The 57,671-nt window shown below is 42.2% G+C and carries 50 protein-coding genes and 1 CRISPR repeat array (1 of these 51 running past the window's edge); of the genes, 36 read left to right on the top strand and 14 right to left on the bottom strand.

Annotation, left to right across the window (positions count from 1 at the left end):
- Positions 1-393: 393 nt before the first annotated feature.
- Positions 394-672: a hypothetical protein gene (locus DSL64_RS28840; RefSeq protein ID WP_147300390.1), complete on the bottom strand. Its 279-nt coding sequence runs from the start codon at positions 670-672 to the stop codon at positions 394-396.
- Positions 673-791: 119 nt separating this feature from the next.
- Between DSL64_RS28840 and cas6 the strand changes: the two genes are divergently transcribed.
- The 11 genes from cas6 to DSL64_RS20480 all read left to right on the top strand — a co-directional run bounded on the left by cas6 (position 792) and on the right by DSL64_RS20480 (position 16,404).
- On the top strand, positions 792-1,448 hold the full coding sequence (gene cas6, locus DSL64_RS20430) for a CRISPR-associated endoribonuclease Cas6 (protein WP_115832793.1): 657 nt from the start codon (positions 792-794) through the stop codon (positions 1,446-1,448).
- A 6-nt stretch (positions 1,449-1,454) separates the two neighbouring features.
- Positions 1,455-2,039, top strand: coding sequence for a hypothetical protein (locus DSL64_RS20435; protein WP_115832794.1), 585 nt, complete (start codon positions 1,455-1,457; stop codon positions 2,037-2,039).
- Positions 2,036-4,186 (top strand): CRISPR-associated helicase Cas3', encoded by a 2,151-nt coding sequence (gene cas3 / locus DSL64_RS20440; RefSeq protein ID WP_115832795.1) that lies wholly within the window; start codon positions 2,036-2,038, stop codon positions 4,184-4,186. Before DSL64_RS20435 ends, cas3 begins: the two co-directional genes overlap by 4 nt.
- The gene (locus DSL64_RS20445) at positions 4,183-5,508 is read left to right on the top strand and encodes a hypothetical protein (protein ID WP_115832796.1); all 1,326 of its coding nucleotides are present in this window, start codon (positions 4,183-4,185) and stop codon (positions 5,506-5,508) included. Before cas3 ends, DSL64_RS20445 begins: the two co-directional genes overlap by 4 nt.
- 22 nt (positions 5,509-5,530) lie before the next feature.
- Positions 5,531-6,592: a CRISPR-associated protein Cas7 gene (locus DSL64_RS20450; protein ID WP_115832797.1), complete on the top strand. Its 1,062-nt coding sequence runs from the start codon at positions 5,531-5,533 to the stop codon at positions 6,590-6,592.
- A 60-nt stretch (positions 6,593-6,652) separates the two neighbouring features.
- Positions 6,653-7,192, top strand: coding sequence for a CRISPR-associated protein Cas4 (gene cas4, locus DSL64_RS20455; RefSeq protein ID WP_115832798.1), 540 nt, complete (start codon positions 6,653-6,655; stop codon positions 7,190-7,192).
- 100 nt (positions 7,193-7,292) lie between these two features.
- The gene (locus DSL64_RS20460; protein WP_115832799.1) at positions 7,293-7,868 is read left to right on the top strand and encodes a plasmid pRiA4b ORF-3 family protein; all 576 of its coding nucleotides are present in this window, start codon (positions 7,293-7,295) and stop codon (positions 7,866-7,868) included.
- An 89-nt stretch (positions 7,869-7,957) separates the two neighbouring features.
- Positions 7,958-8,962: a type I-B CRISPR-associated endonuclease Cas1b gene (cas1b, locus tag DSL64_RS20465; protein WP_115832800.1), complete on the top strand. Its 1,005-nt coding sequence runs from the start codon at positions 7,958-7,960 to the stop codon at positions 8,960-8,962.
- 72 nt (positions 8,963-9,034) lie between these two features.
- Positions 9,035-9,298 carry a CRISPR-associated endonuclease Cas2 gene (gene cas2 / locus DSL64_RS20470; RefSeq protein WP_115832801.1) on the top strand — a complete coding sequence of 88 codons (264 nt, stop codon included), beginning with the start codon at positions 9,035-9,037 and terminating at the stop codon, positions 9,296-9,298.
- Between the two features lie 209 nt (positions 9,299-9,507).
- A CRISPR array of direct repeats spans positions 9,508-13,888; the repeat unit is 30 nt; unit sequence CTCTCAATCGTACCATGTTGGAATTGAAAT.
- Between the two features lie 281 nt (positions 13,889-14,169).
- Positions 14,170-15,537 carry a Gfo/Idh/MocA family protein gene (locus DSL64_RS20475; RefSeq protein ID WP_115832802.1) on the top strand — a complete coding sequence of 456 codons (1,368 nt, stop codon included), beginning with the start codon at positions 14,170-14,172 and terminating at the stop codon, positions 15,535-15,537.
- Between the two features lie 291 nt (positions 15,538-15,828).
- A complete protein-coding gene (locus DSL64_RS20480; RefSeq protein ID WP_115832803.1) occupies positions 15,829-16,404 on the top strand; it encodes a DUF4136 domain-containing protein in 576 nt (191 codons plus the stop codon).
- Positions 16,405-16,452: 48 nt separating this feature from the next.
- Here the strand turns inward: DSL64_RS20480 and DSL64_RS20485 are convergent, their stop codons facing one another.
- Entirely contained in the window at positions 16,453-17,250 is a 798-nt protein-coding gene (locus tag DSL64_RS20485) for a DUF2490 domain-containing protein (RefSeq protein ID WP_158547954.1), read from the bottom strand.
- A 98-nt stretch (positions 17,251-17,348) separates the two neighbouring features.
- Positions 17,349-18,806, bottom strand: a complete 1,458-nt coding sequence (locus DSL64_RS20490) for a TlpA family protein disulfide reductase (protein WP_115832805.1) — start codon at positions 18,804-18,806, stop codon at positions 17,349-17,351.
- 209 nt (positions 18,807-19,015) lie between these two features.
- On the opposite strand from DSL64_RS20490, the gene DSL64_RS20495 reads away from it, so the two are divergent.
- A complete protein-coding gene (locus tag DSL64_RS20495) occupies positions 19,016-21,961 on the top strand; it encodes an FAD-binding and (Fe-S)-binding domain-containing protein (protein ID WP_115832806.1) in 2,946 nt (981 codons plus the stop codon).
- A gap of 13 nt (positions 21,962-21,974) precedes the next feature.
- Here the strand turns inward: DSL64_RS20495 and DSL64_RS20500 are convergent, their stop codons facing one another.
- Entirely contained in the window at positions 21,975-22,226 is a 252-nt protein-coding gene (locus tag DSL64_RS20500; protein WP_115832807.1) for a hypothetical protein, read from the bottom strand.
- Between the two features lie 215 nt (positions 22,227-22,441).
- On the opposite strand from DSL64_RS20500, the gene DSL64_RS20505 reads away from it, so the two are divergent.
- The 8 genes from DSL64_RS20505 (at position 22,442) to DSL64_RS20540 (ending at position 29,870) form a co-directional block, all read left to right on the top strand.
- Positions 22,442-23,197, top strand: a complete 756-nt coding sequence (locus DSL64_RS20505; RefSeq protein WP_199539457.1) for a hypothetical protein — start codon at positions 22,442-22,444, stop codon at positions 23,195-23,197.
- 265 nt (positions 23,198-23,462) lie between these two features.
- On the top strand, positions 23,463-25,919 hold the full coding sequence (gene thrA, locus DSL64_RS20510) for a bifunctional aspartate kinase/homoserine dehydrogenase I (protein ID WP_115832808.1): 2,457 nt from the start codon (positions 23,463-23,465) through the stop codon (positions 25,917-25,919).
- A gap of 41 nt (positions 25,920-25,960) precedes the next feature.
- Complete coding sequence (locus DSL64_RS20515; RefSeq protein ID WP_115832809.1) at positions 25,961-26,299, top strand: nucleotidyltransferase domain-containing protein; 339 nt, start codon at positions 25,961-25,963, stop codon at positions 26,297-26,299.
- A complete protein-coding gene (locus DSL64_RS20520) occupies positions 26,296-26,688 on the top strand; it encodes a HEPN domain-containing protein (RefSeq protein WP_115832810.1) in 393 nt (130 codons plus the stop codon). Before DSL64_RS20515 ends, DSL64_RS20520 begins: the two co-directional genes overlap by 4 nt.
- Entirely contained in the window at positions 26,685-27,623 is a 939-nt protein-coding gene (locus DSL64_RS20525; protein ID WP_115832811.1) for a homoserine kinase, read from the top strand. The genes DSL64_RS20520 and DSL64_RS20525 overlap by 4 nt, the downstream gene beginning before the upstream one ends.
- Positions 27,624-27,707: 84 nt before the next feature.
- Positions 27,708-28,034 (top strand): HesB/IscA family protein, encoded by a 327-nt coding sequence (locus tag DSL64_RS20530; RefSeq protein WP_115832812.1) that lies wholly within the window; start codon positions 27,708-27,710, stop codon positions 28,032-28,034.
- Positions 28,035-28,193: 159 nt separating this feature from the next.
- Positions 28,194-29,093 carry a nucleotidyltransferase family protein gene (locus DSL64_RS20535; RefSeq protein ID WP_115832813.1) on the top strand — a complete coding sequence of 300 codons (900 nt, stop codon included), beginning with the start codon at positions 28,194-28,196 and terminating at the stop codon, positions 29,091-29,093.
- A 186-nt stretch (positions 29,094-29,279) separates the two neighbouring features.
- On the top strand, positions 29,280-29,870 hold the full coding sequence (locus tag DSL64_RS20540) for a transposase (RefSeq protein ID WP_147300391.1): 591 nt from the start codon (positions 29,280-29,282) through the stop codon (positions 29,868-29,870).
- 116 nt (positions 29,871-29,986) lie between these two features.
- Here DSL64_RS20540 and DSL64_RS20545 read toward each other — a convergent pair whose 3' ends face one another.
- The 4 genes from DSL64_RS20545 to modA all read right to left on the bottom strand — a co-directional run bounded on the left by DSL64_RS20545 (position 29,987) and on the right by modA (position 33,060).
- Positions 29,987-30,664: an SGNH/GDSL hydrolase family protein gene (locus DSL64_RS20545; RefSeq protein ID WP_115832815.1), complete on the bottom strand. Its 678-nt coding sequence runs from the start codon at positions 30,662-30,664 to the stop codon at positions 29,987-29,989.
- Between the two features lie 81 nt (positions 30,665-30,745).
- Positions 30,746-31,639: a sulfate/molybdate ABC transporter ATP-binding protein gene (locus DSL64_RS20550; protein WP_115832816.1), complete on the bottom strand. Its 894-nt coding sequence runs from the start codon at positions 31,637-31,639 to the stop codon at positions 30,746-30,748.
- On the bottom strand, positions 31,620-32,294 hold the full coding sequence (gene modB / locus DSL64_RS20555; protein WP_115832817.1) for a molybdate ABC transporter permease subunit: 675 nt from the start codon (positions 32,292-32,294) through the stop codon (positions 31,620-31,622). The genes DSL64_RS20550 and modB overlap by 20 nt, the downstream gene beginning before the upstream one ends.
- A gap of 13 nt (positions 32,295-32,307) precedes the next feature.
- Positions 32,308-33,060: a molybdate ABC transporter substrate-binding protein gene (modA, locus tag DSL64_RS20560; protein WP_115832818.1), complete on the bottom strand. Its 753-nt coding sequence runs from the start codon at positions 33,058-33,060 to the stop codon at positions 32,308-32,310.
- Between the two features lie 217 nt (positions 33,061-33,277).
- On the opposite strand from modA, the gene DSL64_RS20565 reads away from it, so the two are divergent.
- From DSL64_RS20565 to DSL64_RS20585, 5 genes are all read left to right on the top strand, one after another.
- Complete coding sequence (locus DSL64_RS20565; protein WP_115832885.1) at positions 33,278-34,435, top strand: pyridoxal phosphate-dependent aminotransferase; 1,158 nt, start codon at positions 33,278-33,280, stop codon at positions 34,433-34,435.
- Between the two features lie 75 nt (positions 34,436-34,510).
- Complete coding sequence (locus DSL64_RS20570; RefSeq protein WP_115832819.1) at positions 34,511-35,368, top strand: prephenate dehydrogenase; 858 nt, start codon at positions 34,511-34,513, stop codon at positions 35,366-35,368.
- 53 nt (positions 35,369-35,421) lie between these two features.
- Positions 35,422-35,991, top strand: a complete 570-nt coding sequence (locus DSL64_RS20575) for a Uma2 family endonuclease (RefSeq protein WP_115832820.1) — start codon at positions 35,422-35,424, stop codon at positions 35,989-35,991.
- Positions 35,992-36,176: 185 nt separating this feature from the next.
- Entirely contained in the window at positions 36,177-36,917 is a 741-nt protein-coding gene (locus DSL64_RS20580; RefSeq protein WP_115832821.1) for a hypothetical protein, read from the top strand.
- A gap of 35 nt (positions 36,918-36,952) precedes the next feature.
- On the top strand, positions 36,953-37,498 hold the full coding sequence (locus DSL64_RS20585; RefSeq protein WP_147300392.1) for a TlpA family protein disulfide reductase: 546 nt from the start codon (positions 36,953-36,955) through the stop codon (positions 37,496-37,498).
- Between the two features lie 90 nt (positions 37,499-37,588).
- Here the strand turns inward: DSL64_RS20585 and DSL64_RS20590 are convergent, their stop codons facing one another.
- The 4 genes from DSL64_RS20590 to DSL64_RS20605 all read right to left on the bottom strand — a co-directional run bounded on the left by DSL64_RS20590 (position 37,589) and on the right by DSL64_RS20605 (position 44,032).
- Positions 37,589-38,980, bottom strand: coding sequence for a Gfo/Idh/MocA family protein (locus tag DSL64_RS20590; protein WP_115832823.1), 1,392 nt, complete (start codon positions 38,978-38,980; stop codon positions 37,589-37,591).
- An 87-nt stretch (positions 38,981-39,067) separates the two neighbouring features.
- On the bottom strand, positions 39,068-40,207 hold the full coding sequence (locus tag DSL64_RS20595) for a mevalonate kinase family protein (RefSeq protein WP_115832824.1): 1,140 nt from the start codon (positions 40,205-40,207) through the stop codon (positions 39,068-39,070).
- Between the two features lie 195 nt (positions 40,208-40,402).
- Positions 40,403-41,383, bottom strand: a complete 981-nt coding sequence (locus DSL64_RS20600) for a LacI family DNA-binding transcriptional regulator (RefSeq protein WP_158547955.1) — start codon at positions 41,381-41,383, stop codon at positions 40,403-40,405.
- Positions 41,384-41,545: 162 nt separating this feature from the next.
- A complete protein-coding gene (locus DSL64_RS20605) occupies positions 41,546-44,032 on the bottom strand; it encodes a putative glycosyltransferase family protein (protein ID WP_115832826.1) in 2,487 nt (828 codons plus the stop codon).
- A 317-nt stretch (positions 44,033-44,349) separates the two neighbouring features.
- Here DSL64_RS20605 and pfkA point away from each other — a divergent pair, with 317 nt between their 5' ends.
- Complete coding sequence (gene pfkA / locus DSL64_RS20610; RefSeq protein ID WP_115832827.1) at positions 44,350-45,324, top strand: 6-phosphofructokinase; 975 nt, start codon at positions 44,350-44,352, stop codon at positions 45,322-45,324.
- A gap of 117 nt (positions 45,325-45,441) precedes the next feature.
- Here pfkA and DSL64_RS20615 read toward each other — a convergent pair whose 3' ends face one another.
- Entirely contained in the window at positions 45,442-46,215 is a 774-nt protein-coding gene (locus tag DSL64_RS20615; RefSeq protein WP_115832828.1) for a YdcF family protein, read from the bottom strand.
- Between the two features lie 268 nt (positions 46,216-46,483).
- Between DSL64_RS20615 and DSL64_RS20620 the strand changes: the two genes are divergently transcribed.
- Positions 46,484-47,890 (top strand): TlpA family protein disulfide reductase, encoded by a 1,407-nt coding sequence (locus DSL64_RS20620; protein WP_115832886.1) that lies wholly within the window; start codon positions 46,484-46,486, stop codon positions 47,888-47,890.
- A gap of 60 nt (positions 47,891-47,950) precedes the next feature.
- Here DSL64_RS20620 and DSL64_RS20625 read toward each other — a convergent pair whose 3' ends face one another.
- A complete protein-coding gene (locus DSL64_RS20625; protein ID WP_115832829.1) occupies positions 47,951-49,051 on the bottom strand; it encodes a lactonase family protein in 1,101 nt (366 codons plus the stop codon).
- 188 nt (positions 49,052-49,239) lie between these two features.
- Between DSL64_RS20625 and DSL64_RS20630 the strand changes: the two genes are divergently transcribed.
- From DSL64_RS20630 to DSL64_RS20670, 9 genes are all read left to right on the top strand, one after another.
- Positions 49,240-51,471, top strand: a complete 2,232-nt coding sequence (locus DSL64_RS20630; RefSeq protein WP_115832887.1) for a heavy metal translocating P-type ATPase — start codon at positions 49,240-49,242, stop codon at positions 51,469-51,471.
- A gap of 82 nt (positions 51,472-51,553) precedes the next feature.
- Positions 51,554-52,711, top strand: a complete 1,158-nt coding sequence (locus DSL64_RS20635) for an alginate lyase family protein (protein WP_115832830.1) — start codon at positions 51,554-51,556, stop codon at positions 52,709-52,711.
- 174 nt (positions 52,712-52,885) lie between these two features.
- The gene (locus tag DSL64_RS20640; protein WP_115832831.1) at positions 52,886-53,095 is read left to right on the top strand and encodes a heavy-metal-associated domain-containing protein; all 210 of its coding nucleotides are present in this window, start codon (positions 52,886-52,888) and stop codon (positions 53,093-53,095) included.
- 87 nt (positions 53,096-53,182) lie between these two features.
- Positions 53,183-53,644 carry an HYC_CC_PP family protein gene (locus DSL64_RS20645; RefSeq protein WP_115832832.1) on the top strand — a complete coding sequence of 154 codons (462 nt, stop codon included), beginning with the start codon at positions 53,183-53,185 and terminating at the stop codon, positions 53,642-53,644.
- Positions 53,645-53,730: 86 nt separating this feature from the next.
- Positions 53,731-55,962, top strand: coding sequence for a TonB-dependent receptor (locus DSL64_RS20650; RefSeq protein WP_115832833.1), 2,232 nt, complete (start codon positions 53,731-53,733; stop codon positions 55,960-55,962).
- Positions 55,963-56,079: 117 nt separating this feature from the next.
- Positions 56,080-56,661, top strand: a complete 582-nt coding sequence (locus DSL64_RS20655) for a helix-turn-helix transcriptional regulator (protein WP_115832834.1) — start codon at positions 56,080-56,082, stop codon at positions 56,659-56,661.
- Positions 56,662-56,688: 27 nt separating this feature from the next.
- Positions 56,689-56,925, top strand: coding sequence for a heavy metal-binding domain-containing protein (locus DSL64_RS20660; protein ID WP_115832835.1), 237 nt, complete (start codon positions 56,689-56,691; stop codon positions 56,923-56,925).
- A 27-nt stretch (positions 56,926-56,952) separates the two neighbouring features.
- Complete coding sequence (locus DSL64_RS20665; RefSeq protein ID WP_115832836.1) at positions 56,953-57,294, top strand: heavy-metal-associated domain-containing protein; 342 nt, start codon at positions 56,953-56,955, stop codon at positions 57,292-57,294.
- 18 nt (positions 57,295-57,312) lie between these two features.
- Positions 57,313-57,671, top strand: partial view of a hypothetical protein gene (locus DSL64_RS20670; protein WP_115832837.1) — the start only. Its footprint extends 1,027 nt past the window's final position; only the first 359 of its 1,386 coding nucleotides appear in the window; the start codon lies at positions 57,313-57,315; its stop codon lies off the right edge, out of view.

Consider the following 57,671-nt stretch of genomic DNA (forward strand, 5'->3'; position numbering starts at 1 on the left):
TACGAGGCCCGTACGCACGGTGGTGTGAGAGGACGGAAAATGAAAGGAGGAAAACTTTCATTTTCCTCCTACTCGATTGGTAAATGCCGTTTAATAAGTAAAGCTTTAATTTATTAAGAAATATCAGTTTAAAGTAATAAACTGCACATGTAACCACCCCTCACAATTAAATGCGCTTTAAACTAGTACTAAAAGCAATCAGGCATCGACAGCCATTTTTTGTATTTGAGCGAAGCGTGACTGTTCCAGAGGACATTCGATTTAGGTCCAAAAAAGAAGTATATTTACAGTCAATTGATTCGTTTGGTTGCGTACATAACTCATCTCCTAATGGGGGGTACCAGTACTGGCATGGGGGCAAAGAGATGTGTCAGTTTTTTTATGTCTTTGAGATCACTTCGGCTTTAATTTTTCAAGGTGTAACAAATGTAATGTACCATCATATTGACTGGGTGCTTCGCCATATAAATCAACCACTTCACCAGCCAGTAATTCAACAGTTTGCCAAAAGCGAAGCTCCCCTTTTTGTAAATAGCGTTGAAGAAGCCAAAGGGAATAATCAACTACACTCAGTTCTGGCATTTGTTTGCTTGGTTCGATGCTGCATTCATATTGTATTTGTTGACCGAATAACTTCTGTTTTTCTGCATCTGCTTCTATGGCTTGTTCCACAGTTTTTTATTTTGACTAGGCTGTTATTTGTTGATGACATTGGGTGAGGGTACCGTCGAATTTAAGAAAGATATGCAATGAAATACATTTTATGGAAAACTTAGCTTGACTACATATTTATGAGAATACACATAAAAACATCCTCCAACAGAGAACCTGTACCGTTTGACCATTTGCATCTTTTAGTGGGTGCATTTCATAAGTGGCTTGGAGAAAATGAAGTACACGGCGATTTGTCGCTTTACTCACTATCCTGGTTAAAAGGAGCAAAGGCTATTAATGGAGAGCTTTCATTCTCCCAAGGTGCAAGTTTTTTTATAAGTGCTCATGATGATTTAATCATTAAAAGAATTATCTCCGGAGTTAGAAGTTCACCTGAGACCTTCTGTGGCATGCTGGTAAAAGAGGTTTCCATACAGGCAACGCCTAGTTTTGAGAATTTGAAAAGTTTCGGTGTAAATAGCCCCGTCTTGGTAAAAACATTATTTGATGGAAAACAAAAACATCTGACATACGAAGACCCCGAATCAAGTGAAATACTGACCAGCGTGTTTAAACGCAAGCTCCTCAAAGCGGGATTAGATGATTCTGAGGTAAATGTCGCTTTTGATCGCACCTATTTTAACCCCAAGACTAAGCTAATTAACTATCGCGGCATTGGAAACAAAGCCAACATATGTCCCGTGATTGTGGAGGGGAGCCCGGAGCAACTGGCGTTCGCGTGGAATGTGGGGATTGGTCATTCTACTGGTATTGGTTTCGGCGCTTTAAATTGATTCTCTATGTTGTATGTTGTTAAGTATTCAGGCCCTTTTGGTTTTATAAAACCCTGGACTGCAGTGAGAGATAGCGAAACTTTCAGCCAGCAGTTTCTCACGCCATCTATTGTGGAGGGGATAGAGAAGAAATTGTTTCCTGAGTTGCTGGGAGAAACGGGGATAAGGAAGATAGTTGGACACCGACTTTCTTATTCTCAGATAAACTCTCAGCAGGAGGTTATTCAAACGAGAGGATGGAATTCTACCCGACAAGGCAAACAGATTCTTTTTGACCGACCGAAAGCAATTTTGCTAAGAGGTATTTTACATGAACCCCGATTAAGTGTTGCTTTTGAGAGCGAAATAGATGCTGAAGCAGCGTTCTCTCAACATATATGTTTATGTAGAAATGAGGATATCATGCTTCCAGAATCTATTGAGAAAACCACTTTCGAAGATTTTGTAGAAAATGAAGAGAGATATGCCGGATTTGAATTGGTGTTCGAGGAAACTGAAAAGTCATTTTTAGTAGGATATCATAGAGTTACACAAAATCCTATGTATGGCTGGCTAAGAATCGTTGGTACACCTGTGAATAATCTGGGATGAAAATATTGTTTGCCAAGTCCGACCCTGAATGGACCTCTCTTCAAAAACATCTTGAACATGTTGGTATGGCTGCAAAGGCTTTTGCAAGGTATCTGGAAATGGATACAGACCTTGCTTACATGGGAGCAATTCTTCATGATATTGGCAAGGCTCATCCAGAATTTCAAAAACGCCTCACAGGAAAGCCGACTAGTTCAAAGGTATTGCGGCATGAGATTAGCTCTCTTTTCTTTCTATCGGCTTTTCCTGAGGAGACTTATCCTCAGTTAATTGAGATGGTTGTAGGACATCACAAATCAGTAAAAGATGATGCAGGACGTAAGGGACTGCTTGATCTGGATGATGGGTACGATTATATAGACTACCACCTAGGTAAATGGGAAAGTTGGAGTTCCGACGGAATTGAGTTGTTGAATATTTTAGGGATTTCGACGCCTATTATATCAAGAGAGAAAGCTCTTGAAAATCTTGATACTGCTCTTACTTACACACAACAGCTTTCAAGCGAACGCGGTTACAGTGCTTGGAGAGGGGTTTTAATGGGAGCGGATCATTTTGCGTCGGCAGTAATACATGATACAGAAAAGCAGATTACGAGAGTTTTCAAGGCACCTGATTTGTCTTTTTTTAACAGGCAGAGCGAGTTGTATCCATTGTCCTTGAATCAGGATTATTTGTCTCCTAAAACTCATTCAATTGTAGTTGCCTGTACTGGAGCTGGTAAAACAGATTTCCTCTTTAAAAGATGTAACGGTCGCGTGTTCTACACACTCCCTTTTCAAGCTTCGATTAATGCGATGTTCAAGCGTTTGGATAAGGATTTACGTGAAACCAACCCTGATCTTGATATACGGGTTCTTCATGCTGCTTCCATGGTTGTAGAACGGTCGAATGGGGAGGAAGAAAGTGTATTACAATCGCTGTTTGGATCTTCCATTAAGGTATTGACTCCTCACCAACTGGCAGCTATTGCTTTTGGTATGAAAGGTTTTGAGGCATTGCTACTTGATCTGAAAGGCTGTGATATCATACTTGATGAAATTCACACCTATACTGGGATTTCACAAGCAATTGTTTTGAAACTGGTTCAGATACTTAAAGATATAGGCTGTAAAATTCATATTGGTACAGCAACGATGCCATCGGTTCTGTACAGAAAGATTATCGAAATTTTAGGAGAGGATGTATTGGAAGTTAGTTTGTCAAATTACGAGCTTGGTCAATTTGACAGGCACAGGGTATTTAAAATTGACTCAATTGAAAATGCAGATGAACTAATTCATCAAGCGATAATAGACAAGCAAAAAGTATTAGTGATTCTCAATAAGGTTGACAGAGCTCAGGATGTTTTTGATGTTTTGCGGGAAAGATATAGTGATGTACCTGCCTTGTTACTACATAGTCGCTTCCGTCGTTGTGACAGAAATCAATATGAGAAACAACTTATTGGCTTGGATGAGTATGGTGAACCTACTGGTGAATTCAACACATCTAATGAAGCATGTATTGTAGTTTCTACACAAATAGTTGAAGTAAGTCTGGATATCAGTTTTGATATAATGATTACAGAAACTGCTCCATTGGACGCTTTGATTCAAAGATTCGGGCGTATCAATCGAAAACGAAACTCCGGGACGATCGGCAAAATAAAAAATGTCTATGTTGCTGCACCTCCTGAAAATCAGAAGGATGCCCGTCCATATGACCTGGAAGTTTTAAAAAACACTTTTAAAGAACTGCCAGATGGTGATGTTTTACATGAAAAGGATATTCAGCGAAAAATTGACATAGTATTTCCGGCGATTAATTTTTTAAACATTGAGCAGCATTCAAAATTCAAATCGGATGGAAGAATTACAATTGATAAGCTTACCCACGTAAGCAAGTCGATTCTATTTGAGCTTTTAGAAATTGATTCTGTGTCCTGTATTCGGGAGTCTGATAAAGATGAATATGAAGAATCAAATTTTGAAAGGAGATTGGAGCTGGAAATTCCGGTAAGATACTTTTCAGTTTGTAAAATGATTCAATCAAAGAAAGGTAACAAGCCATTTATTATTCCAGACAGCGCCTACGACTTGGCGCGGGGTTTAACGGTCAAGGAAATATCTGACAAAAATTTAGATGTAAAATTTCAAATTTTATGATAACAACAGTTGTTGGGAGAACATTTTTAGCAGCATATAACGAAAAGAAGGCAGAGAACAAATCCCCTAAGGAATTCTTTGAGCAAGTTTATTTTGATCTGTTTTACAACCACTCAAAGTATTTGCAATGGATCACGAATTCGCCATTTGTTCAAATGAAAGCGGGACAAAAACCAGACAAACTTACTGTTGAAGAAAGGCAGGAGAAGTTGCAAAACCTTTTTTCCAAAGCTGAAAGCGGTGAGCCTGATGGAAGTTTTGCATTGGGTTATCCTGCTTCTGAGCTAAAAGAGTATGCAAGTACTTCCGGACTGGTTAGCGATATACAGATTCCTACAACCAGTGATGATATTTATTTATCATGGATTGGAAGTGGCCTGGGTATTGGCGTTGCTGGTGGCTACACAATACTGTTTGATGATCCTGCAATCACCTTGCAAACGTTCGAAGGTTGGAAAACATATCGACAATATCTCAACGATGAAACCTTGGATAAACTGAGGGGTAATCAAATTAACACCTGGAATGGACAGTGGTTGACGTATTCCTTGGATAGTCGTTCTGCTAAAGGCTTTAGAGCAGATTTTGATTTTACAGATCTTACGACTAGGAAAATTTTTGATGTTAGTTCCACTTTGATAGAAGTGAATACTGTGAATTGGTCGCAGTTATTTTTTAGCCTTTCCCAGCTATACCCAAATGGTGAGCTAACCGGTTACGTATATGGGTATGGGCAGACCAACAAAACAATTGGATTTATTCCATTCCAATTCAAGTCAGGAAATAAAATATTTGAAGTTTATAAAAAACTTTTCGGATCGAACGATACGGATGAAAAGCGATTCGAAGCTCTTTTTGGAATGCATATTAAAAGAGCTTGTGAGCTAGGAAGTATTGGTTTACAAGCTTTAAGACCGGAAGGTATTACAAAATATATGGGAGAGGGTAAAATGCTTGCTTTCAATAAACCCGACGACGTTATCAATTATTACGCATATAAAACCTGGTTAGTAGCTATGCTTTCAAAAAACAAAGAAGAAATCACAGAATATACTCTTGAACTGGCAGAGATCATTTTGAGGTATAGAAATGGGTCTAAAGGTATGGAAAGACCAACTTTGGTAAACAAAGGTCTATTTGGAGCCAAAACTAAGCGAGGATTTATTGAAGCTTTGACTGAAATGATATCTGGGCTTTCGGGAGAAGACCTCACTGAAATAAAGGACCTGAAAGATCACATTCACTTGATGACCAACGAAGAATTTGGCTACTTCTGCACTCTTCTAAAATTTGACTATTCATTTAAAGAAAAGCAATCTTAAAACTTTAACTCATAAACCCAATATGAACACGATTTACATAAGAACCCTCAAAAGAGCAGAGCATACCGTTTTTTGCGTTGCGGATGGGCAAAAATATTATTATGATCCTCAATTTAAGAGGAGAATTCCTTTTTCTAGCGGGCAACAGGTTAAACGTTCTTTGATTGATTCTCTTAGTGAAGCTATCGGTCAAACACCTTCGCCAACAACCTTCCTGTTTGATATTACAAAGCAAAAGGAATTAAAAGAGGGTGAAGTTTACGGTACTTGTGACCCAAGCTATGCCGATCAATTGTTTGGTGGGTGGATGAAAGCAGCAAAGGGAGGAAAAGATAGAACTTTAAAGAGGAGAAGTCCACTTTCTATTTCGGCAATGCGTGCGCTACATCCTTTGTTAGCTGGAACCTACTCGGAGGATGCCTCATTTGATAGAAGCGAGCGTCCTAATAATGAGGTCATAATTCGTGATGAGGCTGGTAATCAATTAAGTGAAGATGCGATTGTTCAATTTTTGCAGGGAAAAGACAGGAGTCTTAGTCGTAAGTGGATTCCCGATAACAAACGCGCAACTGGACTTTTTGTTTCTGATATTGCCATTGACTTGCGTAGATTGTTTACTGTTTCAATCAATTCGTTTGAACCTGAAATGGCCGAAACCACGATTGAAAAGTTGAAGGGTGAGGGTTGGATAGAGAGCCAAAATGTATTTGGACCGTGCCTGGTTGCTCCTGAGTCACTTCGAGAGAAATGGGCGAAAGGCTTGGCTAAAGCCATAATAAACTGGAAAATTACGTCAAACCAGGCACGTACTTTCAGTTTAATGGACACATTAGCAATATCAATCAGCGACAATGCGAATTTGATTGCCGGAAGTATTCGGGCCAAATTGTCGGAAGAGGATTCGGACAAGGCTGACCCTATTGTGGATGAATCATTAAAAGGTGTTGAAACATTTATCACCTTACAGGCCGGTGGTTTCATTCATACAAAAGGAGAAACGGTTGATGCATTGGAAAGAGCAGAAGCAAAGTTAACAGAGCTTTTGACAGCCTTTAAATATGAAGATCAACTTAAAGTCAGTTGATTTCTGTCAAGTTTCATAGCCTCTCACAGTCTTGGTGAGAGGTGTATATAATCCTTTCCCATGCACCTAACCGCCACCCTCCTTAATTACTACCTCATTTGCCATCGCAAAATGTGGCTTCACGCCCACGCCATTCGCATGGAACATACGTCGGACGTCGTGTATGAGGGAAAGTTAATAGGAGAAACAACGTATCCGCAGCGTGCTGAAAGGTATACCGAGGTGGAGATTTCGGTGGAGCCGGATGTGCCTGATGGGATCGGACTGATCGCCAAAATCGATTTTTATGATCCGTATAATGGTGTGGTGCACGAGGTGAAGAAATCGGCTGCTAAGGAACAGGCACATGTCGCTCAGGTTCAGTTTTATATGTATGTGTTGAGAAGAAATGATATTAAAGCTGAGTATGGAATCATAGAATATCCAAAGCTTCGGCAGACAGAACGTGTTGAGTTGGATGAGGAAGGTGAATCTGATTTGAAAAAATGGATTGCCGATGCCAGCCAAATCATCGGATCGGAACGGTGTCCGTCTTTACTGCCAAAATCAAAGTGTAAGTCGTGCAGTTATTTTGATTTTTGCTGGTCAGGAGAAGTCTGACGACGATTCTGTATAAGCGAAGTTTTTTGTTACAAGTAAAGAAAGTTTACAAGTCAACGTTAAGAGTTGTATAAATTGTGCGGGATTAACCGATGTAAAAATGACTTTTCAATTTAAAATTCAAATCAAAAACATTACGAAACCACCTGTTTGGAGGAGGCTATTGATTGCAGATTCGGCAACATTCGAGCGCTTTCATGAAGTTATTCAGGCAGCTTTTGGCTGGGAAGATTATCACATGTTTCAGTTTTCAAGAACGGGATATGGCTCCGACGAAATTATCGGTATTGTGGACGAAGAGGAGGACGATGATTTTTTTATGGCCTATACAAAGCTGGACGCTTCAAAGGTGAAACTGTCCGAAATATTTCAATTCGTAGGTCAGAAATACATTTACATATATGACTTTGGCGACGATTGGACACATCAGATTACACTTGAAGCTATCTTAGATGACACCATACTTAATCCCGAACTCCTGGCTGGGAAAGGTGCGTGTCCACCCGAAGATTGTGGAGGAGTGTGGGGTTACGCTAACCTTAAAGATATATTGAGTGATAACAAACATCCGGAGTATAAGGAGATGAAGAAGTGGCTGGGTTTGAAGCCAAAACAGGAGTGGGATCCCAATTTTTTCGATCTGGAAAAACAACAGATCGCTGTCAGGCAGTCCTGAATGCTTATTGACACATGTATTCAGTGCAGGCAATAAAAGAAATAACTTATAAGTTGGGTGCTTCCTTTTAATAATTAACTGGTGTTCAGGTGAAAAAATCGTTCTATTTATTCAATCCCGGCCGACTGTCCCGGAAAGACAATACACTATGTTTCCAGCCTGTGGATGAGGAGGGTAACGAGTTGCAGCCGAGGTATCTGCCCATCGAAACTGTTGATAATCTGTATTGTTTTGGCAGTCTGGACGCAAATAGTGCATTATACAATTTCTTGGGTAAGAATCAGGTAGCTGTTCATTTTTTCGATTTTTATGAACACTACACAGGATCGTTTATGCCGAAAGAATATTTGCTGGCAGGTAAAATGCAGGTTGAGCAGACAAAGTACTATCTGTCGGAGAAAAAGAGACAGGTTTTGGCATGTAAGTTTGTGGAAGGTGCCTATTTTAACATATCCAAAAATCTGGCTTATTACGCAAATCGGGGTAAAGATGTCAGTGAATCACTGCGAAGAATAGAGGATTATCATGGCCTGATCGGACAAACATCGAAGATCAATGAACTCATGGGAATTGAAGGTAATATCAGGCAGGCCTACTATGATGCTTTTGAGGTAATTGTAAATGACTTTGCCATGGAAGGACGCAGTAAAAGACCTCCCAAAAATGAGATCAATGCACTTATTTCATTTGGTAATATGCTTTGCTATTCTGTTTGTCTGGATCAGATTTATCACACGCAACTCAATCCGACGATCAGCTTTTTGCATGAGCCGGGAGCCAGGAGATTTTCTCTGGCGCTGGATCTTTCGGAAATATTCAAGCCGCTTCTTGTAGACCGGACCATATTTAGTATGCTCAATAAGAAGCAGATACAGGCATCGGATTTTCGGCAGGAGTTAAACAGATGTGTTCTGAAAGACGGAGCCAGAAAGTTATTTGTAAAAACGTTTGAGGAAAGATTAAAGGAGACGTTTAAGCACAGGAGTCTGGGACGGAATGTGAGTTACAAACATCTGGTAAAACTGGAATGTTATAAGTTGCAAAAACACTTATTAGGAATAGAGGAATACAAACCTTTCAGGATGATGTGGTGATGGAGGGCCGTCGCTAAGAGTCCAGCCTGCAAATTGCTTGTTTCAATTTTTATCTGTTAAATACCACGGAATATGTATGTTATTTTGGTTTATGATATTGGGGAAAAGCGTGTGGGGAAAATGTTGAAGCATTGCCGCAAGTATTTGAACTGGATCCAAAATTCGGTTTTTGAAGGCGAGATTACGGAGGTTAAATTAAAGGAAATGGTACACAGTGCCCGAAAGATAATGGATGAAGAATCAGATAGTCTGATCATTTTTAAAAGCCGGGAAGAGCGATGGCTGGACAAGCAGGTTGTAGGTTTAGAGCGGATGTCAACTGATAATTTCTTGTGAAAATTGAGAAGTAAAGTCGTCGAAGTAATTTTTCATGACGTTCCTTGACATACTGAAATAAATAAAGCTGTCATTTCTGTTATCTAACTCGCTGATAATTAGCAGTCGTCGATACCCCGGTAAAATCATAGAACCGAACATCGACGATTTTTTCATTTGTTTTTAACTTAAAAATACCCTTTTATTGCAAAACAAGGCCGTTTTTGCAACGGTCAATCGTACCATGTTGGAATTGAAATTGGTTATTCTTGGTTAAGCGATTTTACTTGTAGCCTCTCTCAATCGTACCATGTTGGAATTGAAATATGCTGCTGTTGCTTTTGCTGGAGCTGCAATTGCGCTCTCAATCGTACCATGTTGGAATTGAAATTACTGTAGCTCTTCAGGTGTGGGAGTCATGGCATTCTCTCAATCGTACCATGTTGGAATTGAAATTCAGGAGTGCCACAATACATTTTATCCAGGTCGTAGAAACTCTCAATCGTACCATGTTGGAATTGAAATTGTGCTTACCGAGTGATTCTGCACCCAAATCATCGACTCTCAATCGTACCATGTTGGAATTGAAATCGAAGGGGGAGAGGAAAAGCCCACAGAATTGAACATCCTCTCAATCGTACCATGTTGGAATTGAAATAAAAGCAGAAGAAGGCTTCGGCGCGACCCATGATTCTCTCAATCGTACCATGTTGGAATTGAAATTAAGCTGGCCGGTGATCAGTGTGAACAGTGAAAGTCTCTCAATCGTACCATGTTGGAATTGAAATTTCAAGGTCAAGAACAAGGCGACAAATTATTAGAGCTCTCAATCGTACCATGTTGGAATTGAAATCTTCAAACGTTTGACTTTAAAAGCGATAAAATATCTCTCTCAATCGTACCATGTTGGAATTGAAATAAAAAAAGCTTACAAATAAGGTGGCCCGCAAAACATTCTCTCAATCGTACCATGTTGGAATTGAAATTTGTAGGTATCAAGCGCGTGATTCTGGAAGAGGCTGCTCTCAATCGTACCATGTTGGAATTGAAATAGAAGAATCTGAAAATAGCTCTTCAATCTAAAAACCTCTCAATCGTACCATGTTGGAATTGAAATATCCAACGAGTAGCAGACAACTTTCTTTTCATGTGCTCTCAATCGTACCATGTTGGAATTGAAATGATCTTATCTCGTGTTGGAGCTTTACGGACTCTCCCTCTCAATCGTACCATGTTGGAATTGAAATGGATAGTGAACGGATACGTCAATGCAGATAGCGGACTCTCAATCGTACCATGTTGGAATTGAAATAGATCAAATGCAGACGAAGAGGTTTTTCTTCAGACCTCTCAATCGTACCATGTTGGAATTGAAATATGCTCAAATACATTTTCTTACTCGTCCTTGTAGCTCTCTCAATCGTACCATGTTGGAATTGAAATAAGTGGATCTGATTTGATTTTACAGACAGGGGGCTTCTCTCAATCGTACCATGTTGGAATTGAAATAGGATCTGATCGATTACTATCTTGGCAAACGTGAATCTCTCAATCGTACCATGTTGGAATTGAAATTTCCTGGGAGCCGGTATGCATCAATGCTTCAATGTCTCTCAATCGTACCATGTTGGAATTGAAATAATTGTGACATTTGAGTATTATTTTAAGTTGATAACCTCTCAATCGTACCATGTTGGAATTGAAATCGGAGCGTAAGGAAGCCGAAGAGAAGATATATAGCCTCTCAATCGTACCATGTTGGAATTGAAATAGCGAAGCAAGCTATAGCAGAGGCTACGGTTACCAAACTCTCAATCGTACCATGTTGGAATTGAAATGTAATTAGGCAGGAAAGAATCATTATCAGGCCGTAACTCTCAATCGTACCATGTTGGAATTGAAATTCCTTATCCTTTATCTCGCATTCAAGATTTATAAAACGGACTCTCAATCGTACCATGTTGGAATTGAAATGGATGTCACATTGTCACTGTTGTTGATGTACGATATACTCTCAATCGTACCATGTTGGAATTGAAATTACACATCTTCCGCATAGGCAGCATCCAGAAACGTCTCTCAATCGTACCATGTTGGAATTGAAATTAATTATATAGTAATCGAATGATGGAGCAGTGGCAAGCTCTCAATCGTACCATGTTGGAATTGAAATCCCAAGGCATTCCGGATATCTTCAATCAAAACCTGACTCTCAATCGTACCATGTTGGAATTGAAATATACCTAAAGCTCTATTTGCAATTTTTTGAGGTATCTCTCAATCGTACCATGTTGGAATTGAAATTTAACAGCCCTCAAATTGGCGGCAAGTCTGGCGATCTCTCAATCGTACCATGTTGGAATTGAAATCGTTTCCTACCTCTGGTTTTTAAAAAGAATATGATTCTCTCAATCGTACCATGTTGGAATTGAAATGTTGTAATCATTTATAAGCTTCGTAAGCTCTTCAATCTCTCAATCGTACCATGTTGGAATTGAAATGATACGCCAAGTTTGAGACTGTAGCGGACAAGCCGCTCTCAATCGTACCATGTTGGAATTGAAATCTATTTCAGTGGCTTAATGCAAAGGACGGAACGGATCTCTCAATCGTACCATGTTGGAATTGAAATTTCGAGATTCGTGAATGCATTGATTCTGTTAACCCACTCTCAATCGTACCATGTTGGAATTGAAATGAAGCAAAGATTAGTAATTGACTTTGACCTGGAATACTCTCAATCGTACCATGTTGGAATTGAAATTGGATGAAGAGATTGAAAACTTCATTAAAACCTTCCTCTCAATCGTACCATGTTGGAATTGAAATTCAATGAAAAAGCGATAGAAAATTTAGGTCAGCAGACTCTCAATCGTACCATGTTGGAATTGAAATTTTTATGTTTGCTTTTAATATATATAAGTGGTACTCTCTCAATCGTACCATGTTGGAATTGAAATTCATCGACAGGAAAGGAGGGGGGAGCTGAGACAGGACTCTCAATCGTACCATGTTGGAATTGAAATTTCAGGACAGCATTAAAGGCACAAAAAAGGCTCTATATCTCTCAATCGTACCATGTTGGAATTGAAATACAGAAAATACTCCGACTACCTCGCAAGAAGAATGCACTCTCAATCGTACCATGTTGGAATTGAAATTGGTAAGATGTCCGGCGACGTTTTCGAAAAAGCAGCTCTCAATCGTACCATGTTGGAATTGAAATAAAGCAAAACGCGTCAGTACCGAAGTGCTAAAAGACTCTCAATCGTACCATGTTGGAATTGAAATTTTGCGGATTGATGTGGTAGTTGAGCTTTGGATCAACCTCTCAATCGTACCATGTTGGAATTGAAATGAAAACTTCCGCCCACTATCGGAAGTAATGGCCGCTCTCAATCGTACCATGTTGGAATTGAAATTTTGTTTAATCACATTACATTTCATCAACAAAAATGCTCTCAATCGTACCATGTTGGAATTGAAATGCTATTATATGTGGTCTGGACACTGCAATAAAATTCGATCTCTCAATCGTACCATGTTGGAATTGAAATTAATCCAAGCCCGTACACGCGGTAATGGTCTGGGTCTCTCAATCGTACCATGTTGGAATTGAAATCGTATTTTGTACCGTATCGACGGCGGATCTGGCGACACTCTCAATCGTACCATGTTGGAATTGAAATTACACATCTTCCGCATAGGCTGCATCCAGAAACGTTTCTCTCAATCGTACCATGTTGGAATTGAAATCCGGAAGTGCCACCTCCGTCGATAATGATGGTAGCCCTCTCAATCGTACCATGTTGGAATTGAAATCGTCATCTTTCCCGTAGATTTTCACTTCATTGTAACTCTCAATCGTACCATGCTGGAATTGAAATTCAGAGGCGATTGGACCAAATGCGATACTGAGTACTCTCTCAATCGTACCATGCTGGAATTGAAATATACGAAGCAGCTAACGGCTTTGTAGGCATTGGTGTCTCTCAATCGTACCATGCTGGAATTGAAATTTATTTCAAAAGGACCAGGTGTTTTGCCTGTGTTGGCTCTCAATCGTACCATGCTGGAATTGAAATTGTGGGATGCTCCTGGTAGCCAACTTGGTGGAGATCTCTCAATCGTACCATGCTGGAATTGAAATTTCGAGTCCGGCGTAAATCTTCGGGTCTGCAAGTATCTCTCAATCGTACCATGCTGGAATTGAAATTATATTGATATGCCTGCTCTAGTCGGTCAACCATGTCTCTCAATCGTACCATGTTGGAATTGAAATTATATTGATACGACTGTTCGACACGGTCAACAATATACTCTCAATCGTACCATGCTGGAATTGAAATAAAATGAAGTATCACTTAGTTTTCGAACAGCTTATCAACTCTCAATCGTACCATGCTGGAATTGAAATAACGAGCCAAGTCGACAAAAGCTGTAAAAGTATATGCTCTCAATCGTACCATGTTGGAATTGAAATAACTTTTTTAACATGTACACAAGCGAAATTCCCGCTCTCAATCGTACCGTGTTGGAATTGAAATTTATTCAAAAACACCAGACTTGTATTGGTGATAGCTCTCAATCGTACCATGCTGGAATTGAAATTTTTAGAATAAATTCAGATTTTTAACTAGTTCAATCTCTCAATCGCACCACCGGTTTGAAGTTTTCCTTCAGGCTGTTACCCTTTGTGGCTGATAAGATTTTGAGCTGTTACCGCCTTTGTGACTTTTTAGTAATTACGAAAGGCTATTCGAAATGAGCATACGGTTTCGATGTCTATAAACTGTGAGCGCTTCAATAGTAAACCCACCTCAATAACGTCTTTTACTTGCGACCGCATTCCGGTCGCATTTTTTATTCCCAAACCAATCACACGACCTGACATGAATTCTTTTAATATCAACCGGCGCCAGTTTTTGTATGGTGCCACTGCGACGCTTGCATTGTCCACTTTTGGTGCTCGCGGGATGGATCTGATTAATCCGGCCAAACCTTTCAGAGTTGCGCTCATCGGAACAGGATGGTATGGTAAAAGTGATCTTTTCAGACTGATACAGGTGGCTCCGGTGGATGTGATTGCGCTTTGTGATGTCGATAAAAATCAACTGAATGAAGCCGGTAAGCTGGTAAGTCAACGTCAGAAATCAGGGAAGGTACCACGACTGTACGGCGACTACACCAAAATGCTGGCAGAAAACGAGCTGGATATTGTCCTGGTTGGCTCGCCTGATCATTGGCATGCATTACAAATGATAGATTCAGTGAAAGCTGGTGCGCACGTGTATGTGCAAAAGCCGATCAGCGTGGATGTGATGGAAGGTGAAGCAATGGTGGCAGCAGCCAGGAAGTATAAGAAGGTAGTACAGGTGGGAACACAACGGAAGAGTACACCGCACTTAATTGATGCCAAAAAAAATATTGTCGATGCTGGTTTGCTGGGCAAGATATCACATGTTGAGATGTGCTGCTACTATCACATGCGTAACAATGGAAATCCGCCAGTGAAACCCGTTCCCGATTTTCTGGATTATGAAAGATGGACTGGCCCGGCGCCATTGAGACCCTACGACGATATCCCGCATATCCGCTGGTGGCGTACATTTATGGAATATGGAAATGGAATCACCGGCGATATGTGTGTACACATGTTCGATACCGTGAGATGGATGCTGAAACTGGGATGGCCTACCCGGATCAGTTCGCAAGGTGGAATATATGTGCAGAAAGAAGGTAAATCGAATATCTCGGATACCCAGTCTGCAGTTTTTGAATATCCGGAATTGAACTGTGTATGGCAGCATAGAACCTGGGGAACGCCTAATAATCCTGATTATCCCTGGTCATTTACCCTGTATGGAGAAAAAGGGACTTTGTGGGCAAGTACAATGTCATATGATTTTATTCCGCAAGGCAAAGGCGAAAAAATTCATAAGGATGTCGTTTATGAAAAAGAAAAGTATCCTGAAGATGTAAAAGAAGATCGTATTGAGCTGAATGCGGCTCCTGCCACAAGGCTGCACATGCTTGATTTCCTGAGTGCGATTGATAAAAGCTCTCGTCCTATTGCTGATATTGAAGAGGGACACATATCTACAGCAAGCTGTATTCTGGCTAACTTATCCATGAAAACAGGTCGGCCGCTGGTATACGATCCGGTGAAAAAAGAAGTCGTTGGTGATCGGGAAACGACAGCATTACTTACGCGTGCCTACCGCGACGGATACAAACATCCGGACTACAGAAACATTTGACAAAATATTTATAACGGAATTCGCAATGGACGCAAAGTCGATCCATTGCGTTTTTTGTTTTAGGCCTATCTGTATTTGGTTTGTATTTCCTGAAACTTGCAACATTTCTTGTGTCCATTGCGTAAAACTAAAGTGACCGGTGCAGCGAAAAAATAGCAATAAAAATAAATTTCAGGACCTACATACCAACGACATATGTTATAAGTTTTATAGATATCTTTTTCTGATCTTTAAACCATTTGCCCTCAGAAAGTGTCAGATAATTGTTAAACCAATATTTATAACATCAGCATGAAAAACATAGTGAAGTTGACAAAATCCGCCTTGGTTGCGGTTGTGGCAGGGATTCTGTTTATGGCTTGCAGCCAGGCTCTTCAGGTGAGCTACGATCATGATACATCAGTTAACCTGAAACAGTTTAAAACCTTCAAAGTAGAATCGGAACGTACAATGGAAGAGGATCCTTTGCTGGGTAGCGAACTGAACAGAAGGCGTCTTGGAGATGCAGTTGTAGAGGTGATGCAAGCAAAAGGTTATACGCTGGATCAGAATAATCCTGAAATCATTGTTCGGTTTATGACCGACGTGAAAGACCGTCAGCAGGTGCGCTCCAACAATATGTATTCACCTTATATGTGGTGGTACGGGGGAGGGAATAATATCTCGACTTACAATTATCAGGAAAGTCGTTTCATTCTGAATATTTATCAGAAAAGTACGGAGAAAATGATCTGGCAAGGCTGGGCCTCAGGTAAGGTAAAAGCGCCTACGAAGAAAGATGACAGAGATGCTATGATCAAAAACACCATGGCGGATATTCTTAGAACTTTCCCGCAGGCCACACTAGATACGTACAGTCGTAAATAAGAGGTCAGGAAATTCATGAGGCGATGGAAACATCGCCTTTTTTATTGTCTAATGGTTTCTAGAAAATGGATTTTGAATAAGCAGATCGAATGCTACATAAGAAATAGCGTCAAAGTCGCTTCCGGTTTTAAACTGTTCCATTACGCCCAGATCAAGAATAATATCCTGCTCTTTAAACACATGCCGGAAATATACCGATAACCTGTCTTCTGTAAACTGATAGTTACTCCACTCATGTTCGCGACCAGCAGGTGTATTCAAAGTATATTCATCTACCGTTGAGAGAAATTCATTGGCACCAAGTAAAAAGTTTGATTTTGAGTTGTTTAAGGGAATACTCGCCTGTGCCTTTAATCTGAACCTGAGTTCTACAGGAGTTGTGGATGGTGTCCAGTCAGGAGAATAGAAGGTACGGAACTCAGGCCTGAAAGAATAGGTCATATTCAACTTTCCGATCTGTTGTTTCCGGTAAAGTCTGCCATAATATCTTACTTCCCAACGATAAGCCTGCTCCTGCGCTTCAAATGGAAATTCTTCTTCATATTTATTCTGAAGTCGGATACTGCTGCATAGTGAAGCCTGCCACTTTGGATTGAACTTGTATTGAAACTCGTGATTGTAGACGGCAATACTTTGTTTTTTCAAAGGATACCAGCTGTCGGGATTGCTAACTCTGGCTCCTCCAAGGTATGCTGTTAATGTCCATTTAGGACTCAGATCCTGACTGAAACCAATTGCCCCCCAGGTTGCCAGATTAGTGTCATCAAGTCCGGGTGGTGAAATCTGTGCGAATGATGCTATAGAACATGTGCTGAGAACAAGGGCCAGAAGGGCGGAAAATTTCATGCAAATTGGTGTCTGGTGTATCATTTTAAAACACACCAGACACTCAAAAGTTGTTCCAAATCAGCTATTTTAACTGAATATTAATCTTGTGATTGCTCTTACAACGCCTTCTGGATAGCAGCATCGAGCGTTTCGTTGTTTGGGAACTCCTGAGGAATCCATCGCTCAACAATGTTTCCACGTGCATCGATGACAGCAAATGGATAGCGAATATCTACGGCATATTTCTCTTTTAAAAGGTCAATATTTTCTTCAGAAGCCCACAAGTGTTTGGTGTCAGCTCTTTCGGTAGCATAAGGTTTCCATGTATGAAGAGGTATTCCTGCGGTCATGAGCGTGTATACGAATGTAACCTTTCCTTTATATTTATCTTCCAGCGCCTTCAACGCCGGCTCATGCTGCCCGATACTGAAAGCAAATACAAGACAAACAGGTTTTCCTTTGAGCTGACTAAGAGAAACAGTACTACTATCACCACTTAGTAATGTGAATTCCGGAGCAGCTGCACCTGATTTTAGCGTTTCCTTTGTCGCAATTAGTTTTGAGATGTAATCAGTATACTGTGATTGAGGCAATGTTGTCTTATAATCAGCCAGAAGCGTTTTTGCAGTTTCCGGGTTCGGAACCGCGGTGGCTGCATAGTTCAGCCAGTAGGTGAGCAAATAGGCCTGCTGTTTCGGATAAGCCTGCAGTCTGGTTTTGCTGGCAGCATAAATCTCTTTGAGTGCGTCTGCACTGATCTCATAATTGGTAGATGCCGAAAGCGGGAACTTCCTGATAGACGGAATGGAAACCCAGTTGCGGAGTTCATCACGATACGACTGGCTCAATAAAGCATCATCCGGCAGCACTTTAAACTCTGAAAGTGTAAAATCTTCCAGTTCTTTCTGTTGCGCAGGTTCCAGTCGTGACACTCTGTTTCTTCTCATAATTTTTTCCTGAATCAGCCTTTTGATCACAGCAGATTCTGTTTGTGTAGTGGCATTCACATAAGCTTCAAACGCAGGTGAGGCATTAGGGTTCGACGATTTAAATTGTTGATAAGCTGTCAAACGTGCTTGCTTCAGACTGTCACTTTGCTGCACCACAGCCTTGTTTTCAATTTGTGCAGGACGGTAGCCGAATACGGGAAGATACTGGTATTGGTTTTCCAGAAAATGTTTCTGTAAAAAGGTCTGATATACTGCAGTGTTACCAGTAAAGGTGGCATCCGAATTCCCCGGAAAGGTAGCCGTCAGGTCGTCACCTGGTTGTATGAATAACATCCTTGTTTTATTCACTCCTCCGCCGCTGAACTGCAGCCGCATCATTTTAGGCTCTTTAATAGCAACTGACACCTTTTCGCTCTGCTTTTCAATCAGATTAACAGATGCGACCGTTACCAGTTCCACGTCGGAAAGTCCGATTCCCAGATTGGGGTGAAAATGAACATCTTCGAGTATGAGTGTAATTTGTGCTTCAAATTTCGCGGGAGTGGTGATTGTGACACTCGCAGTATTCTGGGCAAAGGATTGCAGACAAATAAATGTAAGTAACAGAACTGATATCCGTTTCATGGATTTACCGATTTGGTTTGAATTGATTGAAGCAGGAATTGTAAAAACTGTGCCAATATACGTATCAACCCGGGAGGCATGGTCACATTGAGCATAAACACTTATTAAAAATGATTCTACATTTTAGAAGCACGTAGCATTTCTATGTGCCGAATCCGTTTGTTTAACTTTTGTTCGACTAATTTTACCTTACAATTTACAGGCACCAGATGAACCGTATATCTCAGTTTCAATTCAGTACATTTCAGGGTAAATTACAGGGAGAGTTTTATTTTGATGACTCGCCACTTCATGCTGCACAAAAGGCCATTTATGCCACTGATGCATCTGTGTATCAGGAAATGCCCATGGCCGTTGCGTTGCCTTGCAATGTGGAAGACCTTCGTTTGCTGATCGCCTTTGCCAATGAACAGAAACTGACATTGATCCCCCGTGCCGCGGGTACTTCACTGGCCGGACAGGTAGTTGGAAACGGAATTGTAGTGGATATATCCAAGCATTTTGGTAAGATTCTGGAAGTAAATCAGGAAGAAAAATGGGTGAGGGTACAGCCAGGTGTTATTCGTGACGATCTGAACAAAAATCTCGCACAGTATGGTCTGCTCTTCGGTCCGGAAACTTCGACCGCCAGTCGTGCGATGATCGGCGGGATGATTGGGAATAATTCCTGCGGTCTGCATTCAATCACCTGGGGTAGCACCCGCGATCATCTGCTGGAAGTGAAAGCGTTGTTAGCGGATGGTTCAGAAGTCGTCTTTAAAAACAATTCGGTAGCAGATTACATCAAAGCTGTCTCTGCAAGAGATACCACCGGAAAGCGCGAGCAGGCCATTCTGGCTGGAATGTGGGGAATGCTGTCAAATCCGATAGATCAGGAACTGATCAAAAAGAAGTTTGCAAAGCCTACAGTCACACGTAGAAATTCCGGTTATGCGCTGGACGCCCTTGTTGCTAATTTTGAAAAGGGAGATATTAATTTATGTAACCTGATAGCCGGCTCGGAAGGAACGCTCTGTTTTGTTACAGAAGCCAAAATCAGTTTGGTAGAGGCAATGCCGCCGGCTGTTGGAGTCGTTTGTGTCCATGCCAGTTCTCTGGCAGAATCGCTTCATGCCAATCGCATTGCGATGAAGTACCAGCCGAAAGCTTCGGAGCTGGTCGACAGGTACATCATGGATTTTACAAAAAATCATACGGTCTATTCTCAGAACCGGTTTTTCATCGAAGGCGATCCTGCTGCTTTGCTGATGGTTGAATTTTGGGGAGAGCATGAGGACATTGTAAAAGTTCAGGCTGAAGCACTGGTAGAAGAACTGAAGTCTGAAAATTTGGGATACGCCTATCCATTGCTGTTTGGAGAAGCTGCTGCAAAGGCGTGGGATATCCGTAAGGCAGGATTGGGACTGATCAGGAATTTGCCCGGAGATACGCAGCCTGTAAACCTGATCGAAGACTGTGCTGTAGCTGTAGAAGACTTGCCGGAATATATCGCTGATCTGGAAAATTTACTGTCGTCGCATCAGTTACAGGCCTCTTACTATGCACATGCCGGTGCGGGTGAGTTGCACGTAGAGCCGATGATCAATCTTAAGACCTCGGAAGGGAAACAAAAGTTTCGTGACGTACTGGCTGATACAGCCAAACTGGTAAAAAAATATAACGGAGCGTTGTCGGGTGAACATGGGGATGGCAGGTTAAGGGGAGAGTTTATTCCTTTTATGATGGGCGAGGAAGTGTATGAAATGTTCAGGCAAGTAAAAAGAATCTGGGATCCGAAAGGCATTTTTAATGCTAACAAGATTGTTGATACGCCTCCTATGAATGAGTTTCTGCGCTATAAAGCGGACGAGGCTGCTCCGGCTATTCCCACTCATTTTGACTTTTCGCGACAGGAAGGCATGTTACGGATGGCTGAGAAATGCAGTGGATCGGGAGACTGCCGTAAGACGGAATTGACAGGAGGAACCATGTGCCCGAGCTATATGGCAACGCGAAGCGAGCGGGACACCACGCGCGCACGTGCCAATATGCTGCGCAGGTATCTGACAGAAGATACGAGAAAATCTACATCGCCGGAAATGGTGAAAGAGGTTCTGGATTTGTGTTTGTCATGCAAAGGTTGTAAGTCTGAGTGCCCTTCCAGTGTGGATGTGGGTAAAATGAAAGCTGAATTTACCCAGCAATATTATGAGCAATTTGGTGTGCCCCGAAGAAGTAAACTGATCGCTAATTTCTCAAAACAAATGAAGCTTGCCTCAATGGCACCGTGGGCCTTCAATGGAATTTTCGGAAACGCGGCACTGCGCAAGATAGCCAACAAAATGGTTGGTTTCCATCCTGACAGATCTATGCCGCATTTGGACAGTGTTACACTTAAAAGCTGGTATACCAAACGAACTTCCCCAAGCCCTAAGCCCCATGCGCGTAAGGTCTATCTTTTTTGTGACGAGTTTACCAATTACAACGATGCTGAAATAGGGAAAAAGGCTGTTCAACTATTGGAAAAGCTGGGATATGAGGTCATTATTCCGAAACATGTAGAGTCAGGGCGTTCGTATTTATCTAAAGGGTTTGTGAAGGAAGCAAAGAATCTGGCGATTCAGAATGTGAATTTATTCAAAGATCTGATTACAGGTGATGCACCTCTTGTAGGTATTGAACCCTCTGCAATTTTGTCGTTCAGGGATGAATATAGGGATCTTGTACCTGAGGACTTAAGAGAGAGTGCAGCTCTGATTTCCCGAAATGCGCTGCTTTTTGAAGAATTTATTGCGAGAGAGACGGACGCGAAGCGCATCAACCGGACTTCTTTCAGAACCGATAAAAGGCTGATTAAACTGCACGGGCACTGCCATCAAAAGGCATTATCTACATTAACTGCATCAAAAAAAGCATTATCGCTGCCTGAGAATTATCAGGTTCAACTGATTCCTTCGGGATGTTGTGGAATGGCAGGATCTTTCGGATATGAAGAAGAACATTACGAAGTATCCATGAAAATCGGAGAATTGGTGTTGTTTCCAACGGTGCGGCAGCAACCCGAAGAAGTCATCATTGCTGCTCCCGGAACCAGCTGCCGTCACCAGATTAAAGATGGAACAGGACGCGTTTCATTACATCCTGTAGAAATATTGTGGGAAGCGTTGCTCCCCTAAAATATGTGTTGGCCTATTTGGTTCCCCGTACACTTTGCATGATCGTATCAGCCTTTACGTTGCCCACCGTGTCTGAGGCAACAGTGTCGGCTGGTGCGGTGGTTTGAGCAGGTGTTTCGGATTCGTTGAAATTTTCATCGTGGTTAAAAAAACCTCCCCAAAAAGCGATCAGCATCAGTACAACACCTACTCCCAAAATCCATTTCCAGACATTTTTTGTGTTTTTGGTTGCTCTGGCTTCTTTATCTGTTTCTTGCCTGTTCATGACGTTATTGATTTAGTTCTGCCAGCAACGCTACCATTTTTGTACCAAGGTGGATTCCGAATAATCACGAATCAGTTTTATAAGATTGTGTTGATAAAATTTCCCTTTACGAAGTATTTCAAGACAGGTATACTAAAATTGTTTCGATTGAAGTTACCTTATGGGTCTGTTGCGGCAGGCTGATAATTTTGGATACAAATTGAAAAACCGGATTTATGAAATATTGTTTGACATTACTGTTGTTCGTTTTTACACTGGTTGTCTCTGACAGTCAGGCTCAAAACAATAACAGAAGTTTTTTTTCGATCACAGGAGGATATAGCTTGCCAGTGGGTGAACTGGCGCGTGAAAGGCTCGATGACCCCTTTGCCGGGCTCACAGGAGCAGGTTATTACGGTCAGGTGAATTATGATTTTCGAATAGCCAGATGGTTTGGATTGAAGATTTCGGGAAGCATGAATCAGAATAAAACCAAACCTGAGCCAATTATTGAACGGGCAAACGTATCCGTAGAGCAAATTAAGCCGTTGATCAATGAGACATCCGCTCATAGCTGGCAGTCCAGTGTTTCCAAATGGAAGTTTAATGCTGTCATGATTGGGCCGGCCTTGTACATTAATTTGAATAAAGTACAACTGGAAGCGCACGTTCAGGGAGGTTATGTACAGGTTACTTCGCCTTCTGTGAATATGACAGGAGCCTTTGAGTCAGGACAGAACAACATGACCGTGGCACTTCGCCCGGCGTCAACCAGCGATTTGGGAGTTGGAGCAGGGGCAAGTCTAAGAATTCCGCTTGGGAATACGCTTTATTTCCATATGTCCGGAGATTTTCTTGCTACCGAAGCAGAGTTAAAGGATGTTGCAATCAGCGTGAAAGTTGGCAATTATCCTGAGCTGGGCGTCCCGATCAATGAAAAGCGATTTGTAGGAGTTGCCAATGTGGGCGTAGGATTTGGAATCATGTTCTGAGATAGAAACGAATTTTTTTCTGAACGGAATGGCGGAAGCTGTTCCGTTTTTTTATTTTCAGACTACCGGAAATGCGGCTTAAATGTGTTGAAGGGGAATTTTTATATTGGAATGAATGATGGAAAAGCACAGAGTTATACGTTCATACTGCTTTTCGGACTCATGATGGATGATACGGCGTTTGAATTGTTATATTTGCAGAATTAAAGAAAGTGGCTCACAGCAACTTGTTTCTCATTCTGCGAAAATTCGAATATAATTTTAGATGAAGGTTCTCAAATTTGGCGGCACATCTGTCGGTACTGTTGATAGTATAAAAACTGTAATTGACATTCTTGAAAATAACATTGCGAACGGTGAAAAGATAGCTGTTGTGTTTTCTGCAATGGGGGGCGTCACGAATCGCCTGATCGAAATCGGGAAAATGGCTGCTGCCGGGAATACGGAATATATTGAATTTTTAAAAGTCGTAGAGGAACGTCATTTCGCGGTAGTACGGGGAATGATCAATGTGAAAAATCAGAGCAGTACGTTTGCTGCTGTACGTGGACTTTTCAACGAATTGGGTGATATTCTTCGCGGTGTATCCTGGATTCGCGAGCTTTCTGAAAGAACCCTTGATCTCATTATGAGCTTCGGTGAAAGGTTGTCGACACTGGTGATTTCAGAGATATTAAAAAGCAGAGGCGTCGACGCTGAGTTCTGTGATGCCCGTACTATTATTCACACCAATGCGACGTATGGTATGGGTGATGTGGATTTCGAGGTTACGAACCGACAAATTCTTGAATATTTTGCAAAAACTACATCGTTGCAGTGCGTGACTGGCTTTATCGCATCAACGACTGACAGTGTAACTACAACTCTCGGACGTGGTGGTTCGGATTACACGGCGTCCATTATCGGTGCGGCTATTGATGCGACTGTCATTGAAATATGGACAGATGTGGATGGCATGATGACGGCGGATCCACGCAAAGTCGCTAATGCTTTCACGATCCCGTCTATTTCCTATGCCGAGGCGATGGAATTGTCACACTTTGGTGCAAAAGTGATTTATCCTCCGAGTTTGCAACCGGCTTTTGCGAAGAATATTCCGTTGAAAGTGTTGAATACGTTCAATACTGATTTCATCGGGACATTTGTACAGAAGGGTGCAGAGAAAAAAGATTACGCGATTACAGGTATCTCCTCCATAGACGAGATTGCCCTAGTGAATATTCAGGGAAGCGGGATGATTGGTGTGGCTGGTATTTCCGGTCGTTTGTTTACGGCTTTATCGGTCAATGACATCAGTGTAATATTGATATCGCAAGCCTCTTCTGAACATTCTATATGTTTTTCAATTGATCCTAAAAATGCACAACGTGCACGGGAAGTACTTGAAAAGGAATTTTCTCATGAAATCGCATTAGGCTACATCGATGGCATTTCTATTGAGAAAAATCTCTCCATTATTGCGATCGTGGGTGAGGGCATGAAGAAAAGTACAGGGGTTTCGGGTAAGCTGTTCTCTGTACTTGGTAAGAACGGTATCAACGTGGTGGCAACCGCCCAGGGTTCTTCTGAGCTCAATATTTCTGTGGTGATTTCCAAGGGGGATTTATCCAAAGCGCTTAATTCAATTCACGGCGTTTTCTTCCAGTCGGAGACTCGATCGCTCAATTTGTTCATTGTGGGTGTGGGGCTGATAGGTGCGACACTATTGGAGCAGATCAAAAATCAGACTCAATATTTGCGGGACGAAAAACTGCTCAATCTGAATATTGCAGGGCTTTCGAATACGAAAAAAATGCTTCTGGATCCGGACGGTATCAGTACGGAACAATGGAGAGACCGTATCAGCGACGAAGGCGTGAAGACAAGTTTGCCGGCTTTTGTTCAGCGCATGATTGAGCTTAACCTGCCAAACAGTGTTTTCGTAGATTGTACTTCCGACAAGGATATTGTACAGTATTACAATATGTTGCTGGAAGCAAGTATATCGGTGGTAACACCTAATAAAGTGGCTAACTCTGGCTTGTATGCAGAGTACACTGCTTTGAAAAGAACAGCTTTGAAAAGAGGCGTGAAGTTTCTGTATGAAACTAACGTAGGAGCTGGTCTTCCGATCATCAATACTATTCAGGGGTTGATGTCCAGTGGTGATAAATTCCTTAAAATTGAAGCGATTCTCTCCGGAACGCTCTCCTATATTTTTAACTCATTTGGACCGGGGATTCGGTTTGCAGATGTTGTAAAAGAAGCGAAGGCGAAAGGTTTTACGGAACCGGACCCGAGAGAGGATTTAAGCGGAGCTGATGTAGCACGAAAAATCCTGATCCTCGCGCGTGAGGTTGGTGTGCCTTTAGAAGCGACTGATGTACATGTTGCACAGCTTTTGCCGGATAACTGTCTTGCTGCGCCTACTGTGGAGAATTTCTTCGAAGAGCTTATTGTATCGGATGACTATTTTGCCAAACTGCAGGCAGATGCTGAAGCGCAGGGAGAAAAACTGAGGTATATCGCCACCCTGGAGAACGGCAAAGCTGTGGTGGAATTGAGAACGGTTGATGCGTCTCATCCATTCTATACGCTTTCAGGAAGTGATAACATCGTATCATTTACTACTGAGCGCTATAAAGATCGTCCTTTGGTGATCAAAGGGCCAGGTGCAGGTGCTGAAGTGACGGCATCCGGTGTTTTTGCAGATATTATGAGTATCAGTAGTTATCTGGGATAGCGAAGTAAATATTGGTAAATTTACCAAAATGATTTAAAGCTATGAGCAACAGGAAGATACCAGATTCGGTTGCAAAACTAACCGAGGAATTTGTTAGAGAGATCAGCGAACTTTATCAGGAAAGACTGGATAAAGTTATACTGTTTGGCTCTTATGCGAGAGGTGAGCAGACCGAGGATTCAGACATAGATTATTTGGTCGTATTGAATGATCATGAGATAAGACCTTATACTGAGATAAGCAATATGTCGGAGATTACATTTGGCTTGTCTTTAAAATATGCTGTTTCTGTTTCGGCCATTCCGACAACAAGCTCAAAATTAGAAGCTAAGCTGACACCACTAATGAGCAATGTCTATCTGGATGGGATTGAAATATGAATAAACATTCAATTGATGACATTATAGGAAAAGCGATTAATTGCCTGGATGATTCCCGCGATTTAATGGAGCGTAAAAGATTTGATGCCAGTTTAAATCGGTCATATTACACAATGTTTCATTGTATTCAGGCATTACTCTCATCAATAAATGTTGTTTCCAAATCTCATAAAGGAGCTCAGAACTCTTTTCATAAGGATTTTATCTTAAATGGATTGCTGTCAAGAGACCTTGGTATTGCCTTAAAAAGAACTTTTGAAAAACGTCAGTTTAGTGATTACGATTACGATGATATTTTTCCCGAGGAAGCACTTCAATCATTAAATGATGCCGAACTTTTTCTTAACGAAACGGTCCTCTATTTAAAAGAAAATAGTTTTTTACAGTGAATTATATAAAAGCTTTTGCCCCCGCAACGGTAGCCAATGTGGCTTGCGGATTTGATATTTTTGGCTTTGCGATACAGGAGCCAGGTGACACTGTTGAAATCCGAAGAAGAGATGAGCCGGGTATTGTCATTGCTGATATCACCGGAGACGAAGGAAGACTACCCAGATCTGCTGAGAAAAATGCAGTGACTGTCGTAATGCTTCATTTGTTGAAGCATTTGGGTAGGACGGATTTTGGTTGTGAAGTGGTTTTGCATAAAAACATGCCTCTGGGAAGTGGTATGGGATCCAGTGCAGCCAGTGCGGTTGCAGGTGTGGTAGCGTTGAACGAATTGCTGGGAAGTCCGCTTTCAAGAAAAGATTTACTCCCTTTCGCAATGGAAGGAGAGCGCATTGCTTCCGGTTCTGCTCATGCTGATAATGTCGGGCCCTCATTATTGGGAGGATTTGTCGTGATCCGGAGTTACACACCATTGGATATATTTTCAGTACCTGTGCCGGAGGATTTGTACTGTACTTTGGTGCATCCTGACATTGAAATCAATACGAAAGATGCACGCTATATTCTTCGCAATGAAGTGTCGCTGAAGAATACCATTGCGCAGATGGGGAACGTGGCTGGATTGGTAACGGGCTTGATGAAGTCGGATTATGAACTCATCAGCCGGTCGATGGTGGATGTCATTATTGAACCTGTACGTTCTATATTGATTCCTTCATTTAATGAAGTGAAAAAAGCTGCTATTGACAATGGCGCGTTAGGTTGCAGTATATCAGGTTCCGGTCCATCTATGTTTGCACTTTCAAGAGGTATAGAAAATGCAACGAAGGCAGGCGAGGCGATGGTGAGAACATTTGCGGAGGTGGGTATAGATGCAACGATGCATCTGTCGGGAATCAATGATGGTGGAGCCAGAGTGCTGGAATCATACTGAGAGTAGCGTAAGTTTTTGAATTTTGATGAACTTTCTTAAATAACAAGGACGTTAATCATATGCAATCATAAAAATGAACAGGGTATGGTAACTGTAAGCGAAGCAGCCAAAACTAAGATAGTAGAATTAAGAAACGCAGAAGGTCATCAGGACGATTATCAGATCCGCGTTGGTGTTTTGGGAGGCGGATGTTCCGGTCTTACCTATAATCTGGAGTTCAACTCGGATTCAAAACCAACAGATATGATTTTTGAAGATAAAGGAGTGAAAATCATTGTTGATAAGAAAAGCCTGCTTTATCTGGCCGGGACTATACTTGAATTTTCAGATGGGCTGAACGGAAAAGGTTTTCAATTCATCAATCCAAATGCAACAAGGACCTGCGGTTGCGGAGAGAGCTTCGCAGTTTAAGATCTTAAAAATATTTATTAAACGAAACGCGCCATGAATTTCATGGCGCGTTTCGTTTATATGGTAGAATCAGGTTAATTTGCGTGGCTGAAAAGTCAGTAAATAACATCCATAAAAACGTATTTATCACTATACGCAATTTTCAATAATAAGAATTTGATGAAACCAACACTTTTAATTCTGGCCGCAGGAATGGGTAGCCGTTATGGCGGTATCAAACAACTTGATCAGTTCGGCCCTAATGGCGAGACGATTATCGATTATTCTTTGTTTGATGCTATTCGTGCGGGTTTTGGCAAGGTAGTTTTTATTGTCCGTGAAGAAATTCGCGAAAGTTCGGAAGCACTTTTTGCTCCTAAACTAAAAGGTAAAATTGATTTCGATTTTGCAATTCAGGGTATACAATCCTATGTTCCGGAGGATCTGGGAAAGGTAGAGCGAGTGAAACCATGGGGAACGGGTCATGCTACACTTTGTGCGTGGGAGCAAACAGATACTCCTTTTGCAGTAATCAACGCTGATGATTTTTATGGAAGAGAGGCATTTCAAACGATGGCTGATTTCCTGACCAATGACAAAAATGAGAATCAGCATGCAATGATTGGCTATGAACTGAAACGTACACTTTCAGAAAACGGAACAGTTTCAAGAGGGGTATGTATTGAAAGAGAAGATCACAATCTCGAATCGGTAGTAGAGCGGACTAAAATATTTGAAAAAGACGGTACAATCTATTTTGAAGAAGATGACCAGTTGACGGAACTGGCTCCTGAAACACCGGTTTCCATGAACTTCTGGGGCTTTAAGCCATCCATGTTTCCAATTACGAAGGACCTGTTTGAGGTGTATGCAAGAGAAAATCTGAATACGCCGAAAGCGGAGTTTTATATCCCGACAGTGATGTCTCATATTATTAAAAGCGGACTGGGTGACTGCCGCGTATTCCGCAGTCAGTCTGACTGGTTTGGCGTAACCTATCCTGAGGATAAACCAACTGTACAAGCTGCATTGACTCCTTTGCATGAGAATGGGGTTTATCCTGCTAAGCTTTGGGAGTAGTTATTTTTTGATCAGGGCGTTCCGGTCTGAACAGCGATCGCTGGTCTGCACGGAAGAATTAGGTAGTGTTGCTTTTGAACGTTGCGTAATTACCGTTCAGCCTGACTTCGTCATGCAGACCGGGTCGCGTAATGTTACCTATTATCAAGTCTCCGTCTCATCACAACATTCCCAACTTGTGATGAGATGAACTTTGAAATACACAAAGTCTACCACGTTTACAATCGTGGTAATCAGCGCCAAATCATTTTCTTTGATGACAATGACTATCTCTTATTTATTCGTAAAATGAGAGAACAGATTTTGCCGGTAAGCAATCTATTGGCATGGTGTCTAATGCCAAATCACTTTCATTTGATGATTCATGTAACTGAGAAGGGATGTCAAAATCGTATTTCAGGAACCAATGAAATATCAGAACTGAGTTACAGATTAGGTATTTTATTGAGTAGTTACACCACTACCACTGTGATCAATAATAGCAGAGGGATCAGTGGCAGTTTATTTCAGAAAAGAACAAAGTCAAAGCTGATTCATGATCAGGAATATATGGTGAGGTGCATGCACTACATTCATCAGAATCCTTTCGTTGCGGGTTTATCAGAGAACAAATTGGAACATTGGAAATATTCTTCCTTTCCTGATTATGCTGGATTCAGGAAAGGAAGTCTCTGTAATAAAAACCTATTGTTTGAATTGACAGATTACGATGCACACAGCTTTATGAAGGATAGTTATGATGTGCTTGGGGGTGATGTGGTTAAGTTGTTTTATTAAAACGCAACTGCGCAATCCGGTCTGAACACCGATAGCTGGTCTGCACGGAAAATTAAGCAATGTGCAATTACCGTTCAGCCTGACTTCGTCATGCAGACCGGGTCGCGCAGGCCGGGTCATTTCTGAACCAAAGCCTCCATCATCCTCTCCGCTAAAAACTTATTGCCATCGTCTGTCAGGTGAACGCGGTCTGAAGTCAGGATTCCTTTTTCTTTATTCTCAGGATTATTTTTCAGGAGGTAGTCGCCAAAAGCCTTTCTCAGATCGCAAACCTGTACATTATTTTTTGTCGCAATGTCTCTGATTAGTTTTGAATAGTAGTTCAAATCTCCATCCTGCGCGTTCGAATTATCGTTTCTCTCTCCTATGACTGTCGGTGTACAAACAATCACCCGAATATTCTGTGCCTTCATTTTACGAATCAGCGCATCATAAAACTTAACATACTTGTCAGCATCCGTTCCCGTACCGTGAGACGTTTTATGCCATACGTCATTGATACCTACATAAATAAAAACCACATCCGGTTTTTTTGAAAGAACATCATCTTCTAGTCTCAGGTAGAGATCGTATACTTTATTGCCCCCTATACCGGCACCGGCAAGTTCGTATTGAGCCGATTTTCCATTTGCTTTCAGCATTTCTGTCATTTTGGTAATATAACCAGTGGGGCCGACTCCCGCTTGTGTGATAGAATCACCGAAGAAAATGACTTTAAGTGGTTTATCCTGACGCATAGCAAGTAAAGGAAGTGCTATTAGTGCGATCTGAATCAGCTTATAAAAGCGTTGCATAAAAATGTGAGTTTAGTTTTTGAAAAAAGACGTATGCTATGAAAAGTTACCCTGAGTGAATATGAATAGATGAAATGTGGCTTAATTGCTTATCGGACGAATGGTGCGATGGTCGGGGAGGTATGAGACAGTGAAATGCCTGCCCGGATGCAGATGCTCTGCCTCCTGTTCCGACAAATCAAAAATGTGCATTTTATAGTTGATCAGCGCATGTATCCGAACTGCTTCGTGCAAACTGGTCCGGGACAGAACCTCGCCGTGTAGTACAAGGTCCTTGTTATTGTGCTGCTCTTTAATGTAAACGTCTGCCGGCGTGCCGAAGCTGTCAAGCTTTCCTTCCTTAAGTATTGCAACATGATCTGCCAGCCGAAAAATTTCGCTCAGATCGTGCGTTACAATAATCATTGTGAAGCCGAACTTTTGATGGAATTTTAAAAGTAACTCCTGCAAATTTTCCCGCATGGAAGCGTCCAAAGCCGAAAGTGGTTCGTCAAGCAATAGCACGTCGGGTTTGCGAACCAGCGCTCTTGCCAAGGCTACCCGCTGTTGTTGTCCTCCGGATAATTGAAATGGCTTCCGATTTGCCAGTTCTTTTAATCCGACAGCGAAGAGTAATTCATGAATAATTCCGGTATCTCCGCCTTTCGGTAAAGCAAATAAGAGATTTTCTTCTACCGTAAGATGTGGAAAAAGCGCGTAATCCTGAAAAACAAAACCTATACTCCTATTCTGAACTGGAATATTCACCCGACTCTCCGTATTCAGCCATTCCGATTCCTTAAATCCTATATATCCTGTATCGGGCTTTGTAAGACCTGCTATTTGTCTGAGTAACGTTGTTTTTCCTGATCCTGATGGTCCGGTAACAGCCAGAATACTTCCGATTGGAAAAGAGATGGCTACTTCCATTGGCAAAATACCACTGGCGGTATGCAAGCTGTGAGTGATATCAATTTCAAGCAGTTCTTCGGACACCTCGCAATCGGTTGTTAATGGAGTAAACAATAAGCAGAATAACAAATGTGATCAGAAATAAAACAAGTGCATACTGGTTGGCAACATCGTAATGTAATGCTTCCACTTCATTATAGATGGCTACAGAGGCTACCCTGGTCACCCCCGGGATATTGCCTCCGATCATCAATACGACTCCGAATTCTCCGACCGTGTGGGCAAAAGTGAGTACAAAGGCGGTAAGTATTGCAGGTTTGCAGTTGGGCAAAAGCACTTTCAAAAAGGTTTCCAGTTCGCCCTTTCCCAAAGTATAAGAAGCTTCCCTTAATGACTCCGGTAAGGATTGGAAACCAGCCCGTAGTGGATAAACCATGAAAGGCAAGCTATAAATGATGGATGCGATTACAAGACCGGGAAAAGAAAAAACCAACCGCAACCCGATTGTATCTTCAATGAAGGAGCCAAACCAATAGGAGGGACTGAAAGCCAGAAGTAAATAAAAACCAATCACGGATGGGGGAAGAACCAGCGGCATTCCGATCAAAGCTTCTATGATTCCCCGTGCCCTGAATTTTCCGAATGTAAGCCAATAAGCCACAGGCAGTGCCACAATCAGCAATATTGCCGATGTTATAGTTGCCAGTTTAAAAGTGAGCAATAAAGGCTGCCAATCCATTTTGAATCAAAAATTACTTGTATCCGTATTTTGTAAATATTGCCTTTGCTTTGGCAGAATACAGAAATTTATAGAACTGTTCACTCGTCTCCTTTTTTGGAGAGTTATCGCTGTGACGAAGCAAAATTGCGGCCTGTTCAATCGGCTGGTATAAAGAAGAATCTACTTCGATCCAGTTACCTTTTCCTTTCATTTCGGGAGCAAGTACAATGGATAATGCGTTGAAGCCAATTTCAGCTGTGCCTGAGGAAATATATTGAGCAGTTTGAGAGATACTTTCACCATATACCAGCTTGGTTTTGATTTGCTCAAAATCAGGACGTTTTTTCAGAAATGCCAAAGCCGCTGCGCCGTAGGGGGCAACATCGGGGTTGGGGATTGCGATTTTTTTTACATTCTCATCAGTCAGAATATCAGCTGATAACTTCTCCACGGGTAATTCTTTCGACCACATCACCAACGTACCCAAGGCATAAACGCGCGGCTTTTCCTCGGCCCCGCCTTTATTGAAAATCTCATCAGGGTATTTGGTATCAGCCGAAACAAATACATCGAATGGTGCGCCCTCCCGGATTTGCGTAGTGAGCTTCCCTGATGAGCTGACCACAATTTCTATCGGTTTACCTGTTTCTTTCTCAAATTCCTTTTTGATTTCCTGCATCACGTACTGGACATTAGCGGCAGTCGCGACGATGATTTTGTGGGATGGTTTGGAACATCCGGCTGAAAGTAATAACAGAAAGAGTATATATCGGTAAAAGTTCATAATGCTAAATTAACAGATTAACCTCAATACACGTCTTTTAAAGCAAAAGTTGATCTTCCCTATATTACTCTCTTGGCTTTATACTTTCAGAAGCAATAGATTGCATATCCTGACACTATGTGTGTAAGGGTAAAAATCGTAAATTGCGCCCCGTTTGGCGACATGCGCAATGGTAGCGTTCCATGTTATAGCCAGACAGAATTATTTACTGATCATAATGATTATAGAAACTGCACAGCGCACCCGTCAGACTTCAGAATACTACTTTTCTGTGAAGCTGGCCGAGGTACGTAAACTGATTGCGGAAGGACACGATGTGATTAATCTCGGGATTGGAAATCCTGATATGATGCCTTCCAGTGAAACTATCGAGGCTTTATCCGAAGCGGCCCACAAATCGTTGGCGCATGGTTATCAGCCTTATACAGGTACTGTTAGTTATCGCACCGCAATCGCAGATTTTTATAAAAGAACTTATCAGGTCGATCTGAATCCTACATCTGAAATTTTGCCTTTGATTGGCTCCAAAGAGGGGATTACACATATTTCTTTGACTTTTCTTGATCCGGGCGACGAAGTGCTTGTGCCGGAACTTGGTTATCCCGCCTACCGTGCTGTGAGTAAAATGGTGGGAGCAGAAGTGATTGAATATCCACTCAGAGAGGATTTTGGTTGGCAGCCCGACTGGGAAGTAATGGCTCAGCTGGTTACACCGAAGACAAAAATCATGTGGATGAACTATCCGCACATGCCTACAGGTGCTCCTGCAACAATTGAATTGTTCGAAAAGGCAGTTGCTTTTGCCAAAGAACATAAGATTCTCTTGTGCCATGACAATCCTTATAGCCTGGTGCTGAATAAAAAAGCTCCTATAAGCTTATTGTCGGTGCAAGGAGCGAAGGAAGTTGCGATCGAGCTCAATTCTATGAGTAAGTCGCACAATATGGCGGGTTGGCGCATGGGCTGGCTTGCTGGTGCGAAACCTTATATCGATGCGGTGTTGACGATCAAGAGTAATGTCGACTCCGGAATGTTCTGGGCTATGCAGGAAGCAGCGGCGGCGGCTCTTGGTAACAGCGATGAATGGCATAGGGAGCGTAACGCTGTATACCAGGGACGATTGGAAGCGTCCGAAGCTTTTTTGCGTACTGTGGGCTGTACCTGGGATCCTGCTCAGGAAGGAATGTTCCTTTGGGGGAAATTACCCGATTCGGTGGAGTCTGCGGAAAAGCTGGTGAATAGTTTGCTGATAGAAAAGCACGTGTTCATAGCTCCTGGTTTCATATTCGGACCTAAGGGACAACGCTATATCAGATTGTCGCTTTGTATGCCTAAGGAGAGGATTTGGGAAGCTGTGGAGAGGATTAGGCAGTAGGGCAGAGGGTTTTGGGAGTTGTTGAAATATAATATTGAATTGGGGCTTTGTGAAGCCTCTCAATCGGGATAGGAAATGGTTATTAGTATAATAGGTGTGGGGTTGCTTGGTGGTTCCTTTGCTTTGGGACTACGGGAAAAATACCCGCATGTAAAGTTTATAGGGGTTGATGCTTCGGTAGTCAACCAAAAAATTGCGCTTGCAAAAGGGATTGTGGATGAGATTGCTACCCTGGATGAGGCGCTGAGTATATCAGAGTTGAATGTGCTGGCTACGCCTGTGGATGTGATCAATACCTTACTTCCTGATATGCTGGACAAACTTCCGGAGGGGGCAACCATTATGGATCTTGGTTCGACCAAAGAACTGATCTGCTCACTGGCCGACAATCATCCGAAACGTAACCAGTTCGTGGCGGTACACCCAATGGCCGGAACGGAAAACTCGGGACCGGGTGCAGCGTTTAAGGAGCTTTTGGAAAACAAAAACGTCATCATTTGCGGAAAAGAAAAAAGTCACCCCGATTCGCTTGGTTTGGTAGAGGCATTTCTGCGTGATGTAGGTATGAAAATCCATTACATGACGCCGGTCGAACATGATCTGCATCTGGCTTATGTATCTCATTTAAGTCATATCAGTTCCTTTGCTTTGGGCCTGACTGTTCTGGACAAGGAACGCGACGAAAGAGCGATTTTTGATATGGCAAGCACTGGTTTTTCATCAACTGTAAGGCTTGCTAAAAGTTCTCCCCAAATGTGGGCGCCTATTTTTGATCAGAATAAGCAGAATGTATCCAAAGCACTTGAGGATTATATTGAACTGCTGAAAAAGTTCAAGAATGCGATCGATGACCGGGATACTGATACAAGTTTGTCATTTATGAACAGAGCCAATGATATTGGCCGGATTCTTGCCGGAATTGAGAAAAAATAGATAGAAAGTTGACTTATATGGTTAACTTTCTACTCTAGAAAAAATAAGATGTTATGGAACTGCCGTTGAAAATAAATTCCATTGCGACCTTTACTGAGGATATGTTCTTTGATCTCTGTCAGGCGAACTCGCAATTATTATTGGAAAGGGATAAGGAAGGTAATATCATAGTTATGGCCCCAACAGGATCAGATACAGGATTCTATAATTCAGACATTAATGGCCAGATCTGGCTTTGGAATCGCCATTCCAAAGCTGGTTATGTTTTTGATTCTTCTGCCGGATTCACTTTACCAGATGGATCTGTAAGATCTCCCGATGTTTCCTGGATAGCAAGAGAGCGTTGGGAAGCTATTTCGGAAACAGATCGTTTTAAGTTTGCGCCCATATGCCCGGATCTTGTGGTAGAGGTAGTTTCTGTAAATGATAATCTGTCGGATTTAAAGAGAAAAATGGAGGAGTATCTTTCCAATGGCTGCAAGCTTGGTTGGCTGATAGATCGCTACAATAAGACGGCATATATCTATCACGGCAATGGATCTACGGAAACGAAAGTAGGCAAGGATACAAAATTAAGTGGAGAGGATTTGTTAGTGGGCTTGATGGTGGATCTTCACTTTTGATATTATTGACAAAGTAAAAAAACTGGCTGCCGGTAGAAATTATATAGTTCTACCGGCAGCCAGTTTTTTTCTATTAGTAGCTTTCAAGAATAAGCTCCTTTTTTCTGAATAAAGCCTATTCTAATCTTAGTGGAACCTGCGGTTATCCATAAATTTCCATCTTGCAACATGACTTTGATAAGACTATGAAGGGATTTAAATTTTTGCCGTTGCTATTGCTCATTTTTTTGCTGAGTTGTGAGAATAAAGAGAGCAAGCGGATAAGCTTACCTTTTGAATATCGAGAGGGTTATGGTCCGTTCATTCCTGGATGGTCAATTCTAAATGGAGAGCGGAAAGGAAATCCGGAGGAGGATGAATGGCTACGTATCAAACTGCTCGTCAAAAATATTCCAAAAGGGTGGTCTCATGTAAAAAGGGAACAAGTGTGGCTTGATGGCCGTCAGCTAGTATATCAGAATTACAAACAAGGGAAATTAAGTAAAGCATTTTATGAAGGGTTACAGAAATCATGGAACTGGGTTCCCGATGAAAAGAATTTGTCTGCATCGCCGATAAAAAGTTCGGTTTACGTGATTTGGGGTGTAGATCGGGACGGGAATTGGGTTGGGATGGTTGACACGAATAATAATCTTGATTTTGGAGATGAAAAGCCATTTTACCCGGAAGTGATAGTGGATAATAGTGTGGATAGTTTTAAAAAATACACCGAACCTTTGATGGTAAGCTATGAGAAGATGCGTAATGGAAAGGTTGTAACGGTTCAGGTACCAATGCTGATCAGGCAACTTCGTGGAGAAATTTCCCCAGATTCGCGTCAAGTAAGCTCACTATCAATGGAAAGGAGTTTGAGATTCTTATTTCTTCAGGCTTTAACAATGCAAATTTTGAAAGGACTAAAATCGTTATCGCTCCTACGAAAATAGAGGAGGTGAATCTGGATAACAGTGATTTGACCGAAGTGAATCAGATAATAACCCTGGGGAATATGTTAGGTGGTAAAAAATATAAAAACCTGGGAGTCGACTGGTATAACGAGGTTCTGACATTGGAGGGGTTTGATCCTGATGATACAAAAAATGAATATCTTATTCAGGTAGGAAATATGTTGGAGCCGTTTGAGGCGAAGGAGTTTTTATCACAAAACAATATTACGTCAGATTCATTGAAAGGGAAATATGTGTTCATCGATTTTTGGGGAACAGGGTGCCGGGGGTGTGTGGCTACTATGCCTAAGCTCAACGAAATCTATAAAAAGATTGATAAAATGCAGGTTGCATTTATTGGAATAGCAATCGACGGACCGGTTGCACTAAAAAAAGGAATTGGTAAATACCAGATTCAATTCCCGCAAATACGATCCGATTCTGTAAATAAATTGTTTGAGAAATATAAAGTTACTGGCATCCCTACCAGCATTTTGCTCGATAGGGAAGGGAGGATTTTGGATATGAACCTAAGTCCGGAAGAGTTGGAGGACAAGTTGAAGGAACTATTAGTCCATTAAATTTCCTGATATAAGAATAAGATAGGTCAAAAAAGTAACCGACAGGGAATTAACTGCTGTCGGCTACTTTTTTGTCTTTTTTAAACTAAATTACAAACTTGCCATAATCCCCAACTCCCTCTTCTCCTTCCATCTGCCTCTTGTAAAATCAGGAAATTTCACGGAGATGCTTCCCTTATTCACTGACGTTTCTGAGAGTGGTATTACCGAGCTCCACGTTGCGGCATCATATACATCCATATCCATCGGACGACCCTGGTTAAGTGCGTCGATTATTCTGTAAATGAGAACAAAGTCCATTCCGCCATGTCCGCCGTTTACTTCAATTTCCTTTTTAAGTTTATCCCAGATCGGATGTTTGTACTTGCTCTTGTATTCGTCGTAGTCACCCTGTTTCAGGAATTCATGACCTTTGTCGATAATGGATAATCTGCTTGGGTAGCCTTCGTGGTACGCATGTGTCCCGGCCAGTGCGTTGATACGATCATAAGGTCGGGGCGATACCACATCGTGTTTCAATGTAATCATCCGCCCTTTATTCGTTTTGATCATCGACGTGTTCATATCACCATGACGGATCGTTCCTTTGAAACCTGAATACGGGTGACCTGAGGGAAGTTTTTTGATACTTTCCGATAAAGAAGCTTCCATACTGCTCATTGAAACAATATGTTCGAATCTGTCACCACGGAGAATTTCAAGATATTGAGCTACTGGTCCCAGTCCATGCATCGGATATAAGTTGCCATCGTGAGCAATATTCTCTTTCAATCTCCAGAAATCGTAATAGCCTTTCTCACTTAGCATCAGCTCAGTAAGGTTATGGATGTAGGCTGCTTCGGCGTAGGTCAATGTTCCGAAAACTTCCTGCTGAACCATGTTCAGTACCCACAGCTCCTCATCTCCGTAACAGACATTTTCCATCATCATGCAGTTGCGCTGGGTTTCTTCGGCAGTGTTGACCAATTGCCAGCATTCGTCCAGTGTCAACGCGGCCGGAACCTCAATCACTACATGTTTGCCTTGTTGCATGGCATAAACCGCCATTGGAACGTGGTCGCGCCAGGGTGTTGCTATCACCACCAGATCAATATCATCCCGTTTGCACATTTCTTTCCATGCATCCGGTTTGCCGGAATAAGTAATCGCATCCTGACCTTTGGCTTTCAGTTTTGCAGCCGCTTTTTCAACACGCTCCGGCTGGATGTCGCAGAGAGCGGTTACTTTCGCTTTATCAGGAAACAAGGCGGCAAACTGGCTCACGTGTCCGCTTCCACGTGCCCCGATTCCGATCAGTGCTACTTTCACTTGCTTAATAGGAGCTACTGCCAGATCAATCACAGATTTCCCTTTTGCAACAGGAATAATTAACTCATGTTCTAAAGGCTCAGTAATTTGAGTCTGATTGGTAAGTCCATAAAGGCCCACACTTCCAAGCAGACCTTTTTTTAGAAAACTTCTGCGTTCTTGATCAGATTTCATGGTTTTGAAAGGCTAAAAGTTTAGGAAATGCCTGCCGTTACTGAAGTGCAACAGCAGGATATTTATCAGGATTTAGGAATAGTATTCTTATGCTGATTCCAGGACGTTACTGGTTGTGCCCTCGTCCACATGGATAATATATGCTGCTCCACCGGCTCTTTCTATAGCTTCGGCAACTTGTTCGGGATTTTCGGGTGCATAGGCAAACATACAGCCGCCGCCACCAGAGCCGTTAATTTTCGCACCCAATGCACCTGCGGTAAGAGCGGCGTCGATCATACCATTGATTTTCGGGGTAGAGACTTTCTTGGCATCCCGCAAACTGCGTTGATGAATGTTAAGCAACTCTCCGAATCTCTGATGATTGAGCGTGTCGTTGCGTAGCATTTCAAGCGCTTCTATCAAGACATCTCTGTCTGAAAGGTTGCCTTCTAACAACGTATATTCTGCATCTGTAAGCAGGTTTTTATAGTCGGGAGTCAATGCTGCCGGGAATGTATGTAGAGAAAATGCCGGATCTCTTTTTCTTATTTTTTCCAGTGCATCCAGCATGCCATATTTTACATGTTTCAAAATGCCAAGTGTATCCTTTGCCTGGCGGGAATCTCCCAGTACAAAACTGCCCAGCGAGGGTTGGAAATTTTCGAGTTTCACAATTGGCTTAGACTGCAGATAAATCACTCCTCCAACCGAAGTGGAATAGTGATCCATCATGCCACCAGGCTCGCCAAATTCGAGCACTTCAGCCTTGTGAGCCAGCTCACCGATTTCTGTCCGTGTTCGCGGAGAAGGATTGTCGGCCATGCGAGTCAGCCAGTTGATCCATGCAACCAGTAATGCCGATGAGCTGGATGTGCCCGAATTGATCGGAATGTTTCCATGTACAGTTACCTCAAATCCTTTTGAAAACTGATAGCCTTGGCGGGTTAGGACATTGATTGCACTTTTGAAATAATCACGGGGGCTTGTGTAAGGTATTTCAGATTGTAGTTCAAAAATTTCCTTTTGATTGATATCCGGTAAATGGATCACCACCTGCGCATCGCTTCTGAAACCGCCATTGATGGCAATCCGACGCGATATAGCTGCTGCAATAACAGGTAAGCCCAGATAATCCTGATGTTCTCCAAACAGACAAATCCGACCGGATGCGGAGGTTGTCAATGAAGAATTAGCCGAAGAATACGAATGCACGGGACTACTTATAATTGATTTGTCAGAGCTCATAAGCAAATGTAGATTTCTGTAGAAAGTAAATAAAGTTGTCTTCACCGGAAAGTGAAAGAAAATAGTTGCGCAACCGATTGAACTCGCTGCCCAATCGTTTGCACAAATTTGCGCAAACGATTGTAAGTACGCCTCCGACGTCTAATTTTAACCCAGATTTTTACAGACATCCATACCAAAGATGATCACCGCAATTTACCTGACGATTAGTTTAGGCTCGATCACAATCTCTCTTGGAACATAGGTTTCGGGCTGCTCAATTGCTTCCAGCAGGAGGCGGGCAGCCTGGCTACCCAGCTCGCCGGGAAACTGCTCCACAGTAGCGATAGGAGGATTGTCCAGATAGGAGCAGAACGACAAATTGGAGAATGTTACAAAGCTGATATCCTGGTTAATTTTCAGTCCCCGTTGTTTACATACCTCCATGGCATCCAAGGCAATGTAGTCGTGAAAAGCAAGAATTACCTCAGGAGGTGTTGCCAGATTCAGCAGCTCGTTAATTTTAAGAATCGTATCCTCTTTGGTTAAATTGAGGTTTTTAATATACTGTTGGTTGATAGCGAGACTGTGGTACCTCAATGCATCAATGTAACCTTTTTCTCTCTCAGTTGTGGCTTGTAAAGAATTGGGGCCATTCAACAGTGCTATATTTTGATGGCCTTTCGTTATCAGAAACTGCACCATGTCGAACGCAGCCTTTGTAATATCACCATATACGGCACCGTACTTAGGGTGTTTCAGTACCCTGTCAAAAAAGACGATTGGGACCTTGTGTGTCGCGTCGTTGAAATGACTTTTGTTATAAGTTTCTGAAGCCATGGATACCAGTATACCATCTACACCGTGCCGGATAAGAGAACTGATTGCCGCTAATTCCCTTTCATAGTCGTTTCGGGATTGCATTACTACCATGTTGTAACCCTTTCCAGCAAGGGTTTCTTCAATACCGGAAAGAGCGATAGAGAAGTATTGTTCGGTAAGGTACGGAAGCACCACGCCAATGTTGTAAGACTTTTTATTCTTAAAATTGATCGCTCTGCTATTGGGCTCGTAATGTAGCTCTCGTGCCAGCTTTTGTACTTTTTCGGTCGTCTGAGCACCAATTCTGGGATGATTCTGTAACGCACGGGAAACCGTTGATACGGATACGCCAAGTTCTTTGGCTATTTTTTTCATCGTCAGACTGGCGTGCATATCTTGAATTATTTTTTCAGACACTGTTCTCAAATATACAAAATGAGAATGACGAGAGGATATTTGAATTGAATCTTATACCTCTGAAAAGCAAAAGAGCAGATACTGCTGTACCTGCTCTAATACTGTGATGTGGTTTGTGACCTAAGCGTTAGTCTTACGTTTTGCCTCTACAAAACATGCTCCTGCGATCAATGCCACCAAAAGGATTGAACTAACGAGATCTATTTTTTTACCTGTAGCAACGGAAACAGGTTCAAATTTGAAAACGATCGTATGTTTTCCTGCTGGCACGCGTAGTGCACGAAGTACGTAATTGGCGCGGAGCAAGTCAGCTGGTTTACCATCAATCGTAACCTGCCATTCGTCTCTTACATTGTAGTAAATTTCTGAGAATACCGCCAGACCTTCATGCGCAGCATTACTCTCGTATGTCAGTTCGTTTGGTTTGTAAGTAATCAGGCTGATTTTATCCGTTGAATCTTTCTGTAGCGTCAGTCCTTTGAGCTTGTCTCCGAATTTTTGATCCAAGACAGCTTCTTCTTTTGTTTTCAAAGAATCCAGCGCAGCCATTTCTGCATCAGCATTAGCCACAACTTTGTAACTGCTTACAAACCATGCATTGCCGTTTGCATCAGGATTTGGCTGCGCCACTTTGTTGCCTTGCTGATCGGCGGTGATAATGTATTTGGTATTCAGCATGTTCAAAATACCAGGATTTGCATTTGGCTTCGAAATTTGTCTTTCGAATAATTCCTGATATCTGCGAAGTTTAGCTCCATGGTACCCACCTATTGACTTATGGAAATAACTGGCATCGGCGCTATTGAACGGCCCTTGCTGCGACGACACATCCAAAACCTTATAGTTAGGATCCGGATCTTTCATGATTTGCTCGTCCGCAGCGCTTGGAGCTGCTTTTGCTTCTGCAGTATAGCTGCTTACAAAGTCGTCGTTGTTGAGGTAACGCTTATCAATCCCGAACATATCAATGATCATCAGGACGATCAAAGCAGGGAAAAGGATCAAAGGTTTCACTTTATCTTTCATCCACAGCCACACCAGGCCTGCTGTTAACAAGATGAAAATAAGACTCCTGAATGCATCACTTCTCATTAAGCCCGCGCGATCCTGAACAATTGAATTTACGATTTGCTGCGCAAAGCTTTTATCCTGTGTCATCTGAGCGAAACTCTCAACTACCTGCGCATCTTTTGTAGACTGAAAGTTGAAGAAAAGCGTTGGCATCAATGACAATATAAGCATCAGTCCCCCCGTGATACCCACTGATATCAGGAAAGGTTTTTGTAATTCCTTCCACGAAATGGTTTTTCTGACAATAGCAGATAGCGTCAGAACTGCGAGAATGACCATTAGCAATTCAGCCAGTGAAACTACCATGGTAATCGCCCGGAATTTGTTGAACATCGGGAAATAGTCAAAGAACAGGTAATTGATTCCTGCCAGACTTTTACCCCATGCCCACACAATATAGAGCGCTGTTACGCCCAGAATCCAGTATTTCACCGGATGTTTGATGATAAAAATACCGAGTACAAACAGGAAAAATATGATGGATCCCAGGTAGTAGGGTCCTCCCATAATCGGCTGTTCTCCCCAGTAAAGTGGTAGCTGCTGCACGACATTCAATGCTGTTGCTCCATCTACACCACGTCCTACGAGCGTTTTATAGGTTTCCGAAGTATTGGTCAGAGGGCCGTATGAAGTTCCTCCGTACGCATTCGGAACTACAAGTGTCAGTATCTCGCCAATTCCATAACTGTATGTAAAGGCATATTCCTTATCCAAACCGTCTTGTTTCGGGGCGTTTTGAGTATCAAGCGGAGTCAACTCAGATTTCCCTCTGATGGTCTCTTTGGTGTAATCAGATGCATTCCAAAGTCTGGTTGTATGTGATCCGACTGCAATTAGTACGCCAAAACCCAATCCTGCAAGAACGAGTGTCAGCTCTTTAATTTTACCTGATTTGATCAATGCAAGACTTTCTATCACTACTAAAACGGCAACACCAACACCCAGATAATATGTGATCTGTACGTGGTTGGCATATAGTTCAAGAGAAAAGAAAAGGGCAGTAACTGCTGCGCCTGCCAACCAGTTTTTTCTGAAAGCGAGAAAGACCCCCGCAATTACGCCGGGAGCGTACATGACTGCGATGATTTGTGAGACGTGTCCGGCTTCGAGGTTAATAATATTAAAGGATGAAAAGGCAAAGGCGATAGCTCCCAGTGCAGAGACCCATCCACTGGCGCCCAGCACAAGAAAGAGTATATATGCGCTCACCAGACCTGTAAGCAGGTAATTGGCTGGGGCAGGTAAAATTTTGTTTACACCTTGTCCAAGTTTAGTCGGGAGACTTGTTACATAATCAGTTCCGATCATATAGGCAGGCATACCACCGAACATACTGTTTGTCCACTGCGACCATTCCCCTGTTTGCTCATGATAGGTTACGACCTCTCTTGATGCCGCTCTGGCCTGCTGATCGTCATGCATATTCAGTTTTTTGCCTTGGAGTACCGGTGACACATAAGCGAGTGACAGAATGATGAAACCAACTACCGCTACCAGATGGGGCCAGAGGCGCTGCCAGGAAAACAAATTTTTCATTTTAATAATATTAAGCTGAATCAGTCTTGATACGTGATGGAAATGGAAAGCCTATTATTTTACAAATATGACTTTTCACTCAGGAATAGTTGTTACAAGCGCTGTAATTGAACATTAAATTTTTATTAACTCACGCAAAGATAGAAGTAATGATATATGTTTAAGATGTTAAAAACGAATCTTATTTTGGTATTTTTTTAATAGAATTCATGTATAGACGGTATATTTTAAGAAAATACCAGATAAATTTGTGGAAATTGCGCCTTTAGAGTTAAAATACGTTTTGTAGCAATTGCAGAGAAATAACCTATAAATAAATGAAGAGAATTGGAGTTTTTACCTCAGGAGGAGATGCACCGGGCATGAACGCCTGCATCCGCGCCGTCGTGAGAGGAGCTGTATACCATGGCATCGAGGTTTATGGAATCAGGAGGGGTTACAATGGGATGATCAATGGTGAAATGTCTAAGATGGACTCACACTCTGTGAGTAATATTGTTCAAAGAGGTGGTACGATCCTGAAATCTGCGCGTAGCAAAGAATTCATGACACCCGAAGGAAGAAAGAAGGCATATGCCAATCTGATGGACCTGGGTATCGAAGGGCTGGTTGCTATCGGTGGAAATGGTACTTTCACAGGTGCTATGATTTTCGGTAACGAATACGGAATTCCTACTGTCGGAGCGCCGGGAACCATTGATAACGATTTGTACGGAACCGACTATACCATTGGTTTTGATACTGCCGTAAATACAGCTTTGGATGCGATCGACAGAATCCGTGATACGGCAAGTTCTCACGACCGTATATTTTTTATTGAAGTAATGGGTCGTGACTCAGGATACATTGCAGTACAGTCGGGTATTGCCGGAGGTGCGGAGCTTGTGATGGTACCGGAAGTATTGACGCCGATTTCTGAAGTAGTGGAAACATTAAAACAGGGTTGGAGCCGTTCAAAATCTTCTTCGATCATTATCGTAGCAGAAGGTGACGAAGAAGGAAGTGCACAGGAAGTAGCTGATAAGATCAAACGTCAGGTGAGCGAAGATGCAGATATCCGTGTAACGACCCTGGGTCACACACAACGTGGAGGTCCTCCATCTGCTTACGACCGTATATTGGCGAGCCGTTTGGGATTGGGTGCTTTGGAAGGACTTATGGCCGGACAAAAAAATGTAATGGCAGGGATTATTAACAACGATTTGGTATATACTCCTTTTGAAGATACCATCCGTTTACCCAAGCCAATCAATGAAGATCTGCTTAGAATGGTTAAAATTCTGAGTGTGTAGTAAGAGTCAGAGAAATAAGTTAGGTTCTTTTGAACCGTTTGCGAGCAATAGTCAGGGATAGTCATTGATGGATGATTCTCTCATTTATCAGATGATTATATCCTATGACTATTTCAGCTAGCAATAGCCCATCAGTTTATACATTACGAAGCCTACCCACTCGTGCCAGAGTGAATCAAAATCTGATAAAGCTTGGGTATCAGGAATAAAGAAATTTTCAAAGCTCCAGGCATACAGGCGTCCATTCATATTAGCAGGGTAAGCATCGGTTTTCATCCCTATTTTTTCAAAACATTTCATCGACCTGTGCATATGGGAAGATGTGGTGATCAATAGATAATTGCCATTAGGGAATCTTGAATTCAGTGCCAATTTGGCGTTGACTGCATTTTCTCTGGTGTTTCTGGCCTGTTCTTCGAAAAGAATGTCTTCGGATTTTACTCCCCACTTCACGAGCATGTAAGCAGCCTGCCTGGTTTCTCCCATGTTTTGAGCGATCTGCTGGGGCAAACTGGTTCCGGTGATGAATATTTTTTTGATCTTACCAGCCTTATACAGTAAAAATGCCTGTGTGAACCTGTCACTGGTTGGGCCCATACTAACGTGGTCGGTGCCGGGAGGCATGGGTTCCGTCATTCCGCCGGACAATACAATACCTACATCATAATTTTTGCTTACATCACTAATATTGGTAAAAGGCCATTCCCACCATCTGAAAGCTTTGCTTACGATCCAGGTGTTGGAAATAATGAAAAGCCATCCGAAAGACAGGAGGAGCATTAATTGTTTGCGTTTTTTATTCTTATACAAAATACCTGCGATGAACAGCACGAAAAAAATGCTGAAGGGCATGATCAGGAAAACGATGGCTTTGGATAGAAAATAAAACATTTGGATAAGAACGAAGTGTATGTTGTCGTTTTGAAGTTAATTTTGTCTGAAAGATACGAGCCTGTTTAGATTTATGATATAAAATTGTTTATAGGATATTTTTTTGGCGAAACAAGGCAAATTTTAGCAGAGATAGCCTGAGCTATCTCAAAAAATTTAACGCTGTTGCAGCCAAAAAATGTCGTAAACAAATTATCTGATGAATTTAAACAGGCTCGGAAGCGAGAAAGTTTATTTAAACAATTGTAACCAAACAGGATTTTTTCTGATGAAGTATTTTTCCCGGATATCGGTTTTGTCGTTGTGCCTTCTCCTAACCGTTTTTGCTCAGAGCTTCGGTCAGGGATATGAGATTGAAGCACGTATTAAAGGCATTAAGGATTCGTCTCTCATTTTAATGCATTACAGTAGGAGTAACACCCAATTTGTACCAAGAGATACTGCAAAGGCTGATTCTGAAGGCAAAGTAGTTTTCAATGGGAAAAAAGAATTGCCGGGCGGATTGTACATCATACTTTTTCCGGGTAATAAAAACTGGGTAGAACTGGTATATTCCGGAGAAGAGCGCAAAATAGTACTTAACACTGATACAACCGATGTGATTGGGAATATGAAAGTATCTGATTCTAAGGAGAATGAGTTGTTTTACACCTATCAACAGGAGTTGAAAAAACGTGCGAAGGAGATGGAAGAAGTGCGGAAAGCCGGAGGGGCAGATGCACAGCAGAAACTCATGGCTTCTCAGAATGATTTTAAAGCTTTCCGTGATAAGTTGCTGAAGGATAACACTAAATCATTTACCACGAAATTACTGAGAATGTCCTCAGATCCTGAAATTCCGGCTGCACCGAAACTTGCTAATGGGAAATCGGATTCAGTTTGGGTATTTAATTATTACAAAGCCCATTACTGGGATGATTATGATTTCGCTGATCCGCGTATCCTGAACACACCTTTTTTGGAGCCAAGGCTTGACCGATATTTTAAAAATCTTGTAGTACAGGTATCTGATTCACTCATCAAAGATGCTGATAAGCTTATAGCGAAGACGATACCCGGCAGTGATATCCGTTCGTTTGTGGTGTTCCATATCACCAATCAATATGAAAATCCAAAAACAGTAGGTACAGAAGCTGTCTGGGTACACATGGCAGAGAAATATTATCTGTCCGGACAAATGGGTACGTCTGAGGATGTGAAGAAACGTATTGCTGAAAAAGTGACAACACTGAAGCCGCTTTTGGTAAATAAAACTTTTCCTGCACTGACTTTAACAGATCAGACTGGTAAAAAGGTGAGTCCTCAGACCATGCCGGCAGAATATACAGTTTTGTTCTTCTACGCGCCTACTTGTGGTCATTGCAAAGAAGCCTCACCGAAAGTGAAGAGTTTTTACGAAAAAAATAAGGATAAGGGTATTAAAGTAATGGCGATTTCCATTGAACATGACGTGAAAGAATGGAAGTCGTTTATTGAAACTTATCATCTTGACGGGCTTGTAAACGCCTATGATCCGTTAAAGCAGATAGATTTTAACAGGAAATTCGATGTGGTAACTACACCGACTGTTTACATTCTTGACAAGAACAAAAAGATTATCGCGCGTAAAATGCCTGTAGAACAGCTGGAAGACTTTATGAACTACTACCAGAATAAAGTAGGGAAGAAAATCTGACAGGTGAATTCAAGAAAGTGAACGGCTCCGGGGATTTGTTATCGCCGGAGCCGTTTTAGCTTATAAGAAGGTGATACAAATCGGTGCCTTGATGGAAACGCTTTCCTGCTTAAATGCCATTTTCCCTGTTTTCTCGTCCACAGTATATACAGTAAGGTTATTTTTATCCTGATTTCCTACGATCATAAATTTCCCGGAAGGGTCAAAATTAAAATCTCTTGGAATAGAAATTCCTTTTGTTGCTTCGTCTACTTTTTCCAGCTCACCGTTAGATAAAATCCTGAATGCACTGATAGAATTATGACCGCGGTTGGATACGTAGACAAACCTTCCGTTAGGATGAATGTGCACTGCTGAACTTGTGTTGCCTGTGATACCTGCCGGCACAGTTTCATAAGCTGACAGTGCTTTAATGACACCTTTGTTATCCACGGTACAGGAGGTTACAGTGGCATCAAGTTCATTGAGCAGATAGAGAAATTTTCCCGAAGGAGTAATCGCGAAATGACGAGGACCTGCTCCGGGTTTTCCCTGATAAAATTCCTGTGCAGGATTTGCCGTGAGTTTTCCTGTAGCTGTATTGACCACATAATTCATGATTTTATCGCTGCCCAAATCAGTCACATATACGTATTTGCCATTAGGACTGCTTGTTACAAAATGCGCATGAGCTTTCTCCTGTCTTTTCTCATTAGGGCCTGAACCTGTGAATTGCTGGGTGAAAGAAGGTGCCTGAACAGTTCCATCCGTATTCACCGGGTAAGCAGAAAAACTTCCTCCTGTGTAATTGGCAAGGAAAGCCATTTTGCCTGATGGATGTACCGAAACATGGCAGGGATTGACGCCTTCAGAGGGCTGGTTGTTCAGCTCCTGAAGTTTTTGATTCGTCTGGATGGCGTAGGCGGTAATTTTATTGGCTCCTGATACTGCATACAGATTTTTCTTATTGGGCGATATGGCAAGGTATCCTGGACCATTGGCATTTATCGTGGAGTCAATGACCGTTATCTTGCCAGAACCAGGATCAAGATGGCAAAGCGTAATCACTGAGTTGTCACCTTTATTCCCTGTTCCAACATAAAAAGGAATCTGATTTTGTCCGAAAGTAACGGTTGATATAACCGTAAGCAGAACTATAAATGTAAATCTGAGCTTGTTCATATAGATATTTGTCTGATTTGTACTCTTTGGTTAAAGCATGGTGTACAGCGATTATAACCTAAAAATGATGATATATCTGGTTCGCGCCCTCCTTGCAGTTGTTAAAGCCAAATGATGTAAGGCTGAGCAAGAATTCTGTAAATGATAAAAACCATGCTTCAGGTACTTTTGCAGAAAGCTTTTTTGATATGGAAACTACAACGATTGCTCAAAAAATTACCCTGCCGGTTACCGGCATGTCCTGCGCTGCGTGTGCTGCGAGCGTTGAGTCTGTACTGAAACACACGCCGGGTATTGCAGATGCCGGGGTGAATTATGCTACGCAATCTGTTTCTGTAACTTACGATCCGGGAGTTGTTTCTCCAGATGATATGGACAAAGCGCTGCAGGGAGTAGGTTATGGATTAATTATCGAAGAAGATGAGTCGGATGCTGTTGCCGAGCAGGAAAGACTACAGCATGAGCATTATCAGAAAATAAAGAAAAGTACGATTTGGGCTGGGATTTTATCCTTGCCGGTTGTGGTGATCGGGATGTTTTTCATGGACAGGTTTACTGCCGGAAATTATATCATGATGGCGCTGACGGCTCCTATACTGGCATTTTTTGGTAAAAGCTTCTTCGTAAATGCCTGGAAACAAGCTAAACATGGAAAAGCAAACATGGACACCCTTGTTGCCCTGAGTACTGGTATTGCCTTCCTTTTCAGTGTTTTTAATACTTTTTATCCGGAGTTCTGGCATGTAAGAGGACTCCATCCGCATGTATATTTTGAGGCGGCAGCGGTGATTATCTTTTTTATTCTTCTGGGAAAATTGCTGGAAGAACGTGCTAAATCGAATACATCCGATGCACTGAAAAAACTGATTGGCTTACAACCCAATACGGTCAGAGTTTTTAGAAATGGGGAGGAGATCGAAATGGCGGTACGTGATGTGATGGTGGGGGATGAGATAATTATTCGTTCCGGAGAGAAAATTCCTGTGGATGGACAGGTGGTGAGCGGACAGTCCTACGTAGATGAAAGTCTGATGACGGGAGAGCCTCTGCCAGCAGAAAAGAAAGCGGGTGAAAAGGTATTTGCCGGTACAATTAATCAGAATGGCAGTTTTTCTTTCCGCGCCGAAAAAGTGGGCAAAAATACTGTTCTGGCCCAAATAATTAAAACGGTACAACAAGCTCAGGGAAGCAAAGCTCCGGTTCAGAAATTGGTAGATAAGATTGCCGGAATATTTGTTCCTGTCGTGATCGGTATTGCGGTTTTTACTTTCTTAGTTTGGATGATTTTCGGTGGAGAAAATGCGTTGACGCATGCGCTGCTGGCCTCCGTTTCTGTTCTTGTGATCGCTTGTCCATGCGCACTCGGTCTCGCTACACCTACAGCCATTATGGTGGGCGTAGGCAAGGGTGCTGAACATCATATGCTGATTAGAGACGCAGAGAGTCTTGAAAAGGCACATGCGGTGAATGCAGTAATTCTGGATAAAACAGGTACACTTACAGAAGGGCGTCCGCAAGTGACTGACTGGTTTTGGGTGCAACATATGGTGGATTCATCCTTACATGAAATCGCTGTTAAAGCAATAGAAAACAAATCCGAACATCCCCTGGCGCAAGCGGTTGCCGGCTATGGTGAAAAACAAAGATTTCCAAAAGTGAGGAAATTTGAATCTGTGACTGCAAACGGTGTACGTGGTGTGGTGGATGAAAAACAATATCAGATTGGTACTTTTCAGTTTTTGGAAAACGAAGGTGTTGCGATAGATGCTGAGCTAGGAAAAATAGCCTCTGGCTTGCGCGATGAAGCCAAAACTGTTGTGGGAGTAAGTTGCGAAGGTAAACATATTGCCGTGATCGGGATTGCCGATCAGCTTAAAAAAACATCGGCACAGGCGGTGGCTGAACTACAGAAGCAAGGTATTGCCGTGTATATGCTCACGGGAGATAATGCACAAACCGCAGCTGCTGTCGCTCAGGAAACGGGTATCGTAAATTACGAGGCAGAAGTGAAGCCGGACGATAAAATGCAGTTTGTGAGAAAGCTTCAGCAGCAAGGTAAAATAGTGGCTATGGTAGGAGATGGCATCAATGACTCTCAGGCACTGGCACAGGCAGATGTGAGCGTGGCCATGGGTAAAGGTTCTGATATTGCCATGGATGTGGCAAAAATGACGCTCATTACTTCCGATCTGATGTTATTGCCGAAGGCGCTCAAACTCTCCTCCCAAACAGTGCGTACCATTCGTCAGAACCTTTTCTGGGCGTTTATTTATAACATCATTGGTATACCTGTAGCCGCTGGGATTCTTTATCCGTTCAACGGATTTTTACTGGATCCTATGATCGCCGGAGCGGCAATGGCGCTAAGTTCGGTTTCTGTGGTAACGAATAGTCTGAGGTTAAAAGGAGCCAGGTTATAAGTTTTTTAAGGGGAAATGTGTGGTTATAGAGTCTTGGGAGAAGTGGGAGGTTATCAATGCTTCCTGCTTAATCCTAAATTCTATGCTGTATAGATCATTACTCTTCGTGTTTCTGCTTTTTCCTGTGGTTTCTCAATCTCAGTCCTTTGTAAAGAATATTGAACAGACGCTCCGAAAGAAAATACTGGATGATGCCAATTGGGCAATCAAACAAAAGCCACAAACGGTTACTTCTGCATCGAGTCCACGCAGTGCCGGAACCAAACATGATTTCTTTTCTGAAGGAGATTACTGGTGGCCCGACTCATTGAATCCGGACGGCCCGTATATCCAGCGCGACGGACTTACCAATCCCGATAACTTTGTAGCGCACCGGATATTGATGATCCGTTTCAGCCGGATTGTGGGAGCACTGGCATCGGCATATAGGTTAACAGGCGATACAAAATATGTTTCGAGTGCTTTTGAACATATCAATGCCTGGTTTATCAATCCGGAAACGAGAATGAATCCTTCGCTGCTTTTTGCACAGGCAATTAAGGGCAGAGCTACTGGAAGAGGAATCGGCATTATAGATACCATTCATCTGATGGAAGTCGCACAGGCGATACGCGTGATGGAGGGAAACAAAATAGCGAAAGCGTCGGATGTGACAGGTGCGAAGGAATGGTTTGCTTCGTATATCAATTGGCTCATGACTCACCAATACGGAAAAGATGAAATGGAAGCGAAGAACAACCACGGAACCTGCTGGGTGATGCAGGTGGCTTCGTTTGCTGCGCTGACAGGCAACAAGGAAGTAACAGATTTTTGCAAACAGCGTTACAAAACGGTATTGCTGCCTAATCAAATGTCTGCAGATGGCAGCTTTCCGTTGGAATTGAAAAGAACCAAACCTTACGGCTATTCACTGTTTAATCTGGATGCGATGGCGACGATTTGCCAGATATTGTCGGACAAAACTGATAACCTCTGGACATTTGAAACAGCAGATGGCAAAAGCATTAAGAAAGGAATTGAGTACCTGTATCCTTTCGTTGTGAACAAAAGTAGCTGGACTTTGAAACCAGATGTGATGTATTGGGAGAACTGGCCCGTTGCACAGCCATTCCTGGTATTCGGAGCGGTGAATCTTCAAAATAAAACCTGGCTTAAAACCTGGAAAGGGTTGGAGCATTCTCCGAAAGTGGAGGAAGTGATCAGGAATCTGCCCATTAGGAATCCGCTGATCTGGTTCTGAAATTTAGCAAGCCTTTAAGTTTTATAAAATATATGTGAAAAAATCAGGGCATCCGTGGCAAAATTTTTTAGGGTAAAACCAAAAACTTTGTAATGCCATTTTTGAATTGTGTAATGATTTTTGAACCTTCCGCACCGACCTTTGCTTATCAATATTCAATAGCAGTCAATTTACATGGAAACCTTACAATTTAAGACCAATATAAAATGCGGAGGCTGTATTGCTACCGTTACGCCGTTTCTGGATGGTGATCAGGAAATCGAAAAGTGGCAGGTAGATCTTGAAAGCGCCGACCGTATCCTGACCGTTGAAACCAGTCTGTCTCCGGATGAAATAACTGAGATTGTCAAAAAAGCCGGCTACAATGCCGAAGAAATTGATTGACATCCAGTACTTTTGTAAAGTGAAGTTTAAAATAATTCACATAAAAACTGCTGCTAATAGCCAACCGCTAAAAGCTCAAAGCTAACAATGAATAAGAAACTCCGTCAATCGCTCACTGTCTTTATGGCCTTGCTGGTGCTTTTAAGCAGCACCGGTTTCGGGTTCATTGAGCATGAGTGTATGATGCGGGGAAAATCATTGCAGCTGCTGACTGAAAAGAAAGTTGGTGACAGTACTAAAAAGGTTTCGTCCTGCTGTGCAAAAAGCAAAGCGCAAAAAGAAGCCAAAGGTACATTCTTTAAGAAAACAGACTGCTGCAAGGAAAGCCAGAAATTTGAAAAGGTAGATGTGCCTTCACAAACTTCTCAGATTCAGGCTAAGTTTATCAAAAGCCTCCTTGCAGGCATTACCTGGTCTGCGACCTCATTCGTATTTCAACAGGCAGAGTGGACGTTGCCTTCTAACGTCCATACAACTTATCTTCTTTCCTTTTCTTCGCGACTCCACGGGCGAAGTATGCTCTCTTTTATCCAGTCCTTCCTGATTTGATTCATTGGTTTTAAGTCGTTAATCGGTTTAATCTTAAAAGATTATCCCGATGGTTAATCGCTTTTAATCCATGAATTTTATTCAACATGATTCGATATTTAGCGGGAGTATTCTTCTCCTTATGTTATTTTTCTGCCACAGCGCAGCGCATTTCCGGCTCCGTAAATGAGCAGGATGCAACTTCCAAAACATTAAAACCCATCACTGGCGCCAATGTCTATTGGGCAGGTACTGCACAATCTGCTTCAACAGACACGAGCGGGCGTTTCAGCATTCCAAGGGTGCGCCAAACCAATTTGCTTGTTGTAAGTTTTGTAGGATTTACCAATGATACCATCAAAATCGCTCAGGAAAGTGAACTGGAAATTGTGCTACGCAACGACCAGACTTTAAAAGAAGTAGTGGTGAGAGGGAACGCCAACGCCATCGACAGACTTTCTCCGCATCAAACTGAGATTATTACGACAAGAGCGTTGGCTAAGGCGGCTTGCTGCAACTTATCCGAAAGCTTTGAAACAAATGCATCGGTTTCTGTTTCGTACAGTGATGCGGTAACAGGCTCCAAACAGATTCAGATGTTGGGATTGAGTGGAACGTATATCCAAACCAACGTCGAAAATATCCCCGCAATCAGAGGTTTGGCTTCTACATTCGGGCTTAATTTTATTCCCGGAACATGGATACAGTCTATTGATATTGGCAAAGGAGCAGGGTCTGTCGTGAACGGATACGAGTCGATGACGGGACAGATTAATGTCGAACTGCAAAAACCTGATACGCATGATAAATTATATCTCAATACGTATGTAAACAGTTTCGGCAGAGGTGAGCTAAACCTCAATCTGGCGCATCAGATCAATGAAAAGTGGAGTACGGGATTACTGACACACGGGAGTACGCTGCAGAATCGTATTGATAGAAATAAAGATGGTTTTCTTGATTTGCCACTTTATTCACAAGTCAATGTGATTAACAGGTGGAAATACCAGAGTGATAAAGTGATGGCGCAGTTTGGTGTGAAAGCGCTTTACGAAGACCGTTTGGGTGGGCAACAGAATTTTCAGCGTGAGATGAAAGGCACTACGCAAGCTTACGGTTTCGGTGCAACGGTAAATCGTTATGAAGTGTTTTCCAAAATAGCCCGCCTCTTTCCGGACAAACCCTACAAAGGGCTTGGTCTGGTACTGAATGCTTCTTTGTATGACTCCAAATCGTATTTCGGATTGAACAAATACAATGGCAAACAAGAAATGCTTTATGGAAATCTGATTTACCAGTCTATCATCGGCAGTACCAATCACTCCTACAAAACGGGATTGAGCTATATGTACGACAACTACAACGAGCGCTATCAAACGCTTCCGTTACTGAGGAAAGAATCGGTACCTGGTGCGTTTTTTGAATATACTTTCAATCACCTTGATAAGTTTGTTGCCGTTGCCGGTGGTCGCGTAGATTTTCATAATTTATATGGAACGCAATGGACGCCGCGCTTGCATTTGAAATACAGTCTTACAGACCAGACCACATTGCGGGCTTCGGCAGGAAAAGGTTTCAGAGTATCCAATCCGTTGGCTGAATATTATGGAAATCTGGTGAGTTCCAGAGCAGTTGTGTTAAAGGAATCCATTCGTCCGGAAGTATCCTGGAATTATGGAGCGAGCCTGACGCAGGAATACAAATTGGGTGAAATGACCGGGAGTGTGATCGTGGACTATTACCGTACCGATTTCCAGAATCAACTCGTTGCTGATATGGAAGACCCGAGGTATTTGTCTTTTTACAATTTGAATGGAAGAGCTTTTGCCAATAGTTTTCAGGCTGAAGTAAATCTGGTACCTGCCAAACGTTTTGATCTAAAATTGGCGTACCGCTTGTTTGATGTAAAACAAACGATGGACGGTATCGACGGACAAACTTTACTTCCGCGTATGATGGTGAGCCGCGACAGGGTTTTGTTCAATGCGGGTTATGCCTTGCCTTACGATAAATGGAAATTTGATGCCACAGTGCAATGGAACGGGAAAAAGCGTATTCCTTTTATGGGAGATATGGGTGAGCATTCCGAGCACGGAATTCTGCCTGAGATGACATCAACCATGGCACCATCATTTTATAATCTTAATGCACAGATCACACGTACATTCGTGAAATGGGACATTTATGTGGGCGGAGAAAACCTGGGCGATTTCAGGCAAAAAAATCCGATCATGCATGCCGATCAGCCGTTTCATCAGGCATTTGATGCAGGTATGGCATGGGGACCTGTTACAGGTCGAATGATTTACGCCGGATTCCGTTATAAGATTACGAGGTGATAAGGGCATTGGGCAAGGGGCATAGGGAAGGGCAGAGGGCGTTGGGTTTGGGGGGAAAGGTAAGGTGATCGCATAGCGTAGCCACTAATAATTAACCATTAACAACTAACCATTAAAATGAGGCTTCATATCAAAAATATGGTCTGTGATCGCTGCAAAAGGGTGGTGCAGGAAGAGATGGCAAAGCTGGGGATTGGTTTGACAAGTATTGAACTGGGAGAAGTGGAGACCGATACAGAACCTGATGCCGGCAAGCTGAAAGAAATACGTGAAACACTGGAAAGGAACGGTTTTGCATTGCTTGACGATAAAAAGGATGCATTAGTAGAGCATATCCGTACGCTCATCATTGAAGAAGTACAGTATCTGAAAGGCAACAAACCAAATCAGATGAATTTCTCGGATTATCTGGCAATGAAAACAGGTTATGAATATTCTTACATCAGCAACCTTTTTTCGACAGAAACCGGGCAGCCGATTGAACAATATATCATAGCGCAGAAAGTGGAGAAGGTGAAGGAATGGCTTTCTTACAATGAGTTATCACTGAGCGAAATGGCATGGCGCCTATCTTACAGCAGCGCTGCACATTTGAGTAATCAGTTTAAAAAAGTAACCGGAATTACGCCCGGAGCATTTAAAAAGAGTAATACAGTTGCCCGTAAAACCCTGGATCAGGTGGGAGAAAAAACATTATAAATAATTGATACTTTAAACCACATGTATATGAACAAATTGATTTATGCCTCTATGATTCTGTTGCTAACTGCCTGTGCAGGAAATACAGAAAAAACAGAAAAGTCTGAAACAACAACCGAAGCCGCGCATGCAAAGGCTTATGCTTGTCCCATGAAATGTGAAGGGGACAAGACCTACGAGCAGGCCGGATCCTGCCCTGTATGCAAAATGGAGCTCCAGGAAGTTGCAATGGCTGAGGCAGACTCAACCGGACACGTACATTAATCAATTGAATCTAAAACTGATATAAAAATGAAAAAGACAATAGCACTATTCGCCACTGCTATATTGATGGTTTTTCAGGTAGCAATGGCCGATGGAGACAAGGTCGTAAAGATCAAAACGACAGCTGTATGTGAAATGTGCAAAGCTCGTATTGAGCGTACTTTGGGTCTTTCCAAAGGTGTGAAAGAATCGAATCTGGATTTGAAAGACAAAACGGTGACGGTAAAGTATAATCCGAATAAAACGAGTCCTGAGGCAATCAGAGAGACAATTATCAATACCGGGTACGATGCGGATGACCAGACGGCCAATATGAAAGCGCATGATAAACTGCCAAGCTGCTGCCGCAAAACAGCCGCGCCACACTAAGAACTAGACGACTTTTTTATGAAAAAGCAACTGAACATACTGGTTTTTGCTGGTATGCTAGCCACTGCTTTGCCTGTTTCGGCGCAGCATGAGCACCACAGCAAACCCGATACTACCAAAACTTCCATGCATGGCGGCCATAGCAAGCCGGATAGTGCAGTAACTGATAAGCATGAGCACCAACATAATGGCGGGCATAGCATGACCCATAATTTTTCGCTGAGCTTACCGATGACCAGAAACGGATCGGGTACAGGTTGGCAGCCCGACGCTACGCCTATGTATGCCTACATGAAGCATAGCGACAAATGGAATTACATGTTGCACGGAAGCTTGTTCCTGCGTTATACATCTCAGAATTTTAACAATAGTGAAAG

The organism is Dyadobacter luteus, from assembly GCF_003383615.1.
Lineage (GTDB): Bacteria > Bacteroidota > Bacteroidia > Cytophagales > Spirosomataceae > Dyadobacter > Dyadobacter luteus.

Coding starts and splice junctions, on each gene's coding strand:
- DSL64_RS20630 (WP_115832887.1), top strand. CDS start 49,240: ATGGAAACTACAACGATTGCTCAAAAAATTACCCTGCCGGTTACCGGC.
- DSL64_RS20640 (WP_115832831.1), top strand. CDS start 52,886: ATGGAAACCTTACAATTTAAGACCAATATAAAATGCGGAGGCTGTATT.
- DSL64_RS20530 (WP_115832812.1), top strand. CDS start 27,708: ATGGTAACTGTAAGCGAAGCAGCCAAAACTAAGATAGTAGAATTAAGA.
- pfkA (WP_115832827.1), top strand. CDS start 44,350: ATGAAGAGAATTGGAGTTTTTACCTCAGGAGGAGATGCACCGGGCATG.
- thrA (WP_115832808.1), top strand. CDS start 23,463: ATGAAGGTTCTCAAATTTGGCGGCACATCTGTCGGTACTGTTGATAGT.
- cas3 (WP_115832795.1), top strand. CDS start 2,036: ATGAAAATATTGTTTGCCAAGTCCGACCCTGAATGGACCTCTCTTCAA.
- DSL64_RS20660 (WP_115832835.1), top strand. CDS start 56,689: ATGAACAAATTGATTTATGCCTCTATGATTCTGTTGCTAACTGCCTGT.
- DSL64_RS20495 (WP_115832806.1), top strand. CDS start 19,016: ATGAACCGTATATCTCAGTTTCAATTCAGTACATTTCAGGGTAAATTA.
- DSL64_RS20650 (WP_115832833.1), top strand. CDS start 53,731: ATGATTCGATATTTAGCGGGAGTATTCTTCTCCTTATGTTATTTTTCT.
- DSL64_RS20655 (WP_115832834.1), top strand. CDS start 56,080: ATGAGGCTTCATATCAAAAATATGGTCTGTGATCGCTGCAAAAGGGTG.
- DSL64_RS20515 (WP_115832809.1), top strand. CDS start 25,961: ATGAGCAACAGGAAGATACCAGATTCGGTTGCAAAACTAACCGAGGAA.
- DSL64_RS20565 (WP_115832885.1), top strand. CDS start 33,278: ATGATTATAGAAACTGCACAGCGCACCCGTCAGACTTCAGAATACTAC.
- DSL64_RS20500 (WP_115832807.1), bottom strand. CDS start 22,226: ATGAACAGGCAAGAAACAGATAAAGAAGCCAGAGCAACCAAAAACACA.
- DSL64_RS20450 (WP_115832797.1), top strand. CDS start 5,531: ATGAACACGATTTACATAAGAACCCTCAAAAGAGCAGAGCATACCGTT.
- DSL64_RS20490 (WP_115832805.1), bottom strand. CDS start 18,806: ATGAAACGGATATCAGTTCTGTTACTTACATTTATTTGTCTGCAATCC.
- DSL64_RS20620 (WP_115832886.1), top strand. CDS start 46,484: ATGAAGTATTTTTCCCGGATATCGGTTTTGTCGTTGTGCCTTCTCCTA.
- DSL64_RS20435 (WP_115832794.1), top strand. CDS start 1,455: ATGTTGTATGTTGTTAAGTATTCAGGCCCTTTTGGTTTTATAAAACCC.
- DSL64_RS20460 (WP_115832799.1), top strand. CDS start 7,293: ATGACTTTTCAATTTAAAATTCAAATCAAAAACATTACGAAACCACCT.
- DSL64_RS20590 (WP_115832823.1), bottom strand. CDS start 38,980: ATGAAATCTGATCAAGAACGCAGAAGTTTTCTAAAAAAAGGTCTGCTT.
- DSL64_RS20505 (WP_199539457.1), top strand. CDS start 22,442: ATGAAATATTGTTTGACATTACTGTTGTTCGTTTTTACACTGGTTGTC.
- DSL64_RS20605 (WP_115832826.1), bottom strand. CDS start 44,032: ATGAAAAATTTGTTTTCCTGGCAGCGCCTCTGGCCCCATCTGGTAGCG.
- DSL64_RS20545 (WP_115832815.1), bottom strand. CDS start 30,664: ATGCAACGCTTTTATAAGCTGATTCAGATCGCACTAATAGCACTTCCT.
- DSL64_RS20625 (WP_115832829.1), bottom strand. CDS start 49,051: ATGAACAAGCTCAGATTTACATTTATAGTTCTGCTTACGGTTATATCA.
- cas2 (WP_115832801.1), top strand. CDS start 9,035: ATGTATGTTATTTTGGTTTATGATATTGGGGAAAAGCGTGTGGGGAAA.
- cas6 (WP_115832793.1), top strand. CDS start 792: ATGAGAATACACATAAAAACATCCTCCAACAGAGAACCTGTACCGTTT.
- DSL64_RS20575 (WP_115832820.1), top strand. CDS start 35,422: ATGGAACTGCCGTTGAAAATAAATTCCATTGCGACCTTTACTGAGGAT.
- DSL64_RS20595 (WP_115832824.1), bottom strand. CDS start 40,207: ATGAGCTCTGACAAATCAATTATAAGTAGTCCCGTGCATTCGTATTCT.
- DSL64_RS20645 (WP_115832832.1), top strand. CDS start 53,183: ATGAATAAGAAACTCCGTCAATCGCTCACTGTCTTTATGGCCTTGCTG.
- DSL64_RS20600 (WP_158547955.1), bottom strand. CDS start 41,383: ATGAAAAAAATAGCCAAAGAACTTGGCGTATCCGTATCAACGGTTTCC.
- DSL64_RS20520 (WP_115832810.1), top strand. CDS start 26,296: ATGAATAAACATTCAATTGATGACATTATAGGAAAAGCGATTAATTGC.
- DSL64_RS20540 (WP_147300391.1), top strand. CDS start 29,280: ATGAACTTTGAAATACACAAAGTCTACCACGTTTACAATCGTGGTAAT.
- DSL64_RS20480 (WP_115832803.1), top strand. CDS start 15,829: ATGAAAAACATAGTGAAGTTGACAAAATCCGCCTTGGTTGCGGTTGTG.
- DSL64_RS20570 (WP_115832819.1), top strand. CDS start 34,511: ATGGTTATTAGTATAATAGGTGTGGGGTTGCTTGGTGGTTCCTTTGCT.
- modB (WP_115832817.1), bottom strand. CDS start 32,294: ATGGATTGGCAGCCTTTATTGCTCACTTTTAAACTGGCAACTATAACA.
- DSL64_RS20475 (WP_115832802.1), top strand. CDS start 14,170: ATGAATTCTTTTAATATCAACCGGCGCCAGTTTTTGTATGGTGCCACT.
- DSL64_RS20635 (WP_115832830.1), top strand. CDS start 51,554: ATGCTGTATAGATCATTACTCTTCGTGTTTCTGCTTTTTCCTGTGGTT.
- DSL64_RS20445 (WP_115832796.1), top strand. CDS start 4,183: ATGATAACAACAGTTGTTGGGAGAACATTTTTAGCAGCATATAACGAA.
- DSL64_RS20580 (WP_115832821.1), top strand. CDS start 36,177: ATGAAGGGATTTAAATTTTTGCCGTTGCTATTGCTCATTTTTTTGCTG.
- modA (WP_115832818.1), bottom strand. CDS start 33,060: ATGAACTTTTACCGATATATACTCTTTCTGTTATTACTTTCAGCCGGA.
- DSL64_RS20535 (WP_115832813.1), top strand. CDS start 28,194: ATGAAACCAACACTTTTAATTCTGGCCGCAGGAATGGGTAGCCGTTAT.
- cas4 (WP_115832798.1), top strand. CDS start 6,653: ATGCACCTAACCGCCACCCTCCTTAATTACTACCTCATTTGCCATCGC.
- DSL64_RS20485 (WP_158547954.1), bottom strand. CDS start 17,250: ATGAAATTTTCCGCCCTTCTGGCCCTTGTTCTCAGCACATGTTCTATA.
- DSL64_RS20615 (WP_115832828.1), bottom strand. CDS start 46,215: ATGTTTTATTTTCTATCCAAAGCCATCGTTTTCCTGATCATGCCCTTC.
- DSL64_RS20665 (WP_115832836.1), top strand. CDS start 56,953: ATGAAAAAGACAATAGCACTATTCGCCACTGCTATATTGATGGTTTTT.